At 43.2% G+C, this 44,046-nt stretch carries 37 protein-coding genes and 1 rRNA gene; 16 read left to right on the top strand and 22 right to left on the bottom strand.

Going from position 1 to position 44,046, the window contains the following annotated elements:
* Positions 1-78: 78 nt before the first annotated feature.
* The 7 genes from IQ457_RS11880 to fadB all read right to left on the bottom strand — a co-directional run bounded on the left by IQ457_RS11880 (position 79) and on the right by fadB (position 8,830).
* A complete protein-coding gene (locus IQ457_RS11880) occupies positions 79-684 on the bottom strand; it encodes a DUF1287 domain-containing protein (RefSeq protein ID WP_200663496.1) in 606 nt (201 codons plus the stop codon).
* A gap of 103 nt (positions 685-787) precedes the next feature.
* A complete protein-coding gene (locus tag IQ457_RS11875) occupies positions 788-1,432 on the bottom strand; it encodes an HD domain-containing protein (RefSeq protein WP_200663494.1) in 645 nt (214 codons plus the stop codon).
* Positions 1,433-1,670: 238 nt separating this feature from the next.
* Positions 1,671-2,246 (bottom strand): isochorismatase family protein, encoded by a 576-nt coding sequence (locus IQ457_RS11870; protein WP_068407760.1) that lies wholly within the window; start codon positions 2,244-2,246, stop codon positions 1,671-1,673.
* Positions 2,247-2,488: 242 nt separating this feature from the next.
* Positions 2,489-4,192 (bottom strand): rhomboid family intramembrane serine protease, encoded by a 1,704-nt coding sequence (locus tag IQ457_RS11865; RefSeq protein WP_200663492.1) that lies wholly within the window; start codon positions 4,190-4,192, stop codon positions 2,489-2,491.
* 49 nt (positions 4,193-4,241) lie between these two features.
* Positions 4,242-5,147, bottom strand: a complete 906-nt coding sequence (locus tag IQ457_RS11860) for a hypothetical protein (protein ID WP_200663491.1) — start codon at positions 5,145-5,147, stop codon at positions 4,242-4,244.
* 206 nt (positions 5,148-5,353) lie between these two features.
* On the bottom strand, positions 5,354-6,526 hold the full coding sequence (fadA, locus tag IQ457_RS11855) for an acetyl-CoA C-acyltransferase FadA (protein WP_200663489.1): 1,173 nt from the start codon (positions 6,524-6,526) through the stop codon (positions 5,354-5,356).
* A 144-nt stretch (positions 6,527-6,670) separates the two neighbouring features.
* On the bottom strand, positions 6,671-8,830 hold the full coding sequence (gene fadB, locus IQ457_RS11850) for a fatty acid oxidation complex subunit alpha FadB (protein WP_200663487.1): 2,160 nt from the start codon (positions 8,828-8,830) through the stop codon (positions 6,671-6,673).
* Positions 8,831-9,532: 702 nt separating this feature from the next.
* Between fadB and IQ457_RS11845 the strand changes: the two genes are divergently transcribed.
* From IQ457_RS11845 to IQ457_RS11835, 3 genes are all read left to right on the top strand, one after another.
* Entirely contained in the window at positions 9,533-10,660 is a 1,128-nt protein-coding gene (locus tag IQ457_RS11845) for a polyprenyl synthetase family protein (protein ID WP_446737546.1), read from the top strand.
* Positions 10,661-10,700: 40 nt separating this feature from the next.
* Positions 10,701-11,519, top strand: a complete 819-nt coding sequence (locus IQ457_RS11840; RefSeq protein WP_200663485.1) for a DUF72 domain-containing protein — start codon at positions 10,701-10,703, stop codon at positions 11,517-11,519.
* 94 nt (positions 11,520-11,613) lie between these two features.
* Positions 11,614-12,558 carry a YiiX/YebB-like N1pC/P60 family cysteine hydrolase gene (locus IQ457_RS11835; protein WP_200663483.1) on the top strand — a complete coding sequence of 315 codons (945 nt, stop codon included), beginning with the start codon at positions 11,614-11,616 and terminating at the stop codon, positions 12,556-12,558.
* Positions 12,559-12,637: 79 nt separating this feature from the next.
* On the opposite strand, the gene IQ457_RS11830 is transcribed toward IQ457_RS11835, so the two are convergent.
* Positions 12,638-13,267, bottom strand: coding sequence for a superoxide dismutase (locus IQ457_RS11830; RefSeq protein ID WP_200663481.1), 630 nt, complete (start codon positions 13,265-13,267; stop codon positions 12,638-12,640).
* A 428-nt stretch (positions 13,268-13,695) separates the two neighbouring features.
* On the opposite strand from IQ457_RS11830, the gene rdgB reads away from it, so the two are divergent.
* The 5 genes from rdgB to IQ457_RS11805 all read left to right on the top strand — a co-directional run bounded on the left by rdgB (position 13,696) and on the right by IQ457_RS11805 (position 20,148).
* Positions 13,696-14,364: an RdgB/HAM1 family non-canonical purine NTP pyrophosphatase gene (gene rdgB, locus IQ457_RS11825; RefSeq protein ID WP_200663479.1), complete on the top strand. Its 669-nt coding sequence runs from the start codon at positions 13,696-13,698 to the stop codon at positions 14,362-14,364.
* Positions 14,365-14,748: 384 nt separating this feature from the next.
* Positions 14,749-16,086: a trigger factor gene (gene tig / locus IQ457_RS11820; RefSeq protein ID WP_200663478.1), complete on the top strand. Its 1,338-nt coding sequence runs from the start codon at positions 14,749-14,751 to the stop codon at positions 16,084-16,086.
* Between the two features lie 679 nt (positions 16,087-16,765).
* Entirely contained in the window at positions 16,766-17,395 is a 630-nt protein-coding gene (gene clpP, locus IQ457_RS11815) for an ATP-dependent Clp endopeptidase proteolytic subunit ClpP (protein WP_068407788.1), read from the top strand.
* Between the two features lie 164 nt (positions 17,396-17,559).
* Positions 17,560-18,834: an ATP-dependent protease ATP-binding subunit ClpX gene (gene clpX / locus IQ457_RS11810; RefSeq protein WP_068407781.1), complete on the top strand. Its 1,275-nt coding sequence runs from the start codon at positions 17,560-17,562 to the stop codon at positions 18,832-18,834.
* 276 nt (positions 18,835-19,110) lie between these two features.
* Positions 19,111-20,148 carry an SDR family NAD(P)-dependent oxidoreductase gene (locus IQ457_RS11805; RefSeq protein ID WP_200663476.1) on the top strand — a complete coding sequence of 346 codons (1,038 nt, stop codon included), beginning with the start codon at positions 19,111-19,113 and terminating at the stop codon, positions 20,146-20,148.
* A gap of 129 nt (positions 20,149-20,277) precedes the next feature.
* Here the strand turns inward: IQ457_RS11805 and IQ457_RS11800 are convergent, their stop codons facing one another.
* The 3 genes from IQ457_RS11800 to argS all read right to left on the bottom strand — a co-directional run bounded on the left by IQ457_RS11800 (position 20,278) and on the right by argS (position 24,278).
* Positions 20,278-21,372 (bottom strand): PTS transporter subunit IIC, encoded by a 1,095-nt coding sequence (locus tag IQ457_RS11800; RefSeq protein ID WP_200663474.1) that lies wholly within the window; start codon positions 21,370-21,372, stop codon positions 20,278-20,280.
* 104 nt (positions 21,373-21,476) lie between these two features.
* Positions 21,477-22,310: an SPOR domain-containing protein gene (locus tag IQ457_RS11795; RefSeq protein ID WP_191691953.1), complete on the bottom strand. Its 834-nt coding sequence runs from the start codon at positions 22,308-22,310 to the stop codon at positions 21,477-21,479.
* Between the two features lie 138 nt (positions 22,311-22,448).
* A complete protein-coding gene (argS, locus tag IQ457_RS11790; protein ID WP_200663472.1) occupies positions 22,449-24,278 on the bottom strand; it encodes an arginine--tRNA ligase in 1,830 nt (609 codons plus the stop codon).
* A gap of 383 nt (positions 24,279-24,661) precedes the next feature.
* Here argS and IQ457_RS11785 point away from each other — a divergent pair, with 383 nt between their 5' ends.
* Complete coding sequence (locus tag IQ457_RS11785; RefSeq protein ID WP_068406984.1) at positions 24,662-24,880, top strand: DUF2788 domain-containing protein; 219 nt, start codon at positions 24,662-24,664, stop codon at positions 24,878-24,880.
* A gap of 35 nt (positions 24,881-24,915) precedes the next feature.
* Here the strand turns inward: IQ457_RS11785 and cmoB are convergent, their stop codons facing one another.
* Positions 24,916-25,947, bottom strand: a complete 1,032-nt coding sequence (gene cmoB / locus IQ457_RS11780; protein WP_200663470.1) for a tRNA 5-methoxyuridine(34)/uridine 5-oxyacetic acid(34) synthase CmoB — start codon at positions 25,945-25,947, stop codon at positions 24,916-24,918.
* 83 nt (positions 25,948-26,030) lie between these two features.
* Positions 26,031-26,834, bottom strand: coding sequence for a carboxy-S-adenosyl-L-methionine synthase CmoA (gene cmoA, locus IQ457_RS11775; RefSeq protein WP_191691949.1), 804 nt, complete (start codon positions 26,832-26,834; stop codon positions 26,031-26,033).
* 285 nt (positions 26,835-27,119) lie between these two features.
* Here cmoA and msrA point away from each other — a divergent pair, with 285 nt between their 5' ends.
* The 3 genes from msrA (at position 27,120) to IQ457_RS11760 (ending at position 30,139) form a co-directional block, all read left to right on the top strand.
* On the top strand, positions 27,120-27,641 hold the full coding sequence (gene msrA / locus IQ457_RS11770; RefSeq protein WP_144298101.1) for a peptide-methionine (S)-S-oxide reductase MsrA: 522 nt from the start codon (positions 27,120-27,122) through the stop codon (positions 27,639-27,641).
* 121 nt (positions 27,642-27,762) lie between these two features.
* Positions 27,763-28,440: a thiopurine S-methyltransferase gene (tmpT, locus tag IQ457_RS11765; protein WP_200663468.1), complete on the top strand. Its 678-nt coding sequence runs from the start codon at positions 27,763-27,765 to the stop codon at positions 28,438-28,440.
* Positions 28,441-28,645: 205 nt separating this feature from the next.
* Positions 28,646-30,139 (top strand): lytic murein transglycosylase, encoded by a 1,494-nt coding sequence (locus tag IQ457_RS11760; RefSeq protein ID WP_200663466.1) that lies wholly within the window; start codon positions 28,646-28,648, stop codon positions 30,137-30,139.
* 156 nt (positions 30,140-30,295) lie between these two features.
* Here IQ457_RS11760 and IQ457_RS11755 read toward each other — a convergent pair whose 3' ends face one another.
* The 4 genes from IQ457_RS11755 to IQ457_RS11740 form a co-directional block, all read right to left on the bottom strand.
* The gene (locus IQ457_RS11755) at positions 30,296-30,592 is read right to left on the bottom strand and encodes a hypothetical protein (protein ID WP_200663464.1); all 297 of its coding nucleotides are present in this window, start codon (positions 30,590-30,592) and stop codon (positions 30,296-30,298) included.
* Between the two features lie 174 nt (positions 30,593-30,766).
* Positions 30,767-31,795: a DUF4062 domain-containing protein gene (locus IQ457_RS11750; RefSeq protein WP_342343316.1), complete on the bottom strand. Its 1,029-nt coding sequence runs from the start codon at positions 31,793-31,795 to the stop codon at positions 30,767-30,769.
* Between the two features lie 227 nt (positions 31,796-32,022).
* On the bottom strand, positions 32,023-33,027 hold the full coding sequence (gene murI / locus IQ457_RS11745) for a glutamate racemase (protein ID WP_200663460.1): 1,005 nt from the start codon (positions 33,025-33,027) through the stop codon (positions 32,023-32,025).
* A gap of 44 nt (positions 33,028-33,071) precedes the next feature.
* The gene (locus IQ457_RS11740; protein ID WP_242465437.1) at positions 33,072-33,806 is read right to left on the bottom strand and encodes a DUF1285 domain-containing protein; all 735 of its coding nucleotides are present in this window, start codon (positions 33,804-33,806) and stop codon (positions 33,072-33,074) included.
* Positions 33,807-34,482: 676 nt separating this feature from the next.
* Between IQ457_RS11740 and IQ457_RS11735 the strand changes: the two genes are divergently transcribed.
* Positions 34,483-36,120, top strand: a complete 1,638-nt coding sequence (locus IQ457_RS11735; RefSeq protein ID WP_200663498.1) for an electron transfer flavoprotein-ubiquinone oxidoreductase — start codon at positions 34,483-34,485, stop codon at positions 36,118-36,120.
* 244 nt (positions 36,121-36,364) lie between these two features.
* Here the strand turns inward: IQ457_RS11735 and IQ457_RS11730 are convergent, their stop codons facing one another.
* Positions 36,365-37,861 (bottom strand): alanine/glycine:cation symporter family protein, encoded by a 1,497-nt coding sequence (locus IQ457_RS11730; protein WP_200663456.1) that lies wholly within the window; start codon positions 37,859-37,861, stop codon positions 36,365-36,367.
* A gap of 791 nt (positions 37,862-38,652) precedes the next feature.
* Here IQ457_RS11730 and IQ457_RS11725 point away from each other — a divergent pair.
* The 3 genes from IQ457_RS11725 to IQ457_RS11715 all read left to right on the top strand — a co-directional run bounded on the left by IQ457_RS11725 (position 38,653) and on the right by IQ457_RS11715 (position 41,458).
* Positions 38,653-38,913, top strand: a complete 261-nt coding sequence (locus tag IQ457_RS11725) for a DUF4212 domain-containing protein (protein WP_068406957.1) — start codon at positions 38,653-38,655, stop codon at positions 38,911-38,913.
* 4 nt (positions 38,914-38,917) lie between these two features.
* On the top strand, positions 38,918-40,786 hold the full coding sequence (locus IQ457_RS11720) for a sodium:solute symporter family protein (protein WP_200663454.1): 1,869 nt from the start codon (positions 38,918-38,920) through the stop codon (positions 40,784-40,786).
* Between the two features lie 126 nt (positions 40,787-40,912).
* Positions 40,913-41,458: a hypothetical protein gene (locus IQ457_RS11715; protein WP_191692503.1), complete on the top strand. Its 546-nt coding sequence runs from the start codon at positions 40,913-40,915 to the stop codon at positions 41,456-41,458.
* Here the strand turns inward: IQ457_RS11715 and IQ457_RS11710 are convergent.
* From IQ457_RS11710 to rrf, 4 genes are all read right to left on the bottom strand, one after another.
* Positions 41,455-42,060: a rhomboid family intramembrane serine protease gene (locus IQ457_RS11710; protein WP_200663452.1), complete on the bottom strand. Its 606-nt coding sequence runs from the start codon at positions 42,058-42,060 to the stop codon at positions 41,455-41,457. The genes IQ457_RS11715 and IQ457_RS11710 overlap by 4 nt on opposite strands.
* 41 nt (positions 42,061-42,101) lie before the next feature.
* Positions 42,102-43,157 (bottom strand): 5'-nucleotidase, encoded by a 1,056-nt coding sequence (locus tag IQ457_RS11705; RefSeq protein WP_200663450.1) that lies wholly within the window; start codon positions 43,155-43,157, stop codon positions 42,102-42,104.
* Between the two features lie 217 nt (positions 43,158-43,374).
* On the bottom strand, positions 43,375-43,593 hold the full coding sequence (locus IQ457_RS11700; RefSeq protein ID WP_105246437.1) for a dodecin family protein: 219 nt from the start codon (positions 43,591-43,593) through the stop codon (positions 43,375-43,377).
* Positions 43,594-43,836: 243 nt separating this feature from the next.
* A 5S ribosomal RNA gene (gene rrf / locus IQ457_RS11695) occupies positions 43,837-43,951 on the bottom strand.
* Positions 43,952-44,046 lie beyond the last annotated feature (95 nt).

Genomic DNA, 44,046 nt, shown 5'->3' with positions numbered 1-44,046 from the left:
TTCATTGCAAGATGAATTGAGGACACGCCCTAGTTAAGCCACTCAGCTTAGCTGGGTTTTTTATTAGGCGTATTCAACCTAATACCGAAAATGCTTGTGAATAGGATACGCAAATAAGATGTTTTCTTCTTGCGTTCCGCGTCCGATATTATGAATAATCAACGGCGAGCCATCAGCGGCGACTTTATTAGAAACGATGCCCATATGCGGTAAATTGCCGTTCGGCAGCCGCCACGTCACTATATCATCGGCTTGAAAGCTAGATTTATCAGTGGTAGATAATGTTTGACCATGACGGGCAAAAAACACCTCAAGATTTGGCACACGGCGGTGATCGATATTTTTATCGGTTGATTTTAGTCCCCACGTCTTTGGATAGGCCGACCAATTGGACTTCATATCGTGATTGACCAATTGCTGTAAATCGATATTTTGCAGGCGGTAAGCCCGTACGACAACATCGGTACAAACGCCGGTTTCTATCGGTACATCGCCACGCGGAAAATCCAGCTGACGATAGGTAGGGTCATAGCTGGTGGTCACACCTATCTGTTTTTTGGCATCATAGGCCAATTTATCGCCATTACCAACAGACTCGGTCGCCTGCGCCAATTGCGCTAAACTTAGTAGGCCAATAAAAACCAGTGATTTCGCGAATGTTTTATAAGTACCAGCTATTTTCATGTGACCGTCTCTTTGCGTGATTGCCCCCAATATAAAGGCTTTAGTGCAGGAAGATAATGAGTAATTTGTAAACAGCTGACAGACAAAAAAACCTTTTAACCCCTTATCTATCAATCAGCCAGCCTTGCTCGGTCGCATACTCAACCTGTTCCAATAGCCATTGATGAATACTCGGAAAGCTGTCTTTAATAAACCCTAGGACGCCAGTCACTTGCGAACGTGTCACCTCATGATCACTCCATGTTTTCCCGCCAGTATTTAAATTTAACAAAAATGGCAAAATTCGATCAACCACTCTTAACAGCTCAGCCTCTTTGCTCCTGCCCGTTTCTTGCGCTTCCCAAATCTCACTTAAGTTTTTGATACCATTGCCGCGCTCGGCTTGCAATCGAGCGATGCCCTCGCGCTCTCCAGCGTGAGCGTCAGCTCTACTATTGGCAAATAAAAATGTATCACCGGCATCAACTTCACCCAAGTCATGTATTAATGCCATCTTCAGCAATTTTTCATGATTAACATCAATCTCAAACTGTTCAGCAATTGACCAACAAGCCATCGCCAAATGCCAAGAGTGCTCGGCAGAATTCTCCAACCGATTTGTTTTCGTCACATAACTGCGCCGATTGACCCGTTTTAGCGCATCCAACTCTAATAAAAAATGCGTTACATCGTCAATATCAATATTTGCAGCAGTCGCAGGGTCGGTCAACGGTGTATGGTTGACACTATTAGAATAGGATGACGTCATGATTCTCTCTAAATAACTGATAAATTTGAGCGCTGTCTTTATACGCAAGGGCAGATATTATAGTAAATATTTAAGCACCGCGGCATTTATAGCGGTTATAAAAACCGTGAACAACCTGCATCGATATAATTTTTCGATAAAAAATAGCGCCGATAGTATTGGCGCTATTTTATTTTTAAGAATTATTAAGAAACTATTTTTAATAATTAAATTTGCTTAAGCATGAGGCTTAATTAGGCTACTTAATCAAATTGCTAATAGTTTTAAACGCTGGGTCTTTACTGCTGCGGCATAATTCAAACAAAATGGACTCTACCGTGCTAATCACACCACCAGCGCGGCGAATACGGCGAATCGCTTGCTTCTTATCATAAGGAAAGCGTGAGCCGACCGCATCACCAATGATAACGGGCTGCATGCCATTATCGAGTAAATCAAGCGCCGTTTGCATCACGCAGACATGCGCCTCTACCCCAAATAATAAAACGATACTACGATTTTGCTGGGCCAAATAATGCCACGAATCATCGTTATCGCAGGCGCTAAACGTCACTTTCTCAAAACTTTTGGCATTGTCACCTTCTAGTATATCGCGTATTTCAGGCAACGTATCGCCAAGTCCTTTTTTATACTGCTCATTGAGCATGATAGGAATATCGAGCGCTTGCAAACCCTTAATCAGAGTGACTGTTTTTTTAATGATACTTTCGTGGTCATAGATGTGTGGCGTCAAGCGTTCTTGGATATCGATAATCATCGCTTGGGTATTTTCGCGGGCGATACGATAAGTGCGATCGGTAATCATGGTAGACATAGTACACTCCTTGTACGACTGACCTTATTATTAAAGGCTATGTTAGATTTATCATGGGTGTTTTCGTTATTCTTCTTATTCTTATTTAGTCATAGTTTGCTAAGCGGGTCAATGAAGATAAATCTTATTAACAATTATGAACAGGATACTATGCTTGATTCATACTATTTAGCTAGGGCGTATCCTTAATCTGAGCATGAAACTTTAAATGGGTTAGTCTTTTAATGATAAGCAGCCCACTACTATAGATTGTGGCGTCTAGCATTACGTAATAAAGACTGTTTTTGAGTCATGACCATGACCACACCGAAAACAATACCAAAACACAAGGTTAAAAGATAATACACCATATAAATGAGCGTGTTTATAAATGCAAAAAACATGCTGTTTAAAGTAATGATTAATATCGCAGCGATAGTACCGCCGAATAGCTCTCGATATTTTTTATTAAAAACCTTAAAGGCCACCAACGGTATCGCGATACCAAACAAGCCAAATGTAGCACCCCAGACACCTGCCATGTCCATATCAAAATATAGTTCCCCTAAAACATTAGCGAAAATACCACATATAAAAAAGGCCATCGAAAAACGTAAAGAACCCAATACTTTTTCCAAAATATAACCTGTCGCAAAAAGCATCCCCAGACTCATTACTAAATGCATAATTCCTACATGTACGAAAAGCGATGTCACTACCCGCCAATACTTACCAGCTTGCAGCGCGTCCATCGTGAGCCCACCTACACTATTTACCTGTCTAGATAAAGGGTCAATGATATCCATACCCATGAATACGGTCAGTATAAATGTACCTATACAGGTCAGTATTAACACCAAGGTCGCAGGTCGCTCTTTATTACTTCTAAACCAAACTACTAGGCTTTTTGATACATCACTTACTGGTGCTCGTTTTTTTACAGGCTTTTGTTTTTGTATATGTTTTTGTGTACCTTTCTTTTCTTGACTGTCAAACTCTGCTGCGAGAACGAGCAACAAGCACAGCACCATACCAATAAAAAATGAACCAAACCCCCAAACAAAATTACGATCTAAGTTATCAGCAAGTAATCCGGTTTCTGGCTTCAATATTAAGGGTGGCAAACTAGACTGCCTATTAGCTGTAGAAATCGTATGTAAGTAACCACTTCTCTGATTTGATGATTTAAGTTTCTCAAAGTAGCTGATAGTAGAGAAGTCTTTGGCTTCGTACTTATGGCGCGAATCGTTAATAAACGCTGAGTATTGACTGTCTTTAATACTTTGGTCTGCACGATTATCGTATTTCGTGTGGTAGCTAGTACCTAGCCAAATATTATCAGCGGCGGTAAATGGCGTGGCAATGTAATAATCAATATGCAGTTTTGAGTCAAAATATCGTCCACTGACTACTTGTGTTTCTATATAAGAAACGCTCTCTAATTTGAGTGGCTCAAAATTATCCACTCTGAAGTACTTTTGTTTTGGATAGTAACGAATATCACTCAGGCTATCTACTTCAATGACCTCGTAAGCTGCTTTGGACAAATAGTTTTGGCTGAGAACGAGCGGTATCACTAATGCTAAAACCATCGTTATAAAAAAGTAGCCTGAACTACTACGCTTAACCCACTTTAAGGTCAAAAGCTCGTACCTCGGCCACATCCAAATACTAACGACTGAAACAGATAAAAGGAGCGGAATACCAAAATCCCAGTAGTCTTCCTTTAAAGGTAGAACATCTAGATAAATATCAAGCAACCAACGTAAAGCCCCAAAAAGCAAAATGGTCAGGATACTAAGACCTAAATATGGCAAGAATACTTGCTTTAGTTTTAGCTTGATCGAGTCTTTAGCACTTAGGCTTTGTGTTCGCTTTTGCTTGGCGCTTTTGCTTACTCTCTTTTTGTTTCTGCTTCTGTTTTTATCCTTATACCTGTACTGGCTTTGCTTGTTATTATCTCGCATGTACCATTACCACTTGTTTAGATTAAATAACACCCTAAATAGGCGATGCTCAATATGATTTTTTCTTCATATTTTTTAAGAACGTTTTATCAACTTCAGCCCGTAAAATCATTGCCAAGCAAATAGCCATACCAATTATCAAAAATCTAATAGCTTTTATCAGCTCTTTAGTAGCAGCCTCTGAGAGTGTGCCAGCTCTAGCAACCAATATTAAAGGCTCACATTCAACTTGTTGACACGTTGACTTGATAGCTTGTAAGTAACTAGCTTGAAGGTCTGAGTTTTTTAATTTTTCAAAATAATCAATTGATGATAAGTCCGAATTTATGTATTCAGGAATTTTGGAGTTGATAAAAGCATTGATTTGCTGATGCTGGTCTTGTTCTGGAAGATTGTTGTCAATATCTGTTGTGAATCGTTCTCCCAGCCAAATATTTTCACTAGCTAAAAAAGGTAGTGCTATATATAAATATACTCTTAAGATAGTCTTAGACTTGCTAGGTACTCTCGTATCTATACTAAACTTAACTTCTTGCTTACTAACAGGAAAGGTAGTTATCTGAAAATAAGTTTGTTTTGGATAGCGTCGAACCTTCTCGACATGGCTCACTTCGATCGTATCGTAAGACACTTTAGATAAATAGGCTTGACTCGTAACTATTGTAGGAAATAAAGACAGTATCATCATAAAATAAAATACATTTGAGCTCTTCTCTTCAAATAATTTAAAACGCAATAGCTTTATTTTGGGTCTCATGTAGGCAAAGACGATAGCGCTGCTTAGTATTAGCGCAATTATTCCGTCCCAGAAAGTGTCCTTTAATGGCCAAATATTTAGGTGAATGTCTAACATCCAGCGTATTACACAATAAAGCAAGATAGTTGACAGACTTGACCATAAAAAAGGGAAGAAGACTAGCTTAAGCTTTATGCTAGTGAGCGCTTTATTCAACATAATTTAATACCATCCATCTAACCCTTCTTAATCTCATTGCCAAGAACACCTTTTTGCCGTTAGCACTTACTACTGGTAAGGTTTTATTCTTTATAAGCACAAAAAAAATGCCCCTAACATAGCGTTAGAGGCACCCATTATACAAGACGAAGGTCAAACTAATAAACAAATATCAGCTTTATTGATAACTAGACATTAGGTGAAAATTAAACACGCTCAATCACAGTCGCGATACCTTGACCTAGGCCGATACACATAGTGGCAAGACCGATTTCAGTATCCATTTGCTCCATGGCGTTTAGCAAAGTAACTGTGATACGCGCGCCTGAACAACCGAGTGGATGACCTAGGGCAATTGCGCCACCATTGACGTTGATGATGTCTTGCTTGTCGGTCAAGTTCAAGGCTTTAAGTACCGATAGTGCTTGAGCTGCAAACGCTTCGTTAAGCTCGATGGTTTGCATATCATCGATGCTCATGCCAGCGCGTTTTAGGGCTTTTTGGGTCGCAGGAACTGGACCATAACCCATTATAGCCGCATCACAACCAGCAACTGCCATGCTGCGAATACGCGCACGTGGTTTTAGACCCAAATCTTTGGCTTTTTGCGCGCTCATGACCAGCATCGCTGACGCACCGTCAGATAGAGCTGATGAAGTTGCCGCAGTGACCGTACCGCCTTTTGGATCAAAGGCTGGACGTAGCTTTTGCATTTGCTCCATCGTCGCATCTGGGCGAATCACTTCGTCAACAGTACATAGTTGCAAACGACCGGCGGCATCATGACCTTCGATACCGATGATTTCATTGTCAAAACGACCTTCTGTGGTGGCAGCCCATGCACGGCGATGCGACTCAAGACCAAAGGCGTCTTGCTCTTCACGAGTGACGTTATTCATACGGCCCAGCATTTCAGCGGTCAAGCCCATCATGTTTGACGCTTTTGCATAGTGCTTTGAAGCTTCAGGGTTTAAGTCAACGCCATGCATCATACCAACGTGACCCATATGCTCAACACCACCGATGATGAAAACCTCACCTTGGTTGGTCATAATTTGCGCCGCAGCTGTATGAAGCGCCTGCATAGATGAGCCGCATAGACGGTTCACCGTTTGGCCGCCCGCAGTCTTTGGAATATCAGCTAGCAAGCCGATATTACGACCGATGTTTAAACCTTGCTCTAAAGTCTGGTTCACACAGCCCCAGATGATGTCTTCAACATCACGTGGGTTAAAGTCGTTACGCTCAACTAAGGCACGGACCAATTCAGCAGAAATGCTATCAGCGCGAACGTGGCGGAACATACCGTTTTTAGATTTACCCATTGCTGAGCGTACGCCATCTACGATGACCACGTCTTTTGGACTTAAAGTTGTCATACTATCTTCCTTTTCAATTTTTATTGTCAGTGGCAATACCATAATGCTCGTCATATTTGATGTAAAAGATTATTGATAATAAATAAACCATCAATAACCTTATCAAGCATGGGTACAGCACTTCATCCTAGTAATGACCGACCATTACGCAGTGGCGTAAAAAGTCTCGCCTGCGGCTGCCATATCGCGAATCTTCTGCGGCGCTTCATAGGCTTTGCCAAGGTGCGCATATTTTTCGCATAGCGCCAAATAGTTATCTAGACCCATTTGGTCGATATAACGGCAAGGGCCACCACGGAACGGCGGGAAACCAACGCCCATAATCATCGCCATATCGGCTTCAGATGGTGTGCTGACGATGTTGTCTTCTAGGCAACGTACGGTTTCATTACAGAACGCCAGCATAGTGCGGTCGATGATGGTTTGATCATCGAAGGTTTGCTTATCGCTATCCGTTGTGGTTTTTAGTAGCTCATAAGTCGCTTCATCCGCCACTTTCTTTGGCTTACCGCGTTTGTCAGTCTCATACTTATAGAAACCAACGCCGTTTTTCTGACCTAAACGATTGTTTTCATATAAATGCTCAATCGCGCCTTTATAATCAGGCTTCATGCGGTCAGGGAAACCTTCTGCCATCACTTCTGCGCCGTGTACGCCCGTATCTAAACCAACCACGTCGATTAGATAAGCAGGACCCATTGGCCAGCCGAATTTTTCCATGACTTTATCGACATGAGCAAAATCCGCACCTTGCTTAAGCAGCAAGTCAAAAGCACCAAAGTATGGAAACAACACACGGTTGACCAAGAAACCTGGGCAGTCGTTCACGACAACAGGCACTTTACCCATTTTAGACGCTAATGCAACGGTGGTTGCAATCGCTTCTTCTGATGATTTCTCACCGCGGATCACTTCAACGAGTGGCATACGGTGTACTGGGTTAAAGAAATGCATGCCGACGAAGTTCTCCGGACGCGCAAGTGCTTCTGCTAAATAAGTAATAGAAATCGTCGAGGTGTTTGACGCTAGGATACAATCGTCTTTTACCAGACCTTCAACTTCTTTAAGTACCGCACGCTTGACGTTTGGATTTTCTACGACTGCTTCGATAACGATATCAGTCTCTGCAAAATCACCATAATTCAAAGTCGGACGGATACGGCTTAGCGTTTCGCCCATTTTTGCTGGGGTCATTTTGCCACGTTCGACCATTTTGCCAAGTAGCTTGCTGGCTTCGCCCATACCAAGGTCTAATTGCTCAGACTTGATATCTTTCATGATGATTGGCAAGCCCTTGCTGGCTGCCTGATACGCGATACCGCCGCCCATGATACCTGCGCCTAGTACGGCCGCTTCAGTAATTTCATGTGCTTTTTTGCTGTGCTGCTTGGCAAGTTTTTTCACCAATTGATCGTTTAAGAACAGACCGACCAAGCTTTCTGCTTGTGGAGTTTTCGCCGCTTTGGCAAAACCAGTGGCTTCGACTTCGATTGCTTTATCACGTGGCAAATTGACGTGCTTCTCAATCGTTTCGATAGCGATTGCTGGCGCTGGGTACTGCTTAGGATTGGCTTTGGCAAAGATCATACCTTTGGCACTGTTAAACGCCATCGCTTGCTCAAGCTGGTTTAGCTTTACAGGATTCAGCTTCTCTTCACGCTTCGCTTGCCAATCAAGCTCACCTGAGATACATTTTTTGACTAGGTCAATGGCGGCATCTTGCAAGTCATCGGCAGGAACAGTCGCATCGACTAGGCCTAATTTTAGCGCATCAAGTGGTTTTTTTGGCGTACCAGTGGCGATCAATTCAAGCGCATTGTCGATACCAATCACACGCGTACTACGCACCGTACCACCAAAACCTGGGAAGATACCCAATTGGGTTTCTGGTAGACCGATAATGGCTTTGTCGCTCATGACACGGTATTCACAAACCAAGGTCATCTCACAACCACCGCCAAGCGCTGCGCCATTGATGGCCGCTACTTTTGGAAATGGCAGGTCTTCAAAGCGGTTGAAAGCGTCATTGATATTAACGACCCAATCTTTGATTTCGTTTTCTGGATTCTTAAATGAACCGACGAATTCTGTGATGTCCGCCCCAGCGATAAATACGCCTTTGCTTGAGGTGACGATTAAGCCTTTCACGTCATCCGCTTTTTCTAGCGCTGTCACAACTTCAGCAAATTGCTTATTGGTTTCAGCATCAAACTTGTTCACGCTCTCATTTTCGGCGTTGTATTGCATGTTGGCGATGCCATCCTCTAGCATTGTCACCGTAATGCGATTTCCTTGGTATACCATTTGAAACTCCTTGCTATATAACGAAAGCTACGTTTTAAAATTAAAAGCTTTAAAATTAAAGGTCATAGTCAGTTATTGTTAGTAAAACGAGTAATAACACTGCCAACATACTGCTTTAAAAGTCAGTATATGAGCAGTGCAGATGTCTTTATTATCCAGCGCTCATGTTTGTATTCATTTTTTACAAAGCTATCAGGTAATAGCAAATATGAATACGGCGCTTCATTTATATACGTTTGTTACCGGTACTGATGTTATAAACACTGACTGAACATTGAGATGATGAGTCACTTAAATCAGGCTAAAAACCTATGTGCTAAGTGCCAGACCATTTTCACGCCAATTAGTGTAGGGGATTATGCCCCCGACTGTCACAAGCTAATACCATACTCGCAAGTCACTCTTAAGTCGACACCAACCCTTTACCTTGCGGCCAAGGTGCTTTAGGTGTCCGCCTGTATACTGAGATTTAAGATAGGAATTAGCCTTTATTATCAAAACACATCTAACCGCCAAGTTAAATCAATAATAGGTAACAAGGGTTTGTTGCATTATTACGCCTATTCAACGGGCTTTTTTACACCAGTTTTTAACATTAAACCGCCAAAAATGCGTCATTGATAATACTCGTAGCATAAGGAATATAATCTATCATGCTACACTAGCACTATTTTTATTATTCACCTGATTAATGGTTGGATTATGACTGTTTCCCCTGCTTCTACTTCTATGCCAAGCCCTATGTCTTCAACAACGGCTTCAAACACTGTTTCAACAACGGTGCCTTTTGCGAACTTTAATAATAATACTGAGCAATTTCATAGCGCCGTGCGCGCGCAACTGGCGCAAGATATCGAGATGCTATTTGCTTACGCTGAGCTGCCAAGTCCGCTGCTTGATGCCTGCCGTTATGTGATGACCGGTCAGGGTAAATTGGTACGGCCGTTATTGGTCGCCAGCGCCTTTGACAGTGTCAATCAAAGCAATGCGAATGACGACGTTAATAGGGCTGATGAATATGTCGATAAAAGCACTGATAAAGAAGCTAAGCAAATTCAGCAAAATAGCGACTTAGAATCACTACTAGAAAACGACTCCGATTACGATATGGCGCGCCGTGCAGCATTGGCGGTAGAGCTGTTGCATACCTATTCACTGGTGCATGATGACTTGCCCTGTATGGACGATGATGAGCTGCGCCGTGGTCAGCCAACTGCCCATATCGTCTTTGCAGAATCGACCGCCCTACTCGCCGGTGACGTGCTACAAACACTTGCTTTTGAAGTACTAACCGCAGAGCTGCCAACTTTTGCGCCGTATGACTCTGCTATCGCAAGCAAGCTTATCGCGATATTCGCGCCGCGTGCCAGACGCATGGTTTCTGGGCAAATGCTCGACCTGAATGCTGAAGCCAGCGCCAACATTTCACAGAACGAGTTGGAAGCCATCCACCGTGACAAAACTGGTGCGTTGATTGAAGCGGCGATGTTAATGGGCGGTATCTGTGCAGGAGCGACGGCGCCACAGCGTATTGCCCTACAAGATTGCGCGCAGCATATTGGTCTGGCTTTTCAAGTCCAAGACGATATCTTAGATGTGACTACCAGCACCGATACCCTCGGCAAACCTGCGGGCAGCGATGAAAAGTTAGACAAATCTACCTATGTGAAACTGATGGGCGTCGAGCAAGCGACCCGCTATGCGCAATCGCTATTTAATGACGGACGTGCAGCGCTTAATCGTGAATTAAATAGTCGTGAGTTAAGCGCTAATAAGAACACCAACGCCTTATTGGCACTCATTGAATGGCTATGGTCACGTAAAAAATAAGCGTATCAATAAACATTAAAAACGATAAAGGGTGGTCAACATGGATAGTACCCCTACTCAGCGTATTTACCTTGGCACTGGCGGCTATAGCGATACCGATCTGCTTGGTACGCTGTACCCAACTGGCACCAAAAAAACCGACTTCTTACGCGAATATGCCAAGCAATATGGCGCGGTTGAGATTAATAGCACTTTTTACGCGCCCATCGGACAAAAAGCCTTTGCCGGTATGGTTGATAAAGCCTATATGCAAGCAGACAGTGAGTTGAAATTTGCCGTCAAGCTGCATCAAGACTTTACTCATGCGCGTAAAGGCACAAGCGAGCATGCGCAAGCTTTTATTACTGCGCTCACGCCCCTTATCGAAGCCAATGCGCTCGCGCCACTACTACTGCAATTCCCACATGGCTTTGATCGTAGTCGCGAGCATCGTCTTTATTTAGCAAATCTTGTGAGTTGGTTTAAAGACTATCCACTAGCCGTTGAGCTTCGTCATAATGGCTGGCACACGCCGCAAGTGGTCGATAGCTTTATCGAGCAAGGTTTGATTTGGTGTAGCGTTGACTATCCCAAGGTCAGTGGTCTACCGCCGTCACGGCTAATATTTACCGAGCGTACGGGCTATTTGCGCATGCATGGTAATAATCTAAATTGGTGGGATGCGATGAGTGCTAGCGATCGACATGATTATCGCTACTCTGAGGCTGAAATGCAGGATTGGGCGCAAGCGATTGCCAATCAGCGTCAGCATTTTGATACGTTATATATTTTCTTCCAAAATACCGTCAATGCCCATGCTTATTATAATATTGCGATGCTGAGAGAAGCGTTGGGTCAGTTTGAGTTTGAGGTATTGTGAGATAATATTGATCCACGTAGGGTGCGTTCCACGCACCAATAACCTTTAAAACAGTGCGTGGAACGCACCCTACAAAAACTTATGAGAACCATCTATGATAGATATCCGACATCTAATATCGATGCAAGCAACTGCTGATGTATTCAAAGAAATGAACGCTGAAGGTTCTTCAAATAATGTAATTGAATATTACAAAAATATGCCTGATGATTTCTTAAATATTGCAGGTCGACATGCTGGTATACAAAAGGAGCACTTATCTATATATAGACAATTAGTGCGTGGCGAGAATAATGAATTCTTAGATAAATTAAAAGGTTTTGAACATCAGTTACAACCTGGAGATTTAATACTTGTAACAGGTACTTCAACATCATCTAAGACACTAGTCAAACTACAAAAGAGTATCTATCAAAAAGCGCGTTCAAGTCATATTGCAGTGATTCAAGCTGAATTCATATGTATTGATGCTATGCCAGAAATAGGTGTTTCATTGAGATTAATCTCAGAAATAATCAAAAATGTCGAAGATAATTGGCGAGTTATACGTTTGAAAAGCTTAAAAGAAACAGAATTTGAAAGACTTAATCAAACATGTATTTACTATTTAGAACAGCCATATGCAATATTACCTTCAGCTAAGCCAGCAAAAAAGTTTTCTTACTGCTCTGAATTAGCTCGTAAAGTATATATTAACAGTGAAATCAAAGAATGTGGTATACCAAAAAATAACATCATTAAACCTTGTGATTTTGACAAGATCGCTGATGAGAGCTCTAAATGGCAGGATATAACTGAGTCAGTAAGGGGATTTATTAATTTCTGTATAGAATATGAAGATATCTTAAATTTTATTTCTAAAATTTATATAAATGGAGTGAAGCTTAACAGACAAAGATTTGATGAACGAAAGAAAACTAAAAATAATATAAAAAAGATGGTTAAGAAAGGTATAGTTAAATCTGAAACCGCAGCTATCATCAATAACAAAACCGATGAGCTTGAGAGCTTACTAAACTATAAATTTTGGGACAAGTGAAACCATCTGAAATTTAAATCAAAAAAAAGGACGCCTCTCAGCGTCCTTTTTTATTAATCAAATGCTTAAAAGTTAAAGATTACTCTTCAACACCAGCATCTTGACCTTTATATTTCGCATTGGCGTAGTCCCAGTTCACTAGCTTGTCTAGGAAGGTGTCAACATAGTCAGGACGACGGTTACGATAATCGATGTAGTACGCATGTTCCCATACGTCACAAGTCAATACCGCTACTTGGTCATGTGCAAGTGGCGTATCAGCGTTAGCTGTTTTGGCGATAGACAATTTGCCACCGACTTTATCAGCCACTAGCCATGCCCAACCTGAACCGAACTGAGTCAATGCTGCGTTTTTGAACTCTTCACGGAACTTGTCATAGCTACCAAAATCTTCTTCGATTTTCGCTTTCAAATCACCAGTAGGTTCGCCGCCACCATTGTCAGGCGTCATGCAGTTCCAATAGAACGTATGGTTCCATACTTGCGCTGCTTGGTTAAACATGGTTTTTTTGCTGTCATCTTTCGCAGTCGCTACGATGATTTCTGGCAATGTTTTGTCTTCTAGACCAGAACCCGGTAGCAATTCATTTAGCTTGTTTACATAAGCAGCATGATGCTTGTCATGATGGTATTCTAGCGTCTCAGCACTGATATGTGGCTCGAGCGCGTCTTTTGCATAAGGTAGGTCTGGTAAAGTAATATTTGACATAGTTATTTTATCCTTGCTGGTTTAGCCATTAGTATTAGGTATAGCTTAAATCAACGCTATAAATTATTGGACTAAATTGGCTTAGTTTATTGTTAGTGAAAGTCATTACTCAATATGCTAAACATATTGCGGTAAACCTAAAAGGCTTGCATGCTAAAATTATCTTAAGCGCGCATCACTTATTAGTTAATGTAATTATAAATATATAATGGGCAAAAACCATGATAAATATTTATAAGAATTATTAATTAAAAGTTCACAAGCTATAAGATATAATTCACTGTAGCTTGTCGCCTATTATAGCAAGAGTGGTGACAAATATCAGTTACCAAATGTTATGAATCAACGATTCGTTATGCTAATTGGTAATTTAGCTCATGCTAGCCTAGAATATAGCAGTATTAGCGAATCAATGACGGACAAAAAATATGACGCAAGCCAGCAGCGCAAACCTTACTCCACAAGAGCATTTAACGCAAACAAAGCTCGCCAATCAATGGGTGCTTGCCAGTAATAATAAAGGCAAACTTGCGGAGTTTAAACGCTTATTTGCAGCGGCAGATTTGGCTGTGACGATTGTCCCGCAAGGTCAGCTTGATATCGCTGATGCCATCGAAGACGGTTTGAGCTTCGTTGAGAATGCCATTATCAAAGCACGGCATGCCAGCCGAGCAAGTGGCCTGCCGGCGATTGCGGATGATTCAGGGCTTTGTGTACCCGTATTGGGCAACGCGCCCGGTATCTACTCTGCCCGCTATGCCGGCGAGCATGGCAATGACGCCAAAAACAACGCCAAGCTTATCGCTGACTTGCAGCCTATTCGTGCAGCCAAGCCAGACACCCTCATTAAAGGCGTGTTTGTTTGCGTATTGGCCATGGTGCGTCATGCCGATGACCCGCTACCGATTATCGCCCAAGGTTTATGGCACGGCGAGATTTTAGACACGCCGTATGGTGATGGTGGCTTTGGTTATGACCCGCTGTTTTGGTTGCCAGATTTGCAAGCGACGGCGGCAAGTCTTAGCGCTGAGGACAAAAACAGCATCAGTCATCGTGGTCAGGCCATTGAGCAGTTATTGGCGCAATTGCCGCTATAAGCGTATTTTTTAATAAGTAGGCTATTACAATGATAGCTAAACCTATAAATTCTCGACGAGGCGATTAAACAGATAATTTTTACTTTGATAAACAGATAGATTATACTGTTCTACTTTTAAAATTTTGTTGAAAGCCGTTATTTGTCTGTTTAATTGAGCAAAAAGCGTTATTATGCGGGCGATTAGCAGTTAATATTGATATCTGAGAGCGTTTATTTAGAATAAAGCGTTTCATATTTTTGTGCCGTCAGCGATTGCTACGCTCACAGATTGCGAAATCGCGCGCTAGCAATATCCCCTATTTATTCCAACGGCAACCAGTAGCACACGCGTATTTTGCAGCCTGGTTGTCTATTTCTATTTAATCCTAAAGGTGTAACGAATATGACTACAGATTTACAAGTCACAACCAACAAGCTGTCTAACAAAGAAACTCAGCTAACGGTTAAAGTACCCGTTGAAAAAATTCAAAACAAAGTTGAAGGCCGCATCAGCCAAGTGGCGAAAACCGCCAAGATTGACGGTTTCCGTAAAGGTAAAGTACCGATGTCGCATATCCGTTCACAGTACGGTGCCGGCATTCAACAAGAAGTCATCAACGATGTGATCCGTGATACCGTATTTGAAGCGATCAAATCTGAAGACATCCGTGCTGTTGGCATGCCCAACATCGACGACGTGAAACTTGAAGACGACTTCTTGGTTTATCAAGCGACTGTTGAAATCTTCCCAGAAATCGACGTCCAAGGTATTGATGAAATCGAAGTTGAGCGTCACACAGCGACCGTCAGCGACGAAGACGTTGACACTATGATCGAAAACCTACAAAAGCAGCGTCAAGAGTTCGTTGAGAAAAAAGGTAAAGCGGCCAAAGACAACCAAGTGACCTTTGACTTTGAAGGTTCAATCGACGGCGAAAAATTTGAAGGCGGCTCTGCTGAAGACTTCAAATTGGTTATCGGTAGCAATCAGATGATTCCAGGCTTTGAAGATGGCATCAAAGGTATGAAAGCGGGCGAAGAAAAAGTCATCGATGTGACTTTCCCAGAAGATTACCAAGCTGAAAACTTGGCTGGTAAAGAAGCACAATTTAAAATCAATGTGAAATTGGTTGAAAAATCAAAACTTCCTGAAATCGACGACGAGTTCCTAGAGCTATTCGGCGTAAAAGAAGGCGGCGTTGAGAAATTAAAAGAAGACGTGCGTAAAAACATGGAACGCGAAATCAAAAATGCCGCGCGTAGCCAAGTAAAGCAAGCGACCTTTGATGCGCTACTAGAAAAGAACGAGTTTGACGTACCAAACGCTATGCTAGAGCAAGAAATCGATCGTCAACGCAACATGATGATGCAACGTTTTTCTCAGCAGTTTGGTGCTAATGCTGATAGTTTCGATAAAGACATGCTGCCAAATGAGCTGTTTGAAGAGCAAGCGCTACGTGCTGCCCGTCTTGGCATCATCGTTGCTCGTGTTATCGACACCAAAGGCTTAGAAGTTGACCAAGAGCGTGTTGAAAGCTTTATCAAAGAAGCCGCTGAAAACTACGAAGACCCAGCGGAAGTCATAGAATACTACACCAATGATAAGCAGCAACGCGCTAACATTGAGTCAGTAGTGCTAGAAGACCAAGTGGTCGATTATTTAATCGAGCAAGGCAAAGTAACGGACAAAGAAGTGAGCTACCAAGACCTACTAGCCGCTCAGCAGCAACAAGCGATGTAATAATGTAATTTAGCGTTTTGCCAGTCGATATTGGCTGGTTTAATACCAAGCAATAAAAATGCCCTGACACATTTGTTAGGGCATTTTTATTGCTTGGTTATAAACTACTTTCTTAATATAGTGAGTGAAAAGTACTATTGATACATCACACACTGCTGATATCAATTTTTCTTGCTTGCTGTGCCTGCGCAGACAAAGACTACAAAAAATTGATGTCAGCAATACCGTAGCGTTTTTAAGATATTTTGAATATAGCATTTTTTATAAACAGATTATTCATGCTGCCCTTGATAAGTGCACACAGACGCCTTATTAATAGGGAGTCGTTTATCATTTGTCACATTAAACCGTTACTATTGCTTTGATAAAAAAGTTACCATTGGCTCACTTATTTCTAGCGGCGACCATTATTTATTAGCCACTATTTTATTAGGCATAGCCAATCTGCTTGATTGAGTATATTTTGGCGCCGGATTAATTTAATAAAATAAAATGTATGCGTGAATAGGTTTTATTTTCTAGTAGGTTTTATTACCAAGCGATAATGTTTACAATGATAATCATCAATAACAATGTAGCCAACAGCTAGCTTCTATTTTTTATTTTATGGACTTATAAACAGGACATCTTTATGACAGATTATGATCGCATCATTGCTAACCCGCATTTTGATATGTTGATGAGTGCGCATGACAATGTACAAAGCACGACTCAAGCCGCATTGGTTCCAATGGTGGTTGAGCAATCAGCGCGCGGTGAACGCTCGTTTGATATTTTCTCACGCCTATTACGTGAGCGCGTTATCTTTTTGACCGGTCAAGTTGAAGACCACATGGCCAATCTTATCGTGGCGCAGCTATTGTTTTTAGAAGCCGAAAACCCTGATAAAGACATTCATTTATATATCAACTCGCCCGGCGGCTCAGTCAGTGCAGGTTTGGCTATTTTTGATACCATGAACTTTATCAAACCTGAAGTCTCAACCATTTGTATGGGCGGCGCGTATAGCATGGGCTCATTCTTACTGGCAGCGGGTGAAAAAGGCAAACGTTATGCTCTAGCCAACTCGCGCGTAATGATTCATCAGCCATCAGGCGGCGCGCAAGGTCAAGCAACCGATATCGAAATTAATGCGCGTGAAATTCTAAAAACCCGTGCTCGTTTGAACGAGATTTTGGCTGAGCGTACCGGTCAACCGGTAGAGAAAATCGAAAAAGACGTTGAGCGTGACTATTGGCTAGATGCTAAAGAGGCCAAAGAATACGGCTTGGTTGACGAAGTATTAGAGCGCCGTCCTGATTCTTTATAAGCTTTAATTTCTTTATAAGCTTTGATAATAGACGTCTAAAAGACTGTAAAACATCAGCTACCTAAGCGCTACGGTAAGTGAAAATATATCAACTGCCCTACGCTTTGGCGCTGATGTCCATAATCAAAACATTGATAAGCATTAAATTTTAGGAGTGCCTGTATATGGCAGAAGATAACACCCCGCATTGTTCGTTTTGCGGCAAAGAAAAAAGTGAAGTAAAGCAGCTGATTGCCGCTGACGACGCCAATATCTGTAATGAATGTATCGAGCTATGTACGGACCTGATTGCTGATAGCGCCGAAGATGGCGACGACGACAGCGACATTGATACCTCTTGGGTCAATAAAAAACTGCCAACGCCAAAAGAGCTACGTGCCAAGCTTGATGAATATGTCATCGGCCAAGATGCGGCGAAAAAAGCCTTAGCGGTCGCAGTTTATAACCATTATAAACGCCTAAAAGTCAGCCAAACGTTGGCTAGAGATAGCAAAAAAGCCAAAATCGGCGCTGATGACGCCATGGTCGAGTTGGCAAAAAGTAATATCTTGCTGATTGGCCCAACGGGTTCTGGTAAAACCTTGCTCGCGCAAACACTCGCACGCTTGCTTGATGTGCCGTTTGCGATGGCCGATGCGACGACGTTAACGGAAGCCGGTTATGTCGGTGAAGATGTTGAAAACATCGTACAAAAGCTCTTGCAAGCCTCTGACTATGATGTCAGCAAAGCTGAGCAAGGCATCATCTATATTGATGAGATTGATAAAATCAGTAAAAAAGGCGACAACCCTTCTATCACTCGCGACGTGTCTGGCGAAGGCGTACAGCAAGCGTTGCTGAAACTTATCGAAGGCACGGTTGCGGCTATCCCGCCACATGGTGGTCGTAAGCATCCACAGCAAGAGCTTATCCAAGTCGATACCAGCAATATCTTGATTATCGTTGGTGGTGCGTTTGCCGGTCTTGATAAAGTCATTCAGCAGCGAACAGAAAAAGGCGGTATTGGTTTTAATGCTGATGTCAGCTCAAAAGATGACAGCCGCCGCAGCTCTGATTTGCTGCAGCAAGTCGAGCCAGAAGATTTAATCAAATTTGGTCTCATTCCTGAATTGATTGGTCGTCTGCCCGTGTTAGCCGCGCTACAAGAGCTCGATGAAGAAGCTTTGGTACAGATTTTGACAGAACCGAAAAACGCCTTAGTAAAACAGTATAAATATCTGTTTGAAATGGAAGGCGCGGAGATTGAGTTTACCAAAGAAGCGCTTGATGCGATTGCCAAAAAAGCCATGGAGCGTAAAACCGGTGCGCGTGGTCTGCGCTCTATCGTCGAAAACGCTCTGCTTGAAACCATGTACGAGCTGCCATCGATGAAAAATGCCAAAACCGTACTCGTTGACGAGCAAGTGATTAACGAAGGCAAAACCCCTAAAATTGCATAAGTGACGATTGGGTAAAAGCACTTCATCATGTTTGACGGGCTATATGCTTAACAGACTATATGCTTAACAGGCTATTGATTTAAAAAGCGTCTGATAGTTATTCAGGCGCTTTTTTATGTCTGTGATTTATCATCATAGGCTGGCTAAAAATGACAGCTGCGTTTATCAATCGATAGCAGCCACAGGGACAAATCATGCTAAGGTAAAGCGACTTTTATACGTTATCCTTATCGACGACCACACTTTTCAAATCAATGATACAAAGGACTGTTTATCATGCTTAATCACGTTTCTAGCCATGTCTCAACTATAGCGAATTCACTGCGCCAATATCTACCTTTACCCTCGCAGCAAGACCACGATATTACCCCTTATTATGCCAATCATGTCGCCGCTATCACTGGCGCAGGTTCTGGCATGGGGCGCGAGCTTGCCTTGCATTTGGCAAAAATGGGCTGCCATCTGGCGTTATCGGATATCAATCCTGAACAATTAGCGCAGACCAAGGAGCTACTGGTCGGCTATGATGTCAAAGTTACTACTACCGTACTCGACGTCTCGGACAATAAAGCTGTCGAAGCGTGGGCGGACAGCGTGATGGCGGAACATAGCAAAGTGAATTTTATCTTTAATAATGCAGGCGTGGCGCTCTACTCTTCCGTTGAAGGCAGCAGTATTGGCGAGCTTGAATGGGTAATGGATATCAATTTTTGGGGCGTGGTTTATGGCACCAAGGCGTTTTTACCCCTAATTAAAAATAGCGTCAAAGAAAGCGAAATTGATACTGGTAAAAAAGACAGCAAGCCACGCCAATTTAACGAACATGGTCATATCATCAATATCTCAAGCCTGTTTGGTTTGACCGCGCAGCCGTCACAATCTGCCTATAACGCCAGTAAATTTGCGGTGCGCGGCTTTACCGAAAGCTTGCGCCAAGAGCTCGACATTCAGCGCTGCGGCGTGTCGGCAACTTCTGTGCATCCCGGCGGTATCAAAACCAATATTGCCAATAGCGCACGCGGTAACGACAGTATCAGCGACCTCGGTATGCGTAGCGGTAGCAAAGCCATTAGTAGCTTTAATAAGTTCTTAAAATTCGATGCCAGCGCCGCCGCTTGGATTATCTTACAAGCCGCCGCCACCGACCAGCCACGCTGCTTGATTGGCAACGATGCCAAAATGATGGATGCCGTTCAGCGCGTATTCCCGTCTCGTTATGGTCAGGTACTCAATGATATCAACAAATTATCACGTAAATTAAAAGGCAAAAAGCACGCGAAAAATGCCCACCGTAGAGCGGTAACTACTCATTAATATAGTGGTAAAGAAACAATGATAAGTTAAACCATAAAAAGCCCAGTGATTGAATAGTTGGGCTTTTGCATTTTCGCTAGTTAGAATAAGTGATTAGGATAATTTGCGTCCTTTATCTTTATCTTTAATTTAAGGCAGTTTCATATCCCCATCGACCAACCAACCAAGACGGCGCATCACGTACGCTACGATACCAGCAATGAGCGCTGGTAATACAAACATCAATAAGACAATCGCTGTCCATAACTGAGTACTGCTCATGATTTCTTGTGATGCTTCAATGACGCCAAACACCCCAACCAGTCCTGCCGTGCCCATACCAGCGCCAGTGGCTGTGCAAGCTAGCCCAAAGCCAACGGTTGCGATAGGACCAACGATGGCGCTGGCAATCACAGCAGGCAATAGTACGAGCGGTTTTTTAAGGACATTAGGAATCTGTAGCATACTGGTACCAAGCCCTTGAGATATGACACCACTGACGCCGTTATCTTTAAAACTGGCCACCGCAAAGCCAATCATATGCGCTGCGCAGCCAACGACCGCTGCCCCGCCCGCTAAGCCGCCAAGTCCAATAGCGATACAGATAGCCGCGCTTGAGGTCGGTAGCGTCAATAAAATACCCACGACGACTGCTATGACGATACCCATGAGTAGCGGCTGTAATTCAGTCGCTGCTTGAATACCCTGACCAATGGCGTTGACCGCAGCGACGACTGGAGGATTAAGTAGTGCACAGACGATGAGTGCCACCGTACATACCACTAACGGTATCAGCAAAATATCGAGCTTGGTCTTGCCAGCGATCCAAGTACCAGCACGATAAGCAAATACTGAAGCCAAATAAGCACCAATTGGATTGCCAGGCAACGCAACGAAAGTTGCCGGACCTGCCTCTTGCGCGATAAATAAATTGCCCGCCATCAAAGCTTCAGAATGCGCGCCAAGCATCCCTGCAACCAAGCAACTTAGCATCACCAAAGTTGGTGCTTTTAGGTAGTAGGCGATACCAACACCGATACCTGCGCCCATTAATACTGACGCCAGTTTGCCGACTGCTACCAAGGCTGGCAGGCTTAACCAACCACCAATTTGCGAGATGATAAGACCAGCGATAAGGGTCACAAACAACCCTAACGCCATGCCGGTAAAAGCATCGATAAAATACTTTTGAAAAAAAGCTTTCATCATACCAACGGGCGCAGTTTCTGAAGAATTTACAGTCATTATGATGCTCTTATATTGAGTTTGCGGAAAGGAGCTAAGAAACATATCAAAAAAAAGGGATAAAAAAAGCGTCCTCTGACGCTTTCTTTATCAATGCTTTAGGTTTAACGGCGCTGCTCAACGATAATAGAATCAATACCGTTATTTTGCAGGCGCTGCTGAGCAGTGGCAACCGCTTGACGATTATTCATCGGGCGTGAAATCACCTGATAAATAGGCAGGCCATTACTGGTAGTGTTTTTCACCACTCTAGCATCGACACCAGCCATCAACACTTGTGCACGGCGACGGTCTGCTTCATCGGCATCACCAAAGCTGTTGATTTGCAAAATATAAGTCGCCGCAGGCTTCGCTGGCTGAATGCTAGCATTGCTAGCGTTCGCTGTATTAGCTCTGTTTGCAGCCGCGCCTGTATTATTGGCAGCTGGCGTACCATCATAAGTCGCATCTTCTTCGACGATGACAATATCGTCGTCATTACTGCTATTTGCTGCATTATTCGCGTTGTTGCTACGACTAGGCTCAATCGTAGTGCTCTCAGAGATACCAAAATTACCCGCATCATTATTACTTGGCGCGGTGTTTTCTGGCTGATTAACGACTACATCTGGCTCAAAATCAGTGATTTGACCGGATTGGCTACTACTACTGCCTTCACCAAAGTCTTCATCAGGGATGGTCGCCATCTCTTGATTTGGCAAAATATCATAGAACTCATAATCACCATTGTCGGTATCGGTATTGACTCGTTGCTGAACTTGTCTATCAGCATCTGTGCTCTCACCGCTGCCCGCAGGACTGAAGTTAAACAAGGGTGAAAGGTATAAAAACACCCCAATCATGAGCGTCAATACTGCCCCAACAAACATCCATAATAAGCCTGACACACTACTGGTTTTGCGTTTTTCAGTGGCACCTTTTGGTTTTTTGGCTAACATGGATCTCGTTCTCCCTACTGAATTATCTGTCGTTGTCGAGTTATCGTAATCGAATTGTCTTTATCGAATCAGCACTGTCGATTAGATTAGAATTGAAGAATTATCATCAAATAATGGCTACAGCCGTCTTCCTTTATACTACATGCTAGACGGTGCAGACAAGCCTAATAAGCTCAATCCATTGGCCAATACTTGACGCACGGCTTTAGATAAGCGTAAACGCGCTTGCATCAAATCCATCTCAACTTGGCTTGGCGTTTCACCTGAAGTTAGGCTGACCGGCAAGATGCGATTGCCATCATACCAACCATGAAATAACGCCGCCAACTCTTTTAGATAGTTGGTTAAGATATGCGGTTCATAGCCTGTCGCTGAGCGTAGCAAGGTTGACGGATAAGCGGCAAGTAACTTAATCAATTCTTCTTCACTTGGTGCGACTAGTAACGCTTGCTTTTCAGCGCCAGTAATATCGTCTACTTGCAGACCACTGGTTTCTAGTTTTTCTAACACACGGCAAACCCGGGCATGCGCATACTGAATGTAGTAAACCAAGTTGTCTTTACTTTGCGATTTGGCCAGCTCCAAGTCAAAATCGACGTGCACTTCAGGCTTACGAGCGACGTAATAAAAACGCGCAGCATCGTTACCGACTTCATGGCGCAGCTCACGTAAGGTGACAAATTTGCCCGAGCGCGATGACATTTGCACTTTTTCACTACCGCGCCATAAGGCAACAAACTGTACCAATACCACATCAAGGCGGTCGGCATCGATACCAAGCGCCGTCAATGCCGCTTTTACGCGCGGCACATAACCATGATGGTCAGCGCCCCAAACATTAATGACTTTATCAAAACCGCGATCGAACTTGTTTTTATGATAAGCAATATCAGAGGCAAAATAGGTGCTTTGACCATTGGCACGGCGCACAACGCGATCTTTTTCATCGCCAAAATCAGTCGATTTAAACCAGATATTGCCGTCTTTTTCGTATAAATAGCCTTTTTCATCAAGGATTTGTAAAACAGGCTCAATCTCGCTATCGATGGATCTTTCGCTAAACCAGCACTCATAACGGACACCAAAGTCATTTAAGTCGTCTTTGATATCAGCCAAAATACTGCTCAATGCTGCATTTAAAAACAGCTCATAACCGGCGCCAAGCAAGGCTTTGCTATTGGCAATCAAACCATCGATATGGGCTTCTTTATCGCCTGATAGCAGTACTTTTTCGCCATCATTATTTATTTCAAACTGCGCATCTGCTGCTACGTCCTTTGCAATATCAGCAAAACTATGAACGTAGCTGTCGCCATGCTGGGTTTTTAGCGTTTGCGCGATATCACTGACATAATCGCCTTGATAGCCATTGACTGGGAAGGTGACTGCCTCGCCGTTGGCCTCTAGATAACGCAAATAAGTACTGGTCGCTAAAATGTCCATTTGGCGTCCGGCGTCATTGACATAATACTCACGCGTGACGTCATAACCAATGGCTTCAAGCAAATTTGCCACGCTCATTCCAAAAGCAGCGCCGCGTCCATGACCGACGTGTAAGCTAGACGTAGGGTTGGCCGAGACAAATTCAACTTGGATTTTTTGACCTTTAAACTGCTTGCTTAAACCAAAGCGTTCTTGCAACTTAAAGATATCTTCTAACACCGCAAATTTGGCTTCGGTATTTAAAAAGACGTTGATAAAACCGGGGCCTGCGATTTCTACTTGACGAATATTTTGATTTTCAGGCAAGGCGTTGACGATTTTTTCAGCAAGCTGGCGCGGATTGGCTTTCGCAGCTTTGGCAGCCGTTAGGGCGATATTGCTCGCAAAGTCACCATGACTGGTATCTTTAGTCCGCGTAATTTGGCTGTTGTTTTGCCAATCAGCCGGTAGTTCGCCGTTCGTTTTTAGGACTTTAATGGCACTGTCAAACAGTGAGGCGAGCGTATCGATTTGGGCTTGTGACATAGGACTATAAACTCAGATAAATGAACAAAAAATTGGGGTAATATAAGATAAGGCAGAAAAAATAAGTAACCTATAAATATAACAACCTTTAGCTGCTATTGCACTATTTGAACCAAAAATAGCATTAAAATCACCGCTATTATACTAGATATGCGCAAGTGACAAGGTAACGGCTATTATAGGCTGCCAATACAAGTCTATTTAGGCGGATTGTAGCGTTACTGTTGTCTGACGTTGGTGAAACATTTATAGCAACCTCATTCCGCGTTATAATGGCAACATTAATCTATTACTGCTATAAATGCTGATGCCATTTATAACCATATATAAAAACAGACCATAGAAAACGCAGCACTTCACACTTTCACTGACAGGACAAAACCATGTTTGCCATTGCTTCTAGTACCGTCACCAGTTGGGGCATGTATATTTTATTGCCCATTTTTATTGCTTTCTTATTCTTTATTATTTGGGATTTATCAAAACAGTCTAACGCTGGTCGCGCTGGTACTTTTTGGATGTTTTTGGCCTTAGGTGCGGGTTTTATCGGTTTTATCCTAAAAGTATTGATAGAGATGGCATTTAAACGCTGGTTTATTTAACCAACCTCTCTTTGCCAACCGCAAACTAACCAGCGCTATTTTTTTGCAATTAAGGTTGCCCGTTTCGGCGCAGGATACCCTTCGATGGTTTTACTTCCATCAGTAGGGTCCAAAAAATCCGCCAAGGAATGATACGTCATCCATTCGGTTTTGCGCTGCTCCTCAGTCGACGTAACCGCTACATCGACGCAGCGTACCTCGCTAAACCCTGCTTTTTCTAGCCAACCAGTGAGCGCCTCAACCGATGGCAGGAAATAGACATTATTCATCTGCGCATAACGGTCGTGCGGTACAAGGACAGTATTGGCGTCACCATCGATAACCAAGGTTTCGAGTACCAGCTCGCCACCTTTCACCAGTTGCCCTTTTAGCTGTTGCAAATGCTCAAACGGCGACTGGCGATGATAGAGCACGCCCATACTAAATACGATATCGAATAGCTGACTGTGCTCCGGTAAGGCTTCAAGTGGTACAGGGATATAATGCGTTTTATAATGATCAGCGGCGCCGACAAAATGACGAATAGCCATAAATTGATGATAAAACAAACACGATGGGTCAATAATGATGACCGTCTCCGCGCCTGCCCCTGCCATTCGCCAACCGTGATAACCTGAGCCACCGCCTACATCCAGTACGTGCCGGCCTTTTAAATTGCCTAAATGCGGCGCGACCCTTTGCCATTTCCAATCGCTATGCCATTCGGTATCAATCTTAATACCTGACTCATCATCGCCAATTTGACCACCAATCTGGAAAGGCCCTTTACGCCACGGCATTAGCTGCTTTAACAGCGCTAAGGTTTGTTTGCGCTCAGAGTCGCTGAGGTTGGCGGCAATCGTTAATACATCACTGTCCAAATCTACTTTATCAGCCGCTACTGTTGGCAAACGTGCCACCGACGCTTGGTAAGCAGGCGCGTGTGCGTAATTGGCTTTATCTTTAATAGCATTAAGCCACGTTGGCAAGCGCGTGAGCCACTCATAAGCACTCGGCTGCTGCTGCGCCAATGACAGCAAGGTTAAATATAATTCGCGTTCGGCATGAGTGATGGTGTCGTTAAGCATAAAAACAGATTGCCATGTTGGTAAAAAGATAGAGTAAAAATTTATATTAAAAGTCGAGCTGTTATTACTATCGCGTTTAAATATTATTTAAAGGCCACAATAGAGACAAAGTTTAAAAATTGAAACCAGGTCAAATGACGCTCAAAGCCAACGTGCGCTAGACGCGTATGATGCTCATCCAAGGTATCGGTAATCAAAACGTTCTCTAACGCATTGCGTTTGCCGCTGATTTCCATCTCGGTATAACCATTGGCGCGTTTAAAATCATAATAACGCTCAACCAACCACGCATCATACTGCTCATCAAAAGCATGGGTTTTTTCGGTCAATACCAAAATACCACCCTCACTTAATGCGGCATAAATTTTCTCAAGCACTGTCACTCTATCGGCAGCGGGCAAAAACTGTAGCGTCAGATTCAGAATGACCATATCGCATGGCTCAAGCTCGACATCACGAATATCGGCGGTGATGACCTCGATGTTATGCGCGGGATAATTCTCCGTTAATAACGTGCTTGCCTCATTGGTCATCGCGGGTGAGATATCAATCGCCTTAATCTGTAAATCTTGCGGCTCAAACTCGCCTGCCAACGCCATACTTGCTGCACCCAGTGAGCAGCCCAAATCATAGACACGGCTGACACGCTGGCCGCTATCATCTTGCTGGCGGTATTTACAGTGACGACGAGCGAATATCGGCAACATCGCCAGCACTTGTCCATAACCGGGTACACTACGGCGAATCATATCAGGAAAACACGCCACCACTTGCTCATCAAAAGAAAAACGCGCCGCTTTATCGAGTGGCGTGGTAAATAAGGTATCGTGCTTTACGGTGTTATTAGTCAGGTTAGTAGGCTTAGTTTGGCTCATGAGGTTGCTCATTTTTTGATAGTGGTTCGTTTTTTAATAATGAAACTTTGATTCTTTAAAAATAAAATATTAATTAAATGGTGAATTGCTCAGTGCTTTAAAGATAGCAAAAGCCCATTATAACATTACTGTTTGTTACTTATCGCGAGCAACTGCCTTGCTAAGCTAAATAGGTAACGCTAATTCTTTATAAAGGCAATATTGAGACATAAAATTAGTATTGAAAGATGAGATATTGCAACCAAATAAAGACCTTAGCGCATCTCTATGACAACAGCTATAATAATAGGAACAATTATGCAAACCATTATCTTAGGCGGTGGCTGCTTTTGGTGCACCGAATCAGTATTTTTATCCGTAAAAGGCGTGCAATCTGTGGTGTCAGGCTATATGGGCGGCGATGCCGTTTCTGCTAACTACGAAGCGGTCTGTGGCGGTGATACCGGACACGTTGAAGTAATCAAGGTTGAATTTGATGAGTCTATCGTACCATTAGAAGTGGTGCTTGATGTGTTTTTTGCCACGCATGATCCCACCACCATGGATCGTCAAGGCAATGATGTCGGCAGCCAATACCGGAGCGTGGTTTTTTATACCGATGAGGCGCAAAAACCAACGGTCGACCGTACTATTAACAAATTACGTGACATGGGCCTTAATGTGGTGACAGAAGTCCATCCTGCTATGGAATTTTACAAAGCTGAAGACGCCCATCAAGATTTCTATAATAGAAACCCGGGTCAAGCCTATTGTAACTTTGCTATTCCGCCAAAACTTGCCAAACTACGCAAAGAATTTAGTGAGTATATGGTGCATTAAACAAGTAACGTAAGTTTTATACGCTATCAAAGCCAAGGGTTAAGACGCTTGGCTTTTTTATTGCGTTTAGCGGTATGATAATATCAAATATCTAAAGTATATATAGGTTAGGAATAAAGGTATGGATTCTAAATTTTGGCAACAGCGCTGGCAAGACGGACGTATTGGCTTTCATAAGTCTGACGTCAATCCTCAACTAATTGAGTATTTTTCTGAGCTCGCAGTGCCCATCAGTGGCCAAGTCTTGGTACCTTTATGCGGTAAATCAGTTGATATGGTATGGCTTGCGCACGCAGGCTATGACGTCGTTGGCGTCGAGCTGGTGGAAACGGCTGTGCAAGCGTTCTTTGCTGAGCAAAAGGTTATCCCTACTATTACTGAATTTACGAGCGCTACTGTTAACGCCATTTTAAAACGCTATCAGGGTCAGCTAGCTGGGCAAACCATTACTTTATGGGCAGCAGATATTTTTGCCCTGAGCGCCACAGATATAGGTGAGATTAATGCCGTTTATGATAGAGCAGCATTGATAGCCTTGCCAGCAACGATGCGTGCTGATTATAGTGCGCAAATAGTCAAACTTAGCAATCATGCGCCACAACTATTAATCACCCTAAACTATGACCAAAGTAAAAAAGACGGCCCGCCTTTTTCGATTAGTCAGCAGCAGTTACAGCAGTATTATGATACCGACTATAAAATTATCGAGTTTGAAAACCAGTCATCAACCCTTAATGCGGCATCTGAGCTAGCCGTAACTGAACAAGTTTGGCTATTAAGTCCTTCATTCACTCATTAACTGCCGCTAAACAGCAAAAAGGCAAAAAAGCTTGCTTAAGCATGATAGCCAAACCCTCTCTTAACCTCACGCTCACGTCAATTTATAGTAACCGAGTGCTTCGATACCTTTTCTTTACTATTGAGATTGGTTACTCTAAGTTCATACTGCTTAATTCAGCTTTGTTCTCTTTCAATGACTATTTCGATGTTTATAGGATATTTCCATGCGTTTTTCTTCGACCTCTACGTTATCGCTACTTAGCATCGCGATTGGCCTCAGCTTTGCCAGTACTGCGCAAGCGGCCAAACCACCAGCACCAGACCTATCTAATAGCCAGTTTCAACAGTGCTTAGATGGTTTAAAAAACTCTAGTAAATTCCGCGGCGTCGATAGCTATACGTTTAATAACTATCGTCCAAGCCAGCCTGACCCTAGTGTGATTCAGTCACTCAATTACCAGCCTGAATTTCAAAAGGACGTTTGGGATTATTTGTCATCATTGGTAGATAAAGAGCGGGTCGAAGATGGTATTCGGGCTAAGCACCAATGGGCAGATACCTTGCGCCGCATTGAATCGCGCTATGGGGTCAAAGCTGAGCATGTACTGGGCGTATGGGGCGTGGAGTCAAACTTTGGTCAGACATTGGGTAAAAAGCCCTTGTTTGAATCTTTAGCGACGCTGTCATGTTTTGATCGTCGTCAAAGCTACTTCCAAGGCGAATATGCCAATGCGCTAAAAATCGTCCAAAATGGCGATATTGCACCTAGTGATATGACCGGCTCATGGGCAGGTGCATTTGGGCAAACGCAGTTTATGCCAAGTACCTTTTTAGAACTGGCTGTCGATTTCGATGGTGATGGCCGCCGCGACTTAGTTAATAGCGTCCCTGATGCGCTCGCCTCTACTGCCAACTTTTTGGACAAACGTGGTTACCGTACCGGCGAGCCATGGGGTTATGAAGTCAAACTGCCGAGTGGTTTTTGGGGCGCATCAAACCGTAAAGACAAAAAATCTATCAGCCATTGGCGCAATCAAGGGCTGACATTGGCGAACGGCAGCCCTCTGCCTTCTACCTTGGGCAGCGCAGGTTTATTATTACCAGCCGGCACTGATGGCCCAGCATTCTTGGTGGGTAAAAACTTCGACACGTTTTATTCGTATAACGCTTCAGAAAATTATGCTTTAGCAATTGCCCACTTATCAGACTTAATCGCGCGTGAAGACAGCAGCAAAACCGACTTTGTCACTGCCTGGCCGACGGACGACCCTGGTATTAGCCGTCAGCAATCTAAAGATATCCAGCAAGCATTATTAAATGCAGGCTACGATATTGGCGAAGTGGACGGTATCATTGGTGATAATACGCGTACGGCGATTCAGCAATATCAATCAAGCCATGGCATCTTTCCAGCCGATGGACGCGCCGGACAAAAATTTTATCGCGCCATCGTTGGTAATAGTGCTGCAAGCACTTCCCAATATGGCAATCCGTACGGACAACCAGCAAACAGTCGTCCTTTAAACCCTGCGCCTGCAGACCGTATGGGGCAATTGATTCAACAGCAAACTGGCAGCTCAAACTCTAATCCTTACTCGGTACAGCCGTCTGTGCAGCCAACCGTTAGACCATCAACCTCATCGGGCAATACGCGTTATCGCCGGGTTACCAGTCCTGATGGTACGATAAAGCTTGTACGTGTCGATGAAGGTTCATAATTAGCTAAGCTAAGGAATGATTTATTTAGTATCTACAAGCATGTATTAGCGACTAATAAAAAAGCCACGCAAATGAGCGTGGCTTTTTTATTAAATGAATTGAATAAATTGGAATAAATACGGTCATCATTCTATTATTTTGTTAAATAATACCTACTAGATAACAGGTGGCGGATTTGGTTTTCCATTATCGCCATCCCAATTTTCGCGGGCTTTGTCATCTAAATCCGCAGGCGTTTTTGGTTTCCATTTACCGTTTTCTTTCCACGTCGCATCACCCCAGTCAGCATCTTCTTCCTTTCTATCCAAGTCCTTATAGGCTTGGGTTGGGTCAATGCCGCGGCGCTTCATATCGGCGACTTGTTCTTCGAGCGTACGAAACTGGTCGGCTTCAAGCATGGTTTCTTCTAAGCTGGTTAGTTCACTATTTAATTTTTTTTTGGCATCACTCATTGTTCGTTCTCCCTAATTATTAAGCATTATTATGTATTTATACGCTTATTATTACGGGTATTGCTCAGCTTCACAACTACAGAGACGTATGCTTTGTATTACAAAGGGTAAGCGGTGGCTTATAAATGGATTTTTTATCAATGAGAATTATAAATAGAACAGAGAGCGCTTGCCCTAGCTAAGCGGTAAAGTTGGCGCATTAGGTATGGTGGTATTACTGTCTGTTAATAAGCTCTTCGCATAAAAGGTGAGTTTCCATAGCTCTTGTGACACGCGCGTGCCATAGGTGGTGAGTTGAATCCAGTTAGCCGCCACCAACTGCCGCTGTAATTGGTTTAAGTCATCTTGATAAATCTGACAACGGGCCACCGCGTGAACATTTGGCATGTCATTTTTGATATCTGTTTCAGCTTTGACTGCGATTAAGCGATTAATGGCGCTCTGTAAACCATAGCTTGAAAAGGTAGCCGGTATTTTTATTAAGGCGATGAGCACTTCTTGCCACGATAAAGTCATAGGGCGGGTGACGTCGGTTAAATTACCGCCTTCATAGGCTTGGGCTTTGTACTGAATCTCAAAAGTGTCTGTCAGCACCAGTGGCTTGCTGACACTATCGGCTGCTAAATGATCGGTAACAGCAGGGCGAGATTGGGTAAGTTTGGCTTTCTTGGTAGAAAAGCTCGTAGCCGTTTCTTCGGCCAGTGCCGATTTATTGGCTTTCATCAGCTCGTCGCTCACTCTTACCCAGCCGTCCCCTACTTCATGATTGGCGACCATTTTATAGAAGGCCTGAATGAGTAGCTGCTCGATATCATTTTCTGTTTCATAGTAATAAATCTTATCGGCTTTTTTGGTCACCATGTTGGTGAATTCTTGCAGCTGCCGACTGATATTGACCTCGTTATGATGACTTTTGACCAATATTAACAAGGGTTTGAGCTTGGCTTTGGCATTGAGATAGCTCAAATGCATTTGACTGACACCAGTATTTTGCGCCGTGCCATAGCTATCACCGATTATCATCAGCGCATAATCGCAAGCATCGATACACTGGCGACCATATAACGCCGCTTTGGGTAATTTGCTAGAAACGTCATAGGTTAAAAATGCGCGGCCTTGGAAAAACATCGCCACACTGTCTAAAACCAACAGTTGGTCGTTGTCAGCGCATATGACGTGAATATGATAGCGACGGTTTGACACAATCACCTCTAAACTTATTAGTCATATAAATGAAAGTTATCTCGATTGTTATCGAAAAGCGATAGCATCAGAGCCTGTCTAATATTCTGTTTGGCAAATACTAGCCTAGCATTATATTACGCGAATACGTTTAATTTATTGCTAATTCCACTAATATATTGCGGGATTATAACAGCTACTTCACTATTGCACAGGCAAAAAACCCTATTAGACTAAAACAAAAGGGCTTAAGGCGAAAGAATATACTGTATACGAGACTGTTTACCCAATAAACGTCGCACTACAGCGCCGAGCTGTTTATCATACTTAGTCGCATAAAAAGTCAAAGCCGGCGGTATATCTATAGCGGTCGCTAGGCCATTTAACGCTTCATTAGCTGATACCTTAACGGGTAATGCTAACAACTGTTCTGCTATCAATAGCTGCTTAACGCGCTCAGCGATTGCATGCCCCGAATCGACAATATGTAGCGCTAACTGCTGCTGAGTAATTTCTTGGCGTAAAAACGCTTTAAAAAATGGATAATGGGTACAGCCTAATACCAACTGATCGACGCCATCTTGCGAAAATTGCTGCAATTGCAGGCGTAAATCCTGAGCCGTTTTGCTGTCTTTAGGCATACCTGACTCAACCCAAGGGACTAAGTTTGGGTCAAAGTATTTGGAGACTCTGGTGGCATGAGGAATGGCAACATTCGTAATGACGTCATTTAGTAGCGCACCGTTTAACGTCGCTTTCGTTGCCAATACGGCTACGTGATGAGTTTTGCTGGCCAATACCGCAGGTTTTAAAGCAGGCACCAGACCAACAATAAGCAGCTGCGGATAATAGCGTCTGGCCGTCTCTAACGCATACGCCGAAGCACTATTACAGGCGATGACGATAAGCTTGCAGCCTTGTTGGTATAGCCATGCCACTGCAGCGAGCGTTAAGGCTTTAATGTCTTCACTATCACGATTGCCATACGGTACATGCAAGGTATCGGCATAATAAACGTAACGCTCATGCGGTAATTGCTGAGCCAGATGTAGATAGACCGACAAGCCGCCGACGCCCGAATCGAACAAGCCGATTGGCGCACTGCGTTCCTTTTTAAGCGCGTTATTTATCACGCTATCATCTGCTTTAAGCGTTTTAAAACTATCATTAATAAATGTGGTTTTGTGCGTCTCAAGGCTATCAATAATATCAAGGCTTGTATTATCAGGCACTGCTTTTACGGCAACCTTCATTGCTTTCTTACCGCCGTTCTTATATAAGTATTAAATATAGTCTATTATGAATCTGATGGCATTGATAACGTATAAGCGTTATCACCACTTTGCAGCGTTAGTATCGTCTCACCTTCACGCTCTGTCAATTCACCAATTTCTGTTAAATGATAAAAAGCGTTACGTCCAATCAATGCTTCCAAGCCGTTTCGTACCATCATATAAGGACGAATTTGCGTAGAGCTTTCTGTACTTTTATTATCTTCTTTATTCTTAATTTTGTCAGAATGGCTATTGTCATCAGAGTCTTTCATTGTATAAGCACGCAAACTAATCGGATGTTCATCATCTAAACGCACTACATCACCGGTGGTGGTCGTAAATTCTAGCCAGCTTTCACCTTGTTCTTCAACGATACCAACATCGTTAATCAGTAACGGCGCATCTTCTACGTGGATACGCAGTTTTTGTACCGGTGTCTTTAAAAAATACTCAACCGCGCCATTATTTTCTTCTTTCCACAAAATAGTGGCAAACAAACTGACTAATGACTGACGGGTCATGTGCCCGCCTTCGTGCCACCACTCGCCGTTGGCTTTGATGGTTAGATCCATGTCCGTTACTTGCTCAGGATGCCAGTTCTCAAGCGGCGGTATAGCGCGCCCTTCGCGTATACTTGGCGCTGACTTAAAATACTGACTCAAAGCATCCATACCATTTGGCGCAGATACCTTGTCATTCGTGACTTTGAGGCTATCTTTATCATTAGAATTGTCGTTTTTATTATCGTCATTCATCATAAAATCCTTTATGTAGTAATCAAAGTTTGGCGCATCTATTATTACTATAAATTTTTGTTTCGGGTATGATGAAAGCCTATCGTCATTGTACCCCATTATTTCCCTCTTACCTTAACATTGATACCCAGAAATGCGTATCGTGTTTGTAGGACTTTTCTTTTATAATGAGTAACGATTATTTATTTGCAATGGTTCAGTGGGTGTTGAATTAACAACACATTTTACGTTATGGGTGCTAGATTTTACGTCAATCTTTGTACGCTTAACGTCGTCAATTGATGCCGCAAAGACAGTTCTTATCGGGCAGCCATATGTCTGAGTAACGTTAGCGCCGCAAGCTTTATTATTCAATTGTTAAGCTAATGATGCCCTGAGATAAGCCACTAAAAGTTTAGGAGTAGGTATGCAAGAGCAAGACAATCAAAAGCCTGTTGTTGATAATGACACTGTTAGCAACGACGTTGTTAATAATGACACTGTCAGTAACGACACTGTAAATAGCGACATCGCACATACTGATGTAGCCGTAGAAGAAGTCGCCACTACTGAAGAAAGCGCTGCAACTGAGGCGACAGACGTTGCCGCTGAGCCAGTAGAAGCCACTACTGCAACAGAAGCAACGCCCGAGCCAGCCGTAGAACCAGAAACTACTGAGCCTGAAATCGAACGTGAATCAATGGAATTTGATGTCATCATCGTCGGCGGCGGCCCAGCGGGTTTATCAGCGGCCATTCGTCTGCGTCAGCTTGCTATCGCAGCGGGCAATGATGAGTTCATGGTTTGTGTGGTCGAAAAAGGCTCAGAGTTTGGTGCCCATACCTTATCTGGCGCGGTTATTGAGCCGCGCGCTTTAAACGAGCTAATACCAGATTGGAAAGAAAAAGGCGCACCACTAAACGTACCTGCCATTGAAGACCGCGTTTATATGCTCGGTTCTGCGACCAAAGCAACCAAGCTCCCTGATTCTATCGTGCCTGCCAGCATGCACAATGAAGGTAACTACATTGTCTCATTGGGCAACGTCGTTCGCTGGTTAGCTGAGCAAGCAGAAGAGCTTGAAGTCATGATGTTCCCAGGCTTTGCTGCCGATGAGATTTTATATAATGACGACGGTTCGGTAAGAGGGGTTTTGACCGGCGACATGGGCGTAGCTGCCAATGGTGAAGCCAAGCCAAGCTTTGAGCCAGGTTACGAGCTGCTAGGTAAATACACCATCTTTGCCGAAGGTTGCCGTGGACATTTGGGCAAGCGCCTCATCAGCCGTTTCGCGCTTGATAAAGACTCGGACCCTCAGCATTATGGTATCGGTCTAAAAGAGCTATGGGAAGTCAGCCCAGAGAAGCACGAGCAAGGCGTGGTCATGCATGGTTCAGGTTGGCCATTAACGGATACCGGCTCATCTGGCGGTTGGTGGTTGTACTTCGATGAAAACAACCAAGTCAGCTTTGGTATGGTCATCGACCTATCGTACTCAAACCCTTATATGTCACCGTTTGATGAGATGCAGCGCCTAAAACTTCATCCAGTCATTCGCAACGTCTTAGAAGGCGGCAAACGCCTGTCATACGGCGCGCGTGCGTTGACCAAAGGCGGCTTAAACTCCTTACCAAAATTCACCTTCCCAGGTGGCGTGTTGGTCGGTGATGATGCAGGCTTCTTAAACCCTGCCAAAATCAAAGGTACGCACACCTCAATGAAGTCAGGTATGTTGGCGGCTGAAGCGATTTTTGAAGCGTTACAAGCAGGCCGTGAGTATGACGACGTGGTTGCCTATAGCACCATGTATAAAGAATCATGGCTGTATCAAGACAACTACGAAGCGCGTAACTTTGCCCCAGCCATGCACCGTATGGGTCAATGGATGGGCGGCGCCTTTACCTTTATCGAGCAAAATTTGCTTGGCGGTAAAATGCCTTTGACCATTCATGATAATAAGAGAGATTATGATCAGCTAGAGCGTGCGGCGCATGCTTATCAGCCAACCTATCCTAAGCCAGATGGTAAGCTGATATTTGATAAGCTGTCATCAGTCTTTATCTCCAACACCAACCACGCTGAAGACCAACCGACGCATCTGAAACTCACCGATCCTACGGTGCCTGTTTCAATTAACTTACCGCTGTATGCTGAGCCTGCGCGTCTGTACTGCCCAGCTGGCGTTTACGAGGTGGTGAAAGATGCCGAAGGTGCTAAGTTTGTTATCAATGCGCAAAACTGTGTGCATTGTAAAACCTGTGATATCAAAGACCCGTCACAGAACATTACTTGGGTAACGCCAGAGGGCGGCGGCGGTCCTAACTATCCAAACATGTAAATCATGTTTGATATAATTATGGTTTAATAAAAAACCGCTCTTAATATAAGAGCGGTTTTTTTATGCTTGTATGATCCACTCGAAATAAAGACAATACGCTAGTAGCTAGCGTACGACTGGGATAAATTTTCCTTGCTTGCTGTTATCATAGAGGCTACGAAAAATTCATCTAAGTCACACTGCAGCGCTTTTAAAGCGAACCTACTATATTTAATAGAATAACTTTTTAGCTTACCAAAAAGATCTAATCAGTCCACGCATCACGGTTGGCTTCATCTTTTAGTTTCACAAAATCATCGGGGTCAAATTTGATTTGCTCGCCGGTTTTGCCTTCTTTGATTTGTCTTTCATAATCACGCAAAATTCTAAGCGCCACTGGCGACAAGATTAAAATCGCTATCAAGTTGACGAGTGCCATGAGACCCATTGATAAGTCAGCGAAGTTCCAAATAGCAGGTAAGCTAGCAATAGCACCAACAAATACCATGCCTAAAACCATAAAACGGAAAATCATAATCATGACTTTGGCATTTTTTTCACCAGAGATAAATTCAAGATTGGACTCACCATAACTGTAGTTGGCAATGATAGAGGTAAACGAGAAGAAGAAAATCGCAATCGCGACAAAAACTACGCCCATATCGCCCACATACTGCGACAGCGCCAATTGGGTTAATTGAATACCTTCTTGTTCGACATTTGGATCGACGACCCCTGAAAGTATAATAATCGCCGCGGTTGCCGTACAGATAACCAGCGTATCCATAAAGACACCGAGCATTTGCATAAAGCCTTGCACCGCTGGATGGTCAGGATGGCTTTTTGCCGTCGCTGCGGCATTGGGCGCTGAACCCATACCCGCTTCGTTCGAAAACAAACCACGCTTGATACCATTAATCATCGCCTGCGCAATACCATACCCAATCACACCGCCCGCCGCTTGCTCAAAACCAAAGGCTGATTTTACAATCAAGGCAACGGCTGCTGGGAATTCGCTAAAGTTGGTGATAATAATATAAAGCGCCAATAAGATATAAAGAATCGCCATGACTGGCACGATTTTACCTGCAATACGTGCAACCGAGCGTAGTCCGCCAAATACCACTGGGGCGACGAGCGCGACCAGTATTAACCCTGTCATCCATGTTGGAACACCAAACGCTTCATTGGTCGCCTGCGCAATCGTATTCGACTGCACGCCATTGAACGCCAAACCAAACGCAACCAGCAGGCAAAGCGAGAAAAATATCGCCAGCCAGCGCTTGCCCAAACCTTTTTCGATATAGTAAGCCGGTCCACCGCGGTAAACATTGTCATTATGCGGCACTTTATAAGCTTGGGCTAAGGTTGACTCGATAAAACTGGTCGACATACCGACGAGCGCCGTCATCCACATCCAAAATACTGCGCCCGGTCCACCAAGATAGATAGCGATCGCTACCCCTGCCAGATTACCGGTACCGACGCGCGCCGCTAAAGACGTCATCAGCGCCTCAAACGAGCTGATACCACCATCTTTACGGCCTTGATTTGACACCCGTAATAATTGCCACATATGACCAAAGTGACGAAACTGAATAAAACGCGTAGCAACGGTGAAATATAGACCAGCCCCAATCAACACAAACATCAACAATCCATACCAAGGATTGCTGGCGATTAACCAATCGTTATTACCCCAGATAATACTAACGCCGTAATTCACGATGTTATTGAACCAGCCTGCTATGCCGTCACTCATACCTACTCCTCACTTACGTTTATAAATGTTACTTATTTTTATATAGAAAGACATTTAACTAATTATACCGCACATAATTCTGCTAAAAATCTCTACCAATAAGATGCCGTGTGCATTCTATAGAGATTAAGACGCCTACTACTATCAAATTTGGTTATTAAATTAGAAAAACTATTTATGAAATAAATGTTACTTACTGTTGAAGTCCTATAGAATGGAGAATGTAACAAATCAGTAGCATTGGTTAGACATTTAACGTACGATTTCAGTAATATTAAATGTTCTAAACATTTATAGAAGTCCACTTTATTACCGACCATGTTTTCTAACTACGATAGAGTGGATTTTATAGATATTAGCATTCAGTTGATATTGACTTATTGGCATGAATGACTAACGTATTAACAACTTTAAGACTCTTGTCAGGAAGACGGGATCGTAAAAAGACAGCGGATTGTTGACCCTCATCGTTTTTCCTCGATAAATCCCCTTTTTTTCTGCAAGACCCTCTTAAAAACCCTAGCATTTATGATGTCGTTTATTTAATTAAGTCAAATTAATAAATAAATGACTACTAAATCGCTTTATGACTGGTTCACATTTTAGTATTTGGTTTTTATTATTTTTCATTTGTGCGCATTTTTTCAGCTAAGCTGTTGAGTCATTTTGTATGAATCGTCTATAGGATGGTTTTTTTATAGACACAATTTCGCTTGAAGCGATAGACAAGAATAACTCATTAAGCTCAAATCAAATATTATGTTTTTAGGCAAGACAAAAGGAGTTGTCCTATGGAAAACCACAACGATCCATCTGGTTATTGGCGTGCCAATATCCGTCTCATTATAGGTTGCCTCGTTATTTGGGCCCTCTGTTCATACGGTTTCGGTATTTTATTTCGACCATTATTAACAGGGATTCGAATAGGCGGTACTGACCTAGGATTTTGGTTCGCTCAGCAAGGTTCCATTGGCGTATTTATCATTTTAATTTTCTTCTACGCATGGCGTATGAATAAGTTAGATAAACAATATGGTGTAGACGAGGAATAGCCCTATGAGTCAATTTACGATTAATATTATTTTTGTAGGTCTATCTTTCGCTTTATACTTCGGTATTGCATGGTGGGCACGCGCAGGTTCAACCAGTGAGTTCTATGTTGCTGGCGGCGGCGTGCATCCTGTAGTAAACGGTATGGCAACGGCTGCTGACTGGATGAGTGCGGCATCATTTATCTCGATGGCAGGTATTATTGCTACTGGCGGCTATGCGGCCTCAACTTATTTGATGGGTTGGACGGGTGGTTACGTTCTACTGGCCATGCTGCTTGCGCCTTACCTACGTAAATTTGGTAAGTTCACGGTTCCTGATTTTATTGGCGACCGTTTTTATTCTAAGACCGCAGCGATGATTGCCGTGGTTTGTTTGATTATTGCCTCAACCACTTACGTTATCGGTCAGATGACCGGCGCTGGGGTAGCATTCTCACGATTCTTAGAAGTGGATAATACCACCGGTCTGATTATTGCCGCGGTTGTTGTTTTCTTCTACGCCGTACTTGGTGGTATGAAAGGGATTACCTACACGCAGGTTGCGCAGTATGTGGTTCTGATGATTGCTTATACCATTCCTGCGGTGTTTATCTCACTTGAGCTGACAGGCAATCCGATTCCGGGTCTTGGTTTGTTCTCAAACCATGTGGAAGCCGGTATTCCTATCTTAGCTAAGCTTGATCAAATCGTCGTCGACTTAGGCTTTACCGCTTATACCGCTGACGTGCCAAACAAGCTAAACATGGTGTTATTCACTTTATCACTGATGATTGGTACCGCAGGCTTACCGCACGTTATCATTCGATTTTTCACCGTTCCTAAAGTTGCGGATGCGCGCTGGACGGCTGGCTGGACCTTGGTTTTCATCTCGCTACTATACTTCACTGCTCCTGCAGTAGGTGCAATGGCGCGTCTAAACCTAATCGATACCATTTATCCACAAGGTGTTGAAGAGCCTGCTATCGAGTACGATCAACGTCCAGACTGGATGAGAACGTGGGAAGACACGGGTCTTATTAAATATAACGATTTAAATAATGATGGTCGTATCCAGTTCTATAGCGATAGCGGACTTGGTGCAGCTGAGCTCGCAGCAGCGGCTGCCACTACTGACGGCGGTGATGTTGCGGCAACGACGGCGGCGGTTGAAGAAGCAAAAGCTGAACATGCTTTAGAGCGTGATGGTATCTTTGTCGATAGAGGCTGGGAAGGTAACGAGCTTGATGTCAACGCTGATATCTTAGTATTGGCCAATCCGGAAATTGCACAGCTACCAGGTTGGGTTATTGGTCTTATCGCCGCCGGTGGTTTGGCAGCAGCGCTTTCAACGGCAGCGGGTCTACTACTTGCTATCTCATCAGCAATCAGTCATGACTTGATTAAACGTAACTTAAATCCAAACATTACTGATGCAGGCGAGCTAAAAGTTGCCCGTATTACGATGGCAATTGCGATTGTGGTTGCGACTTGGCTTGGTATTAACCCGCCAGGATTTGCCGCACAGGTTGTGGCACTAGCCTTTGGTATTGCAGGTGCGTCACTGTTCCCTGCGCTGATGATGGGTATTTTCTCAAAACGTGTTAACAACTTGGGCGCTATCGCTGGTATGTTGACGGGCTTGATTAGTATCTTGGTGTATATCTTTATCTTTAAAGGCTGGTTCTTTATCAGTGGTACAGCAAGCTTCCCTGATACAGAAGAGTATTGGTTGTTCGGTATCTCGCCACTATCATTTGGTGCGGTTGGTGCATTACTGAACTTTATCGTGGCATTTATTGTTTCTTATGCAACGACGCCACCGCCAGCGCATATCCAAGAATTGGTTGAAAGTGTTCGTTCTCCACGCGGAGCTGGCGGCGCAATCGATCACTAATCTAGACGATATTATGTGCTATTCTTTGTAAGATAATCACTCACCGGCAGCAACTGCTTGTGAGTGATTTTTTTATCTTTTTATAAATTGGTTTTAAATGCGCTGATGGCGTTAAGGAAAAATCTTATGCTTTTTGAGTTTATCGCCACCATAGCTGCTGGATTTGGTATGGCTGGGATAGCACTAATCATAACTCATCTCAGCAAACTGGCAGGAAAAAAAGCCCCAAGATGGCTGATTCCATTATTTGGGGCGATTGGTATTTTTGGCTTTCAAATCAGCCAAGAATATAGCTGGTTCGAGCAGCAAACTGCGCAACTACCTAACGGCGTGCATGTGGTGAAAAAAGTTGAACAGAGCACATGGTTTCGTCCTTGGTCATATATCAAACCACAAACCTTTCGTTTTATGGCCGCAGACAGTGGGCACGCGCGCGCTAATGCTGATAATCCAGATGTTTATTTGGTGAATTTATATTTGTTTGAGCGACGTCGAAGTGTGCAGCAAGTACCGCAAGTTATTGACTGTGCTGCCCCTGCCCGCGCCGATTATGTATTGCAAGAAAAGGATAGCAAGCTGAGCATTGATGAACATGTGAAGCAAACCACTAAGTGGCGGCCATTAGAAAAAAATGATCCGTTATATATCAACGTTTGTATCAATAAAAGTTAATAACGCGTGTTGATACTGGCATAAGCATGCTTTGAGTTTGCCCCTAATAATAAGCCGGCGCATAGTCCGCCAAAATGCGCCGCCAATGAGATACCTTGCTGCGGCATCAAACCTTGTTTGATGATCAACCAGTAACCAGTTCCCATGACGATGCAAGCAAGCAGATAACCCCAGCGCCGCGCAAATAACGCTCCGCCTATCATATAACCCAGCATCGCAAAACATAGCCCCGACGCGCCGATATGAATCGACAATGGCGAACCGATAATCCAAGTCGCCAATCCTGACGCCACGATCAATTTAATTACCGTACGATAAGCATTATTTTCAAATAGTCCGAACAAAAATAAAATTTGTAATAACGTCAATGTATTACCAAGTAAGTGAGAAAAGTTGCCATGCATCGTCCATGACGCAACTACCCCAATCATACTACCCAAATCTAACGCCCGTGGCACAATCCCAAAGATATTCCATAGCCCGAAAAGCAGTGTTTCATTGAGAAAAAACATGCCCCACATCGGTATAAGAACAAACGCATATAAGCCAAAAACTTGCTTAATTCTGCGCGTTATTAAGCTAAATAATTGCTGCCACTTCATAACAAACCTTATCTTTTAAACCTTTGAATGTTATTAAAACCCTATTGCTCGCTCACAGAAGACAATGTGCTTTTTACAGGCTTAAATGACAATGATGAGGTGTCTTCTTCTGCCGTTAATACACTCTTGGCATGCAGCAAAGAGGTCGAATGATAAGGAACCAACGCCGTTGGCATAAAATTACGCGCGGCATCAATATGTTTAACCGAATCATCAAAGAAGATATGTGGCGCAAAGGTTTTTAATACTGCCGTCTTTTCAAGTCCGCCCAAAAAAAATGCCATGTCGAGATCAACACCCCAATCACGTAGCGTTTTAATCGCCCGTAAGTCCGCAGGGGCATTACGGGCAGTGACTAACGCTATCTTCATGGGAGAAGTATGCAAGCTTGCAGGCAATCGCTCTTGCATTTTTGACAGCTTAATCAACAGCTCTGCATAAGGTCCTTTTTCTATCGGCAAATCCTGCATTTCGGCTTCACGCTCATGAAAAGCCCGCAACCCTTTTTGTTTATAAAGCAGCTCACCTGAGTCATCAAACAATACCGCATCACCATCAAATGCGATACGCAGCTGCTTAGTATCGAGCTCATAAGTGTTTACTGGTGTGGCATCTAATATCGCACAGGCACAAATATTGGCATCGGCAACTTGCTGAGCGTCATCACGATTGGTGGTCAAAAACAAATCCACATTAAAATCTTTAATATAAGGCGCTATAGGGCTTCCGGATATAAACGCCGAGCGAGAAATGGTTAAGCCATGCTCACGAATCGCATTGAGCACCTGAATACCTGTATCAGGGCTACTTTTTGAGACAATCACCACTTCAACCAGCGGTGTATCAATACCTGAACTCTGCCCTTCACAATCATGGCAATAATTATTCAAATTTAACAATGCTTTAATAAGCGGATAGCCGGCTCCAATGCTGAGCGAATCATTCTCGCGTTCAGCCATATAGTCACGGAACTCTTTAATCGCCTCGCTGGGTCGCTGCTGTAATAATGCTATCAGATGATTTTCAGACTCTGATAAATCAAATAAAGCGGTTGCTGATATCGCAACGATCAAGGTATTGGTAAAATCAACTGCCATAGCTTTCTCTATTTATAAAAACTTTGTTAAAAAAATTATGTTAAAAATATCAAACGACCAGTTTACTACATCTACCTCAATCTATAATGTTAAGAAATTTCTATGAGTAAACCTTTGTTTTATGACGGATTAAAAGACATAAAAAAAGCCTGCATACACAGGCTTTTTATTTTTTAATAAATCAGGTCTACAAGTAATTCTATATTATTAATAATGATTAACTAAGGTCAGTATCTTCATTAATGACAAAGCTCACAATCATAATGACATGATACTTATTAATCTTACCATCGGTAATACCAACTTTCTGCTCTTTTACCCAAGCACCTTGAACATTGTTAACGGTTTTGGCGATACGCGCCACGCCTTTTTGAATAGCGTCTTCAAAACTTGTTTCTGAGGTGCTGCTTACTTCAATATTCTTTGCAATAGTCATAATCATCTCATCCTTGTGATTATTAATTTTTATGATATTAAGTTCATTTATAAAAGCCCATGTTTCTCTAGTAATCCTGCATCGATAACATGAACTGTAATAATCATAGCTTTAATAAGTCATCTCAACAATACATAGCTGTTAAGTTATGTATTAGGATATGTAAAATAGTTTTCTAACCTCAACCGCTAGACAAAGAAAAGCCCCTTAGCAATTAAGCTAAGGGGCGATTCAGGAATAGAGAGCTGACGATGACCTACTCTCACATGGCCGGAGCCACACTACCATTGGCGCGATGATGTTTCACTTCTGAGTTCGGGAAGGGATCAGGTGGTACCATCATGCTATTGTCGTCAGCAAAGGGGGTTAGATATGAGTCTGTGTGTTTTAATGACTAGTGTCATCTTAATCCAACTGAACCAAGGATTAAGGTGATATCGAAATAATTAGACT

This window comes from Psychrobacter sp. M9-54-1 (assembly GCF_016613355.1).
In the GTDB taxonomy this organism is placed as follows: Bacteria; Pseudomonadota; Gammaproteobacteria; order Pseudomonadales; family Moraxellaceae; genus Psychrobacter; species Psychrobacter faecalis.
Note: the sequence above shows the minus strand (reverse complement) of the source record. Positions and strands in the feature narration are given on the sequence as shown.

Bases quoted from the DNA above. Each gene is read 5' to 3' on its own strand.
- IQ457_RS11880 (WP_200663496.1), bottom strand. From the start codon at position 684: ATGAAAATAGCTGGTACTTATAAAACATTCGCGAAATCACTGGTTTTT.
- IQ457_RS11875 (WP_200663494.1), bottom strand. From the start codon at position 1,432: ATGACGTCATCCTATTCTAATAGTGTCAACCATACACCGTTGACCGAC.
- IQ457_RS11870 (WP_068407760.1), bottom strand. From the start codon at position 2,246: ATGTCTACCATGATTACCGATCGCACTTATCGTATCGCCCGCGAAAAT.
- IQ457_RS11865 (WP_200663492.1), bottom strand. From the start codon at position 4,192: ATGCGAGATAATAACAAGCAAAGCCAGTACAGGTATAAGGATAAAAAC.
- IQ457_RS11860 (WP_200663491.1), bottom strand. From the start codon at position 5,147: ATGTTGAATAAAGCGCTCACTAGCATAAAGCTTAAGCTAGTCTTCTTC.
- fadA (WP_200663489.1), bottom strand. From the start codon at position 6,526: ATGACAACTTTAAGTCCAAAAGACGTGGTCATCGTAGATGGCGTACGC.
- fadB (WP_200663487.1), bottom strand. From the start codon at position 8,830: ATGGTATACCAAGGAAATCGCATTACGGTGACAATGCTAGAGGATGGC.
- IQ457_RS11845 (WP_446737546.1), top strand. From the start codon at position 9,533: ATGACTGTTTCCCCTGCTTCTACTTCTATGCCAAGCCCTATGTCTTCA.
- IQ457_RS11840 (WP_200663485.1), top strand. From the start codon at position 10,701: ATGGATAGTACCCCTACTCAGCGTATTTACCTTGGCACTGGCGGCTAT.
- IQ457_RS11835 (WP_200663483.1), top strand. From the start codon at position 11,614: ATGATAGATATCCGACATCTAATATCGATGCAAGCAACTGCTGATGTA.
- IQ457_RS11830 (WP_200663481.1), bottom strand. From the start codon at position 13,267: ATGTCAAATATTACTTTACCAGACCTACCTTATGCAAAAGACGCGCTC.
- rdgB (WP_200663479.1), top strand. From the start codon at position 13,696: ATGACGCAAGCCAGCAGCGCAAACCTTACTCCACAAGAGCATTTAACG.
- tig (WP_200663478.1), top strand. From the start codon at position 14,749: ATGACTACAGATTTACAAGTCACAACCAACAAGCTGTCTAACAAAGAA.
- clpP (WP_068407788.1), top strand. From the start codon at position 16,766: ATGAGTGCGCATGACAATGTACAAAGCACGACTCAAGCCGCATTGGTT.
- clpX (WP_068407781.1), top strand. From the start codon at position 17,560: ATGGCAGAAGATAACACCCCGCATTGTTCGTTTTGCGGCAAAGAAAAA.
- IQ457_RS11805 (WP_200663476.1), top strand. From the start codon at position 19,111: ATGCTTAATCACGTTTCTAGCCATGTCTCAACTATAGCGAATTCACTG.
- IQ457_RS11800 (WP_200663474.1), bottom strand. From the start codon at position 21,372: ATGACTGTAAATTCTTCAGAAACTGCGCCCGTTGGTATGATGAAAGCT.
- IQ457_RS11795 (WP_191691953.1), bottom strand. From the start codon at position 22,310: ATGTTAGCCAAAAAACCAAAAGGTGCCACTGAAAAACGCAAAACCAGT.
- argS (WP_200663472.1), bottom strand. From the start codon at position 24,278: ATGTCACAAGCCCAAATCGATACGCTCGCCTCACTGTTTGACAGTGCC.
- IQ457_RS11785 (WP_068406984.1), top strand. From the start codon at position 24,662: ATGTTTGCCATTGCTTCTAGTACCGTCACCAGTTGGGGCATGTATATT.
- cmoB (WP_200663470.1), bottom strand. From the start codon at position 25,947: ATGCTTAACGACACCATCACTCATGCCGAACGCGAATTATATTTAACC.
- cmoA (WP_191691949.1), bottom strand. From the start codon at position 26,834: ATGAGCAACCTCATGAGCCAAACTAAGCCTACTAACCTGACTAATAAC.
- msrA (WP_144298101.1), top strand. From the start codon at position 27,120: ATGCAAACCATTATCTTAGGCGGTGGCTGCTTTTGGTGCACCGAATCA.
- tmpT (WP_200663468.1), top strand. From the start codon at position 27,763: ATGGATTCTAAATTTTGGCAACAGCGCTGGCAAGACGGACGTATTGGC.
- IQ457_RS11760 (WP_200663466.1), top strand. From the start codon at position 28,646: ATGCGTTTTTCTTCGACCTCTACGTTATCGCTACTTAGCATCGCGATT.
- IQ457_RS11755 (WP_200663464.1), bottom strand. From the start codon at position 30,592: ATGAGTGATGCCAAAAAAAAATTAAATAGTGAACTAACCAGCTTAGAA.
- murI (WP_200663460.1), bottom strand. From the start codon at position 33,027: ATGAAGGTTGCCGTAAAAGCAGTGCCTGATAATACAAGCCTTGATATT.
- IQ457_RS11740 (WP_242465437.1), bottom strand. From the start codon at position 33,806: ATGATGAATGACGATAATAAAAACGACAATTCTAATGATAAAGATAGC.
- IQ457_RS11735 (WP_200663498.1), top strand. From the start codon at position 34,483: ATGGAATTTGATGTCATCATCGTCGGCGGCGGCCCAGCGGGTTTATCA.
- IQ457_RS11730 (WP_200663456.1), bottom strand. From the start codon at position 37,861: ATGAGTGACGGCATAGCAGGCTGGTTCAATAACATCGTGAATTACGGC.
- IQ457_RS11725 (WP_068406957.1), top strand. From the start codon at position 38,653: ATGGAAAACCACAACGATCCATCTGGTTATTGGCGTGCCAATATCCGT.
- IQ457_RS11720 (WP_200663454.1), top strand. From the start codon at position 38,918: ATGAGTCAATTTACGATTAATATTATTTTTGTAGGTCTATCTTTCGCT.
- IQ457_RS11715 (WP_191692503.1), top strand. From the start codon at position 40,913: ATGCTTTTTGAGTTTATCGCCACCATAGCTGCTGGATTTGGTATGGCT.
- IQ457_RS11710 (WP_200663452.1), bottom strand. From the start codon at position 42,060: ATGAAGTGGCAGCAATTATTTAGCTTAATAACGCGCAGAATTAAGCAA.
- IQ457_RS11705 (WP_200663450.1), bottom strand. From the start codon at position 43,157: ATGGCAGTTGATTTTACCAATACCTTGATCGTTGCGATATCAGCAACC.
- IQ457_RS11700 (WP_105246437.1), bottom strand. From the start codon at position 43,593: ATGACTATTGCAAAGAATATTGAAGTAAGCAGCACCTCAGAAACAAGT.